The 55,277-nt window shown below is 73.3% G+C and carries 57 protein-coding genes, 1 tRNA gene and 1 pseudogene (1 of these 59 only partly in view); 27 read left to right on the forward strand and 32 right to left on the reverse strand.

Annotated elements, in window-relative coordinates; translation table 11 throughout:
* Positions 1 to 556 precede the first annotated feature (556 nt).
* Complete coding sequence (locus ACYVG5_RS05275) at positions 557 to 2,686, forward strand: putative bifunctional diguanylate cyclase/phosphodiesterase (protein WP_222045560.1); 2,130 nt, start codon at positions 557 to 559, stop codon at positions 2,684 to 2,686.
* A gap of 187 nt (positions 2,687 to 2,873) precedes the next feature.
* Here ACYVG5_RS05275 and ACYVG5_RS05280 read toward each other — a convergent pair whose 3' ends face one another.
* Both ACYVG5_RS05280 and ACYVG5_RS05285 read right to left on the reverse strand, forming a co-directional pair.
* Entirely contained in the window at positions 2,874 to 3,530 is a 657-nt protein-coding gene (locus tag ACYVG5_RS05280; protein WP_222045562.1) for a response regulator, read from the reverse strand.
* Positions 3,527 to 4,588 (reverse strand): sensor histidine kinase, encoded by a 1,062-nt coding sequence (locus ACYVG5_RS05285; RefSeq protein WP_460683011.1) that lies wholly within the window; start codon positions 4,586 to 4,588, stop codon positions 3,527 to 3,529. The genes ACYVG5_RS05280 and ACYVG5_RS05285 overlap by 4 nt, the downstream gene beginning before the upstream one ends.
* Before the next feature lie 262 nt (positions 4,589 to 4,850).
* Here ACYVG5_RS05285 and ACYVG5_RS05290 point away from each other — a divergent pair, with 262 nt between their 5' ends.
* Positions 4,851 to 5,330 carry a DUF6326 family protein gene (locus ACYVG5_RS05290; RefSeq protein ID WP_222045565.1) on the forward strand — a complete coding sequence of 160 codons (480 nt, stop codon included), beginning with the start codon at positions 4,851 to 4,853 and terminating at the stop codon, positions 5,328 to 5,330.
* Between the two features lie 114 nt (positions 5,331 to 5,444).
* Here ACYVG5_RS05290 and ACYVG5_RS05295 read toward each other — a convergent pair whose 3' ends face one another.
* Positions 5,445 to 5,756 (reverse strand): type II toxin-antitoxin system PemK/MazF family toxin, encoded by a 312-nt coding sequence (locus ACYVG5_RS05295; RefSeq protein WP_222045567.1) that lies wholly within the window; start codon positions 5,754 to 5,756, stop codon positions 5,445 to 5,447.
* Positions 5,757 to 6,167: 411 nt separating this feature from the next.
* Between ACYVG5_RS05295 and ACYVG5_RS05300 the strand changes: the two genes are divergently transcribed.
* Together ACYVG5_RS05300 and ACYVG5_RS05305 are read left to right on the forward strand one after the other, a co-directional pair.
* The gene (locus ACYVG5_RS05300) at positions 6,168 to 6,404 is read left to right on the forward strand and encodes a type II toxin-antitoxin system VapB family antitoxin (protein ID WP_222045569.1); all 237 of its coding nucleotides are present in this window, start codon (positions 6,168 to 6,170) and stop codon (positions 6,402 to 6,404) included.
* Positions 6,401 to 6,730 (forward strand): type II toxin-antitoxin system PemK/MazF family toxin, encoded by a 330-nt coding sequence (locus ACYVG5_RS05305; RefSeq protein WP_222045571.1) that lies wholly within the window; start codon positions 6,401 to 6,403, stop codon positions 6,728 to 6,730. Before ACYVG5_RS05300 ends, ACYVG5_RS05305 begins: the two co-directional genes overlap by 4 nt.
* 7 nt (positions 6,731 to 6,737) lie before the next feature.
* Here ACYVG5_RS05305 and ACYVG5_RS05310 read toward each other — a convergent pair whose 3' ends face one another.
* Complete coding sequence (locus ACYVG5_RS05310; RefSeq protein WP_222045572.1) at positions 6,738 to 6,917, reverse strand: hypothetical protein; 180 nt, start codon at positions 6,915 to 6,917, stop codon at positions 6,738 to 6,740.
* A gap of 226 nt (positions 6,918 to 7,143) precedes the next feature.
* On the opposite strand from ACYVG5_RS05310, the pseudogene ACYVG5_RS05315 reads away from it, so the two are divergent.
* Positions 7,144 to 7,311: pseudogene (locus ACYVG5_RS05315) on the forward strand (transposase); the annotation flags it as partial.
* Between the two features lie 50 nt (positions 7,312 to 7,361).
* Here the strand turns inward: ACYVG5_RS05315 and ACYVG5_RS05320 are convergent.
* Positions 7,362 to 7,862 (reverse strand): hypothetical protein, encoded by a 501-nt coding sequence (locus tag ACYVG5_RS05320; protein ID WP_222045574.1) that lies wholly within the window; start codon positions 7,860 to 7,862, stop codon positions 7,362 to 7,364.
* A 574-nt stretch (positions 7,863 to 8,436) separates the two neighbouring features.
* Between ACYVG5_RS05320 and ACYVG5_RS05325 the strand changes: the two genes are divergently transcribed.
* Complete coding sequence (locus ACYVG5_RS05325; protein WP_222045577.1) at positions 8,437 to 9,057, forward strand: TetR family transcriptional regulator; 621 nt, start codon at positions 8,437 to 8,439, stop codon at positions 9,055 to 9,057.
* A 9-nt stretch (positions 9,058 to 9,066) separates the two neighbouring features.
* On the opposite strand, the gene ACYVG5_RS05330 is transcribed toward ACYVG5_RS05325, so the two are convergent.
* The 9 genes from ACYVG5_RS05330 to ACYVG5_RS05370 form a co-directional block, all read right to left on the reverse strand.
* Complete coding sequence (locus tag ACYVG5_RS05330) at positions 9,067 to 9,939, reverse strand: maleylpyruvate isomerase family mycothiol-dependent enzyme (protein WP_222045579.1); 873 nt, start codon at positions 9,937 to 9,939, stop codon at positions 9,067 to 9,069.
* On the reverse strand, positions 9,939 to 10,643 hold the full coding sequence (locus ACYVG5_RS05335) for an ABC transporter ATP-binding protein (RefSeq protein WP_222045581.1): 705 nt from the start codon (positions 10,641 to 10,643) through the stop codon (positions 9,939 to 9,941). Before ACYVG5_RS05335 ends, ACYVG5_RS05330 begins: the two co-directional genes overlap by 1 nt.
* Positions 10,644 to 10,645: 2 nt before the next feature.
* On the reverse strand, positions 10,646 to 11,464 hold the full coding sequence (locus ACYVG5_RS05340; RefSeq protein WP_222045583.1) for an ABC transporter ATP-binding protein: 819 nt from the start codon (positions 11,462 to 11,464) through the stop codon (positions 10,646 to 10,648).
* On the reverse strand, positions 11,461 to 12,426 hold the full coding sequence (locus tag ACYVG5_RS05345) for a branched-chain amino acid ABC transporter permease (protein WP_222045585.1): 966 nt from the start codon (positions 12,424 to 12,426) through the stop codon (positions 11,461 to 11,463). The genes ACYVG5_RS05340 and ACYVG5_RS05345 overlap by 4 nt, the downstream gene beginning before the upstream one ends.
* Entirely contained in the window at positions 12,423 to 13,301 is an 879-nt protein-coding gene (locus ACYVG5_RS05350; protein ID WP_222045587.1) for a branched-chain amino acid ABC transporter permease, read from the reverse strand. The genes ACYVG5_RS05345 and ACYVG5_RS05350 overlap by 4 nt, the downstream gene beginning before the upstream one ends.
* A gap of 50 nt (positions 13,302 to 13,351) precedes the next feature.
* Entirely contained in the window at positions 13,352 to 14,524 is a 1,173-nt protein-coding gene (locus tag ACYVG5_RS05355; RefSeq protein ID WP_222045589.1) for an ABC transporter substrate-binding protein, read from the reverse strand.
* A gap of 79 nt (positions 14,525 to 14,603) precedes the next feature.
* Entirely contained in the window at positions 14,604 to 16,115 is a 1,512-nt protein-coding gene (locus ACYVG5_RS05360; RefSeq protein ID WP_222045591.1) for an acyl-CoA synthetase, read from the reverse strand.
* Positions 16,116 to 16,342: 227 nt separating this feature from the next.
* Entirely contained in the window at positions 16,343 to 17,350 is a 1,008-nt protein-coding gene (locus ACYVG5_RS05365) for a sigma-70 family RNA polymerase sigma factor (protein WP_222045593.1), read from the reverse strand.
* Between the two features lie 53 nt (positions 17,351 to 17,403).
* Positions 17,404 to 19,134, reverse strand: a complete 1,731-nt coding sequence (locus ACYVG5_RS05370) for a hypothetical protein (RefSeq protein ID WP_222046270.1) — start codon at positions 19,132 to 19,134, stop codon at positions 17,404 to 17,406.
* A gap of 268 nt (positions 19,135 to 19,402) precedes the next feature.
* On the opposite strand from ACYVG5_RS05370, the gene ACYVG5_RS05375 reads away from it, so the two are divergent.
* Entirely contained in the window at positions 19,403 to 20,749 is a 1,347-nt protein-coding gene (locus ACYVG5_RS05375) for a sensor histidine kinase (RefSeq protein ID WP_222045595.1), read from the forward strand.
* On the forward strand, positions 20,746 to 21,405 hold the full coding sequence (locus tag ACYVG5_RS05380) for a response regulator (protein WP_460683012.1): 660 nt from the start codon (positions 20,746 to 20,748) through the stop codon (positions 21,403 to 21,405). The genes ACYVG5_RS05375 and ACYVG5_RS05380 overlap by 4 nt, the downstream gene beginning before the upstream one ends.
* Positions 21,406 to 21,411: 6 nt before the next feature.
* Here ACYVG5_RS05380 and ACYVG5_RS05385 read toward each other — a convergent pair whose 3' ends face one another.
* A complete protein-coding gene (locus ACYVG5_RS05385; protein ID WP_222045597.1) occupies positions 21,412 to 21,762 on the reverse strand; it encodes an MmcQ/YjbR family DNA-binding protein in 351 nt (116 codons plus the stop codon).
* A gap of 146 nt (positions 21,763 to 21,908) precedes the next feature.
* On the opposite strand from ACYVG5_RS05385, the gene ACYVG5_RS05390 reads away from it, so the two are divergent.
* Positions 21,909 to 23,150: a GNAT family N-acetyltransferase gene (locus tag ACYVG5_RS05390; RefSeq protein ID WP_222045599.1), complete on the forward strand. Its 1,242-nt coding sequence runs from the start codon at positions 21,909 to 21,911 to the stop codon at positions 23,148 to 23,150.
* A gap of 10 nt (positions 23,151 to 23,160) precedes the next feature.
* Here the strand turns inward: ACYVG5_RS05390 and ACYVG5_RS05395 are convergent, their stop codons facing one another.
* On the reverse strand, positions 23,161 to 23,646 hold the full coding sequence (locus tag ACYVG5_RS05395; RefSeq protein WP_222045602.1) for a ribose-5-phosphate isomerase: 486 nt from the start codon (positions 23,644 to 23,646) through the stop codon (positions 23,161 to 23,163).
* 26 nt (positions 23,647 to 23,672) lie between these two features.
* Between ACYVG5_RS05395 and ACYVG5_RS05400 the strand changes: the two genes are divergently transcribed.
* Both ACYVG5_RS05400 and ACYVG5_RS05405 read left to right on the forward strand, forming a co-directional pair.
* The gene (locus ACYVG5_RS05400; RefSeq protein WP_222045604.1) at positions 23,673 to 24,350 is read left to right on the forward strand and encodes a DUF429 domain-containing protein; all 678 of its coding nucleotides are present in this window, start codon (positions 23,673 to 23,675) and stop codon (positions 24,348 to 24,350) included.
* Between the two features lie 34 nt (positions 24,351 to 24,384).
* On the forward strand, positions 24,385 to 25,137 hold the full coding sequence (locus ACYVG5_RS05405; protein ID WP_222045606.1) for an MBL fold metallo-hydrolase: 753 nt from the start codon (positions 24,385 to 24,387) through the stop codon (positions 25,135 to 25,137).
* A gap of 3 nt (positions 25,138 to 25,140) precedes the next feature.
* On the opposite strand, the gene ACYVG5_RS05410 is transcribed toward ACYVG5_RS05405, so the two are convergent.
* Positions 25,141 to 25,908, reverse strand: a complete 768-nt coding sequence (locus ACYVG5_RS05410) for an SDR family oxidoreductase (protein ID WP_222045608.1) — start codon at positions 25,906 to 25,908, stop codon at positions 25,141 to 25,143.
* A gap of 89 nt (positions 25,909 to 25,997) precedes the next feature.
* A complete protein-coding gene (locus tag ACYVG5_RS05415) occupies positions 25,998 to 26,663 on the reverse strand; it encodes a mycothiol-dependent nitroreductase Rv2466c family protein (RefSeq protein ID WP_222045611.1) in 666 nt (221 codons plus the stop codon).
* Positions 26,664 to 26,822: 159 nt separating this feature from the next.
* Here ACYVG5_RS05415 and pepN point away from each other — a divergent pair, with 159 nt between their 5' ends.
* Positions 26,823 to 29,372 (forward strand): aminopeptidase N, encoded by a 2,550-nt coding sequence (gene pepN, locus ACYVG5_RS05420; protein WP_222045613.1) that lies wholly within the window; start codon positions 26,823 to 26,825, stop codon positions 29,370 to 29,372.
* A 233-nt stretch (positions 29,373 to 29,605) separates the two neighbouring features.
* Here pepN and ACYVG5_RS05425 read toward each other — a convergent pair whose 3' ends face one another.
* The 3 genes from ACYVG5_RS05425 to ACYVG5_RS05435 are packed head-to-tail and all read right to left on the reverse strand — an operon-like array spanning position 29,606 to position 31,916.
* Entirely contained in the window at positions 29,606 to 30,112 is a 507-nt protein-coding gene (locus ACYVG5_RS05425) for a DUF5130 family protein (protein WP_222045614.1), read from the reverse strand.
* Between the two features lie 7 nt (positions 30,113 to 30,119).
* The gene (gene ctaJ, locus ACYVG5_RS05430; RefSeq protein ID WP_222045616.1) at positions 30,120 to 30,440 is read right to left on the reverse strand and encodes an aa3-type cytochrome oxidase subunit CtaJ; all 321 of its coding nucleotides are present in this window, start codon (positions 30,438 to 30,440) and stop codon (positions 30,120 to 30,122) included.
* A 9-nt stretch (positions 30,441 to 30,449) separates the two neighbouring features.
* The gene (locus ACYVG5_RS05435; protein ID WP_222045618.1) at positions 30,450 to 31,916 is read right to left on the reverse strand and encodes an amidase; all 1,467 of its coding nucleotides are present in this window, start codon (positions 31,914 to 31,916) and stop codon (positions 30,450 to 30,452) included.
* A gap of 67 nt (positions 31,917 to 31,983) precedes the next feature.
* On the opposite strand from ACYVG5_RS05435, the gene kynU reads away from it, so the two are divergent.
* Entirely contained in the window at positions 31,984 to 33,249 is a 1,266-nt protein-coding gene (gene kynU, locus ACYVG5_RS05440) for a kynureninase (protein ID WP_222045620.1), read from the forward strand.
* Between the two features lie 67 nt (positions 33,250 to 33,316).
* On the opposite strand, the gene ACYVG5_RS05445 is transcribed toward kynU, so the two are convergent.
* On the reverse strand, positions 33,317 to 33,925 hold the full coding sequence (locus tag ACYVG5_RS05445) for an HNH endonuclease (protein ID WP_460683013.1): 609 nt from the start codon (positions 33,923 to 33,925) through the stop codon (positions 33,317 to 33,319).
* A 123-nt stretch (positions 33,926 to 34,048) separates the two neighbouring features.
* Here ACYVG5_RS05445 and ACYVG5_RS05450 point away from each other — a divergent pair, with 123 nt between their 5' ends.
* Complete coding sequence (locus ACYVG5_RS05450) at positions 34,049 to 36,145, forward strand: prolyl oligopeptidase family serine peptidase (RefSeq protein ID WP_222045624.1); 2,097 nt, start codon at positions 34,049 to 34,051, stop codon at positions 36,143 to 36,145.
* A gap of 59 nt (positions 36,146 to 36,204) precedes the next feature.
* Here ACYVG5_RS05450 and ACYVG5_RS05455 read toward each other — a convergent pair whose 3' ends face one another.
* Positions 36,205 to 37,191 carry an ABC transporter substrate-binding protein gene (locus tag ACYVG5_RS05455; protein WP_460683014.1) on the reverse strand — a complete coding sequence of 329 codons (987 nt, stop codon included), beginning with the start codon at positions 37,189 to 37,191 and terminating at the stop codon, positions 36,205 to 36,207.
* Positions 37,192 to 37,419: 228 nt separating this feature from the next.
* Between ACYVG5_RS05455 and ACYVG5_RS05460 the strand changes: the two genes are divergently transcribed.
* The 8 genes from ACYVG5_RS05460 to ACYVG5_RS05495 all read left to right on the forward strand — a co-directional run bounded on the left by ACYVG5_RS05460 (position 37,420) and on the right by ACYVG5_RS05495 (position 44,447).
* Entirely contained in the window at positions 37,420 to 38,442 is a 1,023-nt protein-coding gene (locus ACYVG5_RS05460; protein WP_246629622.1) for a mechanosensitive ion channel family protein, read from the forward strand.
* Complete coding sequence (locus ACYVG5_RS05465; RefSeq protein ID WP_246629623.1) at positions 38,439 to 39,839, forward strand: MFS transporter; 1,401 nt, start codon at positions 38,439 to 38,441, stop codon at positions 39,837 to 39,839. The genes ACYVG5_RS05460 and ACYVG5_RS05465 overlap by 4 nt, the downstream gene beginning before the upstream one ends.
* Positions 39,836 to 40,234, forward strand: a complete 399-nt coding sequence (locus ACYVG5_RS05470; protein WP_222045628.1) for a globin — start codon at positions 39,836 to 39,838, stop codon at positions 40,232 to 40,234. Before ACYVG5_RS05465 ends, ACYVG5_RS05470 begins: the two co-directional genes overlap by 4 nt.
* Positions 40,235 to 40,340: 106 nt before the next feature.
* Entirely contained in the window at positions 40,341 to 41,900 is a 1,560-nt protein-coding gene (locus ACYVG5_RS05475) for a glycoside hydrolase family 13 protein (RefSeq protein WP_460683053.1), read from the forward strand.
* Between the two features lie 52 nt (positions 41,901 to 41,952).
* Positions 41,953 to 42,522 carry a biotin transporter BioY gene (locus tag ACYVG5_RS05480; protein ID WP_222045631.1) on the forward strand — a complete coding sequence of 190 codons (570 nt, stop codon included), beginning with the start codon at positions 41,953 to 41,955 and terminating at the stop codon, positions 42,520 to 42,522.
* A gap of 22 nt (positions 42,523 to 42,544) precedes the next feature.
* Entirely contained in the window at positions 42,545 to 43,279 is a 735-nt protein-coding gene (locus ACYVG5_RS05485; RefSeq protein ID WP_222045633.1) for an energy-coupling factor ABC transporter ATP-binding protein, read from the forward strand.
* Positions 43,276 to 43,911: an energy-coupling factor transporter transmembrane component T family protein gene (locus ACYVG5_RS05490; protein ID WP_222045635.1), complete on the forward strand. Its 636-nt coding sequence runs from the start codon at positions 43,276 to 43,278 to the stop codon at positions 43,909 to 43,911. The genes ACYVG5_RS05485 and ACYVG5_RS05490 overlap by 4 nt, the downstream gene beginning before the upstream one ends.
* Positions 43,908 to 44,447 (forward strand): MOSC domain-containing protein, encoded by a 540-nt coding sequence (locus ACYVG5_RS05495; protein WP_222045637.1) that lies wholly within the window; start codon positions 43,908 to 43,910, stop codon positions 44,445 to 44,447. Before ACYVG5_RS05490 ends, ACYVG5_RS05495 begins: the two co-directional genes overlap by 4 nt.
* A 67-nt stretch (positions 44,448 to 44,514) precedes the next feature.
* Here ACYVG5_RS05495 and ACYVG5_RS05500 read toward each other — a convergent pair whose 3' ends face one another.
* On the reverse strand, positions 44,515 to 44,934 hold the full coding sequence (locus ACYVG5_RS05500) for an acyl-CoA thioesterase (RefSeq protein WP_222045640.1): 420 nt from the start codon (positions 44,932 to 44,934) through the stop codon (positions 44,515 to 44,517).
* A 56-nt stretch (positions 44,935 to 44,990) separates the two neighbouring features.
* Between ACYVG5_RS05500 and ACYVG5_RS05505 the strand changes: the two genes are divergently transcribed.
* Positions 44,991 to 45,422, forward strand: a complete 432-nt coding sequence (locus ACYVG5_RS05505) for a protein-tyrosine phosphatase family protein (protein ID WP_460683015.1) — start codon at positions 44,991 to 44,993, stop codon at positions 45,420 to 45,422.
* A 116-nt stretch (positions 45,423 to 45,538) separates the two neighbouring features.
* Here ACYVG5_RS05505 and ettA read toward each other — a convergent pair whose 3' ends face one another.
* Together ettA and ACYVG5_RS05515 are read right to left on the reverse strand one after the other, a co-directional pair.
* Positions 45,539 to 47,209 carry an energy-dependent translational throttle protein EttA gene (gene ettA, locus ACYVG5_RS05510; RefSeq protein ID WP_222045643.1) on the reverse strand — a complete coding sequence of 557 codons (1,671 nt, stop codon included), beginning with the start codon at positions 47,207 to 47,209 and terminating at the stop codon, positions 45,539 to 45,541.
* Between the two features lie 112 nt (positions 47,210 to 47,321).
* Positions 47,322 to 47,864, reverse strand: coding sequence for a single-stranded DNA-binding protein (locus ACYVG5_RS05515; RefSeq protein ID WP_222045645.1), 543 nt, complete (start codon positions 47,862 to 47,864; stop codon positions 47,322 to 47,324).
* 293 nt (positions 47,865 to 48,157) lie between these two features.
* Here ACYVG5_RS05515 and ACYVG5_RS05520 point away from each other — a divergent pair.
* A tRNA-Arg gene (locus tag ACYVG5_RS05520) sits at positions 48,158 to 48,230 on the forward strand.
* A 333-nt stretch (positions 48,231 to 48,563) separates the two neighbouring features.
* Here the strand turns inward: ACYVG5_RS05520 and ACYVG5_RS05525 are convergent.
* The 3 genes from ACYVG5_RS05525 to ACYVG5_RS05535 form a co-directional block, all read right to left on the reverse strand.
* Positions 48,564 to 48,899, reverse strand: coding sequence for a HepT-like ribonuclease domain-containing protein (locus ACYVG5_RS05525; RefSeq protein ID WP_222045647.1), 336 nt, complete (start codon positions 48,897 to 48,899; stop codon positions 48,564 to 48,566).
* Complete coding sequence (locus tag ACYVG5_RS05530; protein WP_460683016.1) at positions 48,896 to 49,420, reverse strand: helix-turn-helix domain-containing protein; 525 nt, start codon at positions 49,418 to 49,420, stop codon at positions 48,896 to 48,898. The genes ACYVG5_RS05525 and ACYVG5_RS05530 overlap by 4 nt, the downstream gene beginning before the upstream one ends.
* A gap of 324 nt (positions 49,421 to 49,744) precedes the next feature.
* Positions 49,745 to 51,769, reverse strand: coding sequence for a transcriptional regulator (locus ACYVG5_RS05535; protein ID WP_222046356.1), 2,025 nt, complete (start codon positions 51,767 to 51,769; stop codon positions 49,745 to 49,747).
* 146 nt (positions 51,770 to 51,915) lie between these two features.
* Here ACYVG5_RS05535 and ACYVG5_RS05540 point away from each other — a divergent pair, with 146 nt between their 5' ends.
* Both ACYVG5_RS05540 and ACYVG5_RS05545 read left to right on the forward strand, forming a co-directional pair.
* Positions 51,916 to 52,278 carry a cupin domain-containing protein gene (locus ACYVG5_RS05540; protein ID WP_222045651.1) on the forward strand — a complete coding sequence of 121 codons (363 nt, stop codon included), beginning with the start codon at positions 51,916 to 51,918 and terminating at the stop codon, positions 52,276 to 52,278.
* Between the two features lie 53 nt (positions 52,279 to 52,331).
* The gene (locus ACYVG5_RS05545; protein ID WP_222045653.1) at positions 52,332 to 52,718 is read left to right on the forward strand and encodes a YchJ family protein; all 387 of its coding nucleotides are present in this window, start codon (positions 52,332 to 52,334) and stop codon (positions 52,716 to 52,718) included.
* A gap of 92 nt (positions 52,719 to 52,810) precedes the next feature.
* Here ACYVG5_RS05545 and ACYVG5_RS05550 read toward each other — a convergent pair whose 3' ends face one another.
* The gene (locus tag ACYVG5_RS05550; RefSeq protein WP_222045655.1) at positions 52,811 to 53,047 is read right to left on the reverse strand and encodes a hypothetical protein; all 237 of its coding nucleotides are present in this window, start codon (positions 53,045 to 53,047) and stop codon (positions 52,811 to 52,813) included.
* A 126-nt stretch (positions 53,048 to 53,173) separates the two neighbouring features.
* Here ACYVG5_RS05550 and ACYVG5_RS05555 point away from each other — a divergent pair, with 126 nt between their 5' ends.
* A complete protein-coding gene (locus tag ACYVG5_RS05555; RefSeq protein ID WP_222045657.1) occupies positions 53,174 to 53,380 on the forward strand; it encodes a hypothetical protein in 207 nt (68 codons plus the stop codon).
* A gap of 83 nt (positions 53,381 to 53,463) precedes the next feature.
* Here ACYVG5_RS05555 and ACYVG5_RS05560 read toward each other — a convergent pair whose 3' ends face one another.
* Together ACYVG5_RS05560 and ACYVG5_RS05565 are read right to left on the reverse strand one after the other, a co-directional pair.
* The gene (locus ACYVG5_RS05560) at positions 53,464 to 54,300 is read right to left on the reverse strand and encodes an HpcH/HpaI aldolase/citrate lyase family protein (RefSeq protein WP_222045659.1); all 837 of its coding nucleotides are present in this window, start codon (positions 54,298 to 54,300) and stop codon (positions 53,464 to 53,466) included.
* Positions 54,301 to 54,391: 91 nt separating this feature from the next.
* A protein-coding gene (locus tag ACYVG5_RS05565; protein WP_246629625.1) for an LLM class flavin-dependent oxidoreductase crosses the window boundary here: on the reverse strand, positions 54,392 to 55,277 show its 3' portion. Its footprint extends 149 nt past the window's final position; the window shows 886 of its 1,035 coding nt (coding positions 150–1,035); its start codon lies beyond the right edge, outside the window; its stop codon occupies positions 54,392 to 54,394.

Below are 55,277 nucleotides of genomic sequence, written 5' to 3' on the forward strand. Positions count from 1 at the left end.
TCCGGGGATTCGCTTGCGGCGCACCCGTCTCGGTGAATCTGCGGCGCCGGGCGACGACCTTCACTGCGTGGCTGTCGGGGTAGAACCGCCTCGCGACTGCGCCCGAGCATCGAGTCTTATTGATCAAGGTGACGCAGGACCTCGGCGCGCAGCCCGCTCTCCCCCCATCGGTTGCACTTCCCCACACGACAACGACAGCAGCGACTGGATGCTTGAGACGCCGACGGCTGCGAGTTCCCGCGCCCGGGTGAGGCCAGGTTCCGCCCCGTTACTCCGAAGGCAGCGGACTTTGAGCATCGGTGGGCAGATGGCACCGTGCCGGGTCCCTCAACGCACCGAAGACACCCCGCTTCCCGCCCGGGCGGCCCGGGCGGGCTTCTAGCCGAAAGGCATCGGCAGCCGCATCGCCGGTAGAGGGGCGCCCTGGAACCGCTCCCCCGGTTCCGCTGAAGCCGGCCCCGCGGCTCCGCGTGGCTGGGTACGCACGGTCGTTCGCTGGTCACTCGGACGGGGGTGTGGTGTCCAGCTAAGCCGGCCGTATGACGACATTGTTCGCATGGTGAACAAGACGCCACGTCTGCCGGTGTATGAGTCGATGTTTGTGCACGGCATCGACGGGCTTCTCCTGACCTCCCCGGACGGGCGGATCCTTCGCGCCAACCCGCGGGCCTGTGAGCTCCTGGGCCGGTCGGCGGCGGAGTTGCCCGGGCTTGGCCGCGACGACGTCATTGATCCGCACGATGACCGATGGGCCGAGGCGATCGAAGCGCGGCGTGAGTCCGGCTCCTACCGCGGTGTGCTGCGCGTGCGCCGAGCCAACGGGTCGACCTTCCCGGTCGAGATCAGCACTGCGTTGCTGTCGTCCGGCGACACGGCCTACGTCAGCTTCCGGGACATGACCGCTGCCGAAGCGGAGGCCTTCCGCCTCGTGGAAAACCGTCGAGCCGCGGCCGAAGTCATCGACAGCCTGGAGTCCTTCAGCGACGGGTACATCGGGGTGGATCCCGACTGGCAAATCACCTACATCAACGGCCGGGCCGCCGACGCGCTGGGCGTCTCGCCCGATGAGGTCGTGAGCCGGAACCTGTGGGAGCAATTCCCGGATCTGCTGGGCACGCCGATCGAGCGGGCCTACCGCCAGGTCGCGGCCACCGGCGAGCCGGTCACGATGGAGACGCCCTACGGCGACGCCGGACGCTGGTATGAGGGCCGAGTGACCGGGCTGCGCCGCGGCGGCATCGGCATCTACTTCCGCGACATCACCGAGCGGCGGGCCATGGAAGAGGAGCGGCAACAACTCCTCGCCTCCGAGCGGGCCGCCCGAGCGGCCGCCGAGCAGGCGCATGTGGACCTCGCCTACCAGGCCACGCGTGATGAGCTGACCGGCCTGCTCAACCAGGCCGGTCTGGCGCAACAGGTCAACGCCTACCTCACCGCGTGGCCGAACACCCCGATGACGGTCCTGGTTGTCGATCTCGACCGATTCAAGCTGGTCAACGACAGCTTCGGCCACCGGGTCGGCAACGACCTCCTGACCGTCTTCGGGCAGCGCCTGGCCGAACTGCCCGAACCGGCCGACCTGTTTGGCCGGCTGGGCGGGGACGAGTTCGTCATGGTGCTGTTCGATGTCCCCACCTCGGCGGCCGACCGGATGGCCGAAGCGGTACTGGCCGCCAGCCGTGAACCAGTCAACGTTGGCACGGCCCTGCTGGTCACCGCCAGCGTCGGCCTGGCGGCGGTCGCCAAGCCCACCGGCCTGGACACGGCGCTGCGGGAGGCCGACGCGGCGATGTACCGCGCGAAAGCCGCCGGGCGCGACCAGGCCGCCTGGTTCGACCAGCAGATGCACGTCGACGCAGTGCACCGGGCGCAGACCGAGTACGACCTGCGGCAGGCCCTGGATCGCGACGAGCTCTACCTGGACTACCAGCCGGCGTTCGATCTGCGCTGCGAGCGGCTCAACCACGTCGAGGCACTCGTCCGCTGGCGGCACCCCACCCGCGGCGTCGTGCCGCCGCTGCAGTTCATCCCGATCGCCGAGGACTCCGGCCTCATCCGCCGGCTCGGCGAGTGGGTGTTGGCTCGCGCCGTCGAGCAGGCCGCCCGCTGGGCGCACATCCCTGGCCTGCGGGTCTGGATCAACGTCTCCCCGCAGCAGCTGGCCCAGCCCGGCCTGCCCGAGCTGATCGCCACACACCTCAACCGCGTCGGCCTGCCGGCGTTCCACCTCGGCATCGAGGTCACCGAGTCCGCGCTGGCCGACCAGACTCGCATCACCCGAGTGCTGGAGGAGATCCGCGAGCTCGGGGTGGCCGTCGCCATCGACGACTTCGGCACCGGGTACAGCTCCCTGGCCCGGCTCAGCAACTTCCCCGTCGACGTCATCAAGATCGATCGATCGTTCGTCAACGACGTCGAGACCACGCGAGGCGAAGCCGTGCTCGCCGGCATCGTCACCCTCGCCCACGCCATCGGAGCGCACGTCATCGCCGAGGGCGTCGAAACCAACGCGCAACTGGCCGCCCTCAGCGCCCTGGGAGTCGACTCAGCCAGCGGCTACCTACTCGCCAAGCCCACGGCGCCCGAGCATCTCCCCCTGCCACGAACCACTGACCCGGCGACCTCGGGTGGCGCCCGCCTGCACCCGACCCTCCAGAACCTGCTGCGCCAACTGTCAACGGCCTGACGCGGACCGCGAGGGTGCTGCCAGTACCTGTCCGGTGCCGGGTCACGCCCTGGATAGGAAAATCCTCGACGTCGCTGGAGACTGCTGATCCCTCTGTGGGCTCGTGCTGTCCTGGCCGCGGGGACGACCGGCACCTCGCACTTTCGGCTGAGGCGTCACCGCTGTGGCCTCGGGGCTTGCGAGCGGATCAGGTGTCGACGCGGCGCGTCTCGTAGGCCCACATGACGATCTCGACGCGGTTGCGGGCGTTCAGCTTGCGCATCAGAGCGGCGACGTGGGTCTTGACGGTGCTGAGGCTGATCGACAGCTCATTGCCGATCTCGCTGTTGGTCCTCCCGCGAGCGGCAGCGAGCAGGACCTGTTCCTCGCGAGAGGTCAGCGGCTCGACGGGCTCGGGTGGCATCGGACGCGAGCGGTTGTCGGCGAAGGAGGACAGGAGCCTCGCGGTGATGTTCGGTGCGATCAGGGCGTCACCGCGGGCGGCGGCATGCACGGCCTGGGTGAGCAGTTCGGCACCGGCGTCCTTGAGCAGGAACCCGCGGGCCCCTGCCTTCAGCGCGCCGTAGACGTACTCGTCGAGGTCGAAGGTGGTGATGACGACGACGGCCAGAGGATCGGCGATGTCGGCTCCGGCGAGCTGCCGGGTGGCCTCGATCCCGTCGACCTCGGGCATGCGGATGTCCAGCAGGCACACATCGGGACGCAGCGAACGGGCCATCGAGATGGCCCGACGGCCATCGGCGGCCTCGCCGACGACGGTGATGCCCGGTTGGGCGTTGAGGATCATGCACAGCCCCGCCCTGACGATGTCCTGGTCGTCGGCGACGAGCACGCGGATGGTCATGACGCACGCACCGTGTGAGGCAGCGAGGCATCGACGCTCCAGCCGCTGTCCGGGTCAGGTCCCGCCCGCAGGGTGCCGCCGAGCAGGCTCGCCCGCTCGGCCATGCCGCGCAGCCCGTAGCCGGCGGGCGTAGGGCTGGCCGTACTTGCCGCGCCGTCATCGTGAACTCGCAGGTGCACCTGACGGCGGGATGCGGTGACGTCGACGGTGACGTGGGTGGCGCCGGAGGCGTGGCGGGTCGCGTTGGTGACCGCCTCGGCGGCGATCAGGTAGAGGGCGGTGCTGACTGCTGGGTCGACGGCCTCGACGTCACCGGAGACCTGCACGCGGACGCCCAGCACCTCGCCTCCGGGGCGAGCGAGCCGCTCGATGTCCGCCACGCCCCGCCGGGGGGCGAGATCGGCGTCCGTTCCGTCGCGCAGCACACCCACCAGCGCCCGCATCTCCTTGAGCGTCCGGGACGCCTCTTCCTCGATGGTGACCAGGGTGGCCAGCGCGCGCTCAGGATCTGCCGCCGACAGCGCGCGACCTGCCTGTGCCTGGACGGCGATCGCTGAGACGCGATGTCCGACCGTGTCATGCAGCTCGCGGGCCAGCTCGTTGCGCTGGCGCAACCGCACCTGCTCGATCTCGCGGTCGTGGCTGCTGGTGCGGTAGCGCACCGCCGCGCCCAGCGCGGCCGAGAACAGGAAGAAGCCGTAGCCGGCGACCCTCTCCGCAGGTGAGGTCGGGTCCACTACGAGGGTGACGGGCAGCCAGATGAGGATGATGCCGAGTCCGAGGGCAGCCTCGCGACCTGCCCCCCAGCGCAGGAGGGCGTAGGGCAGCACGAGCACCCCGGCGATGCTCTGCAGGCCGGTGGCATCGACGGCCACGATCCTCGCGACGTCGAAGGCAAGGAGGGCTCCGAAGGCGACGGCGACCGCGGCCAGCGGGCTCGTGCGCCGCCACAGCAGGCACGCTGCCACGACGAGGCTGACGCTGAGGACCAAGGGCGCCCATGCCTTGTCCTCGCGCAGCAGCATCTCGACGAACGAGCTCGTGACGAGAACCGCCACGACAGCCCAGTCTCGCCAGACCCGCGCAGGCGGGCGATCCGGGCGCGGCTCGGCCCACAACGCAGCCAGCATGCTTCCCCCTCCCCGCCAACGTAGAGGGGCCGCCGCGCGGGCGGATCAGCCGAAAGTACTGCGGATGCCCTGTACCTGCGGCCAGGACAGCTGGAGCCCGCAGGCGGATGTGCCGCCTGTCAACGCTCGTCATGGTGACGACATCGACTGAGCCGACCTGGCCAGCTCGTCAGCACACACAGGAGAAGTGATGACCAGAAGCAGCACGACCGCCGGCGCATTCCAGGAAGCGCAACTCCCGGTTCGAACGAAGCTCGCAGCGGCCTGGACCAGCTTCATGTTCCTCTACATCTACGTCGACTACCTCGCCCTGTACAAGCCCGGCCTCATCGACGAGATCCTGGTCGGCGTCGTCCATGAGTTCGACACCGGCCCGACCTTCGTCGCCAGTGCGCTCACACTCATGGCCATCCCGATCCTCATGATCCTGCTCTCCACGACACTGCCCGCCCGTGTCAACCGCGCCACCAACCTCGTCGTGGCAACGCTCTACATCCCCATCTCGATGTACAACGTGGCCGGCGAGGAGTCCTGGAACTACTCCTACTTCTACGGCCTCTCCATCGGACTCGAGGTGCTGCTCCTGGCCTTCATCCTGCGCGCCGCCTGGACCTGGCCCCGGACCACTCGAGCCACCGCCGGCCGCGACCTCGCCCAGGCCCGGGTGTGACGCTCGAGGCAGGCGCCCGGTGCCCGTGGTCGGTGACCTGAGCTCTGGTGAGCAGCGACTGATCTCATCGCCTCCGCCGAGGGCGCCGGGCTAGGGCAGGTTGCGGGGTGTTGGTCACAGGCCGAGGACCAGGCGCAGCGCGGCGTCAACCTGGCGCAATGCATCGAAGCTGAGGTGCCCGGCCGACTCACCTAGGCGCTGCGGGTCCACCGCACTCGTCTGTTCGGCCAGCACCCGGGTTGGTCGGCCGTCGATGGACACCTCAGGACGGAACGTGGCCGCTCGGGCCGAGGTGGACGTCGGCGCGACCAGCCAGGTCGACAGCGGCAGCAGGTCGGACTGGACGACGACGGCATAGCGGGTGCCGGCCTGCTCATGGCCCTGGGCGCCGCGGGGAGAGCGCAGGCGGTAGACCTCACCACGCACGCAGCGTCTCCATGTCCCGGAGGACCTGAGCGCTCTCGGCACGGTCGGTGTCATCGGCTGCCAGCGCAGTGGCCTCGGCGCGCAGCCTGTCCTGCGCCGCTCTCCTGGCGGCATCGATCAAGGCCGCTCGAACGGCTGTAGAGATTGCGCGGATAGGTCATGGGCGGCGAGCGGGTCGGGCGTCCCAGCGGTGGGTGGCCCAGGCGGTCCGCAGTAGCCGACGGACGATGATGACTGTCCCGGGCCGGCTTCAGTGGATGCTCCCAACCGACGCACCGACGGTGTCCGGGCGGTGGTCCGATCGTGCTCGCCCCTGCCGGTGAGCCCGAGCTCGCCGCACGGCAGCCCCGCGCGGCGCTGATGCAGATGTCGTCGTAGTGCTGGGGACGACAGTCGTGGCATGATTGTGGCATGAGTAGAACACGACTCAGCACCACCGTCGACGAGGATCTCCTTCAGGCCGCTCGACGTCTGCGATCCGGTGACACCGACGCCGCCATGATCGATGAGGCGCTGCGCGCGCTGGTGGCGCGCCACCGTTCAGCCGAAGTCGAGGCGAGCTACACCGTCTACGACGAACACCCGCTCGACGAACCGGACGAGTGGGGTGACCTGGCTTCGTTCCGCGAAGCTGCCGCACGATCGTGACCACGCTGCCCGCGCGCGGCGAGGTCTGGTGGTGCGAGATGGCTGAGATCGGGCGCCGCCCGGTCGTCGTGCTCTCCCGCGACGCAGTGATCCCCCGACACCGGCGTGCACTCGTCGCACCGTGCACCACCACCATCCGTGGCCTGGTCAGCGAAGTCGGCCTCGAGCCGGGCGAGGACCCGGTACCCCGCCGTTGCGTGGTCAACATGGACTCGGTCGAGAGCGTCTCTGTCGCGATCCTCGTCGAGCGGCTCGGACGATTGGCCGACACCCGCATGCGGCAGATCTGCGGAGCCCTCTCCGTCGCGGTCGACTGCGCGGAATGACGCTGTCTCAGTGGAGGAACCACCCGGACCATCGCAGGACGATGCACATGCCGTCGGCCCCCGTCCCGTAGGACCGGCCCGGTGAGCCCTCAAGGACGGGGAGGACAACCAGGCTCTCCTCGGCCGGCGTGGGCGGCAGGGCGCGGAACCGCGGCTGTCCCAGACTGGAGTAGAGCAGCTTGCTCATCGGGCAAGCACGCTTGCAGCGCAGCGAGGCATGGCTCGCGGCACTCCGGCCGCGTGATCCCGGGCCGGCGTGGCCGCGGTTGCAGCCGCGACCCGCAGCACTCGACTGGCGATGGACCGAGCGACAACGAGGAGCTGCGCCTCCGGTCGCCGTATGTGGCGCTGAGGCACCCGGTTCGGTTGACTCCTGCCTGCGAGGCTGCGGACTCGCTGAAAGGTTCAGCATCGTGCGCAAGCCGTTTCCGCCGGAGTTCCGGCGTGACGTCATCGCCGTGGCCCGCAAGGGCGAGGCGTCGATCTCCCAGGTCGCCCGAGATTTCGGGATCTCGGAGTTCTGCCTGCAGCGCTGGCTGAGGATCGCCGACCGAGACGACGGCCTCGCCCCGCCCGCGGCCGGCGACCGCGGCACCGGTGAGAAGACCGACTTCGCGGAGTTCGGATCCGGTCACTCGGCGGCTGGGACTTCGAGCCGATGTCGGACGGCGATCCGTTGGACGATCTCCTCCAGCGGAACGGCCAGGCGTTCGGCAGCTACCCGGCTGTAGATGACGACGGCGTAGGCGGAGTACTGCCACAGCGGGGACTGCCACCAGCCGACGTCCTTGGCCAGATCGGGCCGGAGCCCTCCGCGCATGCAGGCGACGGCGTACAGGGCGTACTGGCTGTTGCGGTGCTCCACGCGGCCACGGAAGGTCACCTCGGGCAGGTATCGCTCGCGCAGCCCCTCGTAACCGAGCAGTTCAGAGCCGGCAGGACAGGCGAGATCCAACGCCGTGACGGCGAGATCGAGCAGGGCGACATCCGGGGTGAAGCGACCGGGCACGTGATTCGGCGCCACAGCCACCGTGACGTCGTAGATGTCGTCACCGCGGACGAGGCCGGTCAGCATGGCCAGCTGGGCAGAACGATGGAGCCGAGCCGGCTCGACGCCTGTCCGCTTCGCCATGCCTGCAGTGTGCCGCGACGAGGGTCGAATGGCGCCACACGCGCTTCCGCGTTCGGGCGGCCGAAGGCCGGCGCAGCCCACGGCCCGCGGTCACCACTCCCCACGTAGCGGGCCGACATCGGCGGTGCCTACCCCGGCGGATCCCACCTCGCGGGGTGGGTCGGCCCACCCCTGAGGGGTCTGGAACGGACGGCGGCGTGGCACGAGGGTCGACCTGTCAGCAATCCGAACCCCAGAGGAACGAGGACACGTCATGAACAAGATCGTGAGTGCGAGTTTTTCGCCGGCATGACCAGACAGCAGGATCACGCGGTGGCCGTCGTACACCACGCCAGCAGACCGGACCGCCATGCCGGTCCGATCCCGGTCACCGTTCCACCTACGACCGCAGCGCCTCCCGCTCGTCCGGAGGACAGCGGGGCGAAAGGGCATGCATGGGTGCCCTATCGTGAAGGCGGAGCCTGGGAGTCCTCGGGGTGCTCGGCCGTCGCAGCGCGGTCAGCCTCTGTCGCCGGCCCGACACGGCTCCTCGCCGTGCAGCTGATCGTCGGTTCGGAGAGCGGAGGTAGGCGCGGTGCCTCGTGCCCAGAAGGCGGTGCGGCGCCAGCGCAACGGTCGCGACTACGACGACCGGTTCAGAGGGATCCTGGACGTCGCCGCGGAAGTGTTCTACATCCGGGGCTTCCCCCAGGGGACGCTCACCGAGATCGCCGACCGCGTGGGTCTCACCCAGCCGGCGCTCTACCACTACGTCAAGAGCAAGGACGAGCTGCTCGCGCTCATCGTCAACCAGGTGGCCACGGACCTGAGCGCGGCGGCGGACCAGGCACTGACCGAGGGCGACACGGGCGCCGAGAAGCTGCAGGCGCTCATCCACCGGGTGACGGCGAGCATCGTGGCCAACCGGAAGACCTTCACCGTCTACTGGCAGGAACTGAAGTCGCTCCCCGACGAGATCCGGATCGCCATCCGGGCCGACGAGCGACAGTTCGTCAACCAGATCCTGGGTGTGGTGGAGGAAGCCCAGCAGGAGGGCGCCCTGCCCGCGGACCAGCCCGCCTGGGTGCTGACCGAGGCCATTCTCGGCATGGTCTGCTGGGTGTACCAGTGGTACTCCCCCGACGGTCCGATGTCGGAGGACCAGATCGCGTTCGCCTTCATCCGCCTCCTCGGGCTGGCCCCCGCGCGAAGCTGAGATCCGCCGTCACACGAAGGCGCGGGCCGTGTCGAGCTGCGACCGCGCCACCGCCGACCCGGTCGTCCGGAGGAAGGGCCGCAGGGGGCCGGGAGCGACGCGCCGACTGCACAGCGCGACCCACGCCCAGCCCTCGCCCTCGACCGCCGCCGGATCGGCCCCGCTGCCCACGTTGCGCTGCCACTGCCCGCCGGCCGGGCCACCGAGGGACATCGACACGCTGACGGTGGGCGGCAGGCCGGCGCGGTGGATCGCGTAGGCGAGCGATCGCACCCCGAGATCGGCCACCCAGTACGCCCGGTCGTCGAGCACGTGCCGACGCCCTCCCGCAGCGCTGCAGTCCCAGCCGTGGATCCAGGTCTCCATGGCCCGTGACTGCGCCAGCGCCAGGCGCGAGATGGGCTGCACCGCCCACTCCACCGGCTGGAAGCGGTCGGCGGGATCCACCCGGCGGAGCTCGCCCAGCAGCGACGTCCGCGTTTGCCGCCACAGGGCGGTCGCCTCCTCCAGCGATGCCCGGCCGTGGCCGCGCACCCGCCGGTCGATCTCGGCGTCGGCATCGGTGCCGGCCGGTGCCCACCGCTCGCCCCGGAGCGCCCGGACCGCGTCCTGGTCGCCGAGCGCCAGGTGGGTGACCACGTCGGTGACGGTCCACCCCGCGCAGGCCGACGGGCGGTCGCCATCCCGGCGGTCGAGGGCGGCGAGCGCCTCGACGGTGTCCTCGGTCAGGGTGTGCAGGTCCGCGATCAGCTGGGCCCAGTCCCGGCGCCGCCGTCCCTCCCCTGCCGCCGCGGGATCGGGTGCGCCCACCTGCAGGCCCAGGTCCGTGAGCACTGCCTCGCGGGCGTCGTCGGCACCACGCCCGGCCGCGTCCGCCGCCATCACAGGCCGAGGTAGATGCGCTCGATGTCCGCATCACCGGCGAGCTGGTCGGCCGGCCCCTCGGCGACCACCCGGCCGCCGGTGAGGACGTAGCCGCGGTCGGAGGCGGTCAGCGCGATGGCGTTCTGCTCGGAGATGAGCACCGTCAGCCCCTGGGCCCGCAGCGCGGCGATCCGCTCGAACACGCTCTCGACCAGTGCCGGCGCCAGGCCCGTCGAGGGCTCGTCGAGCAGCAGGACCTTCGGCCGGGTCATCAGTGCCCGCCCGATCGCGAGCATCTGCTGCTCCCCGCCGCTCATCGTGCCCGCCAGCTGGCGCTGTCGTTCGGCCAGCACGGGGAAGAAGTCCACCACCTCCTCGAGGCGCTGGGCCCGCTCGGCGCGCGAGAGCTTGAGCGCGGCCACGGACACCAGCAGGTTCTGCCGCACGGACAGGGAGGGGAACAGGTGCCGCCCCTCGGGGACCAGCACCAGTCCGTCCCGCACCCGCTGGCGCGGCCGGTCGTGGGTGATGTCCTGACCGGCAAGCTCGACGGTGCCGGCGAGCACCGAGACGATCCCGGCCATCGCCCCCATGAGGCTCGACTTCCCGGCACCGTTGGCACCGATCAGACACACGACCTCACCCTCGGCCAAGTGGATCGACACCTCGTGGACGGCCCGCACCTGGCCGTAGCCGGCGGAGAGCCCTCGGATGGACAACACCGTCATGACCTCCGCTCGGACCCGGTGGCGTGCTCCGCCCCGGGCGGTCCCGCGGACCCCAGGTAGATCCGCTTGACGTCCTCGTTCCGGGCGATCTCGCCCGGGGTCCCGACCGCGAACACCCGGCCCTGGTTCAGCACCACGATGCGCTCGGCGATGCTCATGATCAGGTGCATGTTGTGCTCGACGAGCAGCACGTCCGTGCCGGCGTCCCGGATGATCTGCACGGCCGCCACGAGCCGCTGCAGCTCCTCGTCGTTGAGGCCGGCAGCCGGCTCGTCCAGCAGCACGACCTGCGGCCGCCCCATCATCGCCCGGCCGATCTCCAGCAGGCGCCGGCTGGCCAGTGGCAGGACGGCGGCGGGGGTGCCGGCCAGCGGAGCCAGGCCGAGCACGTCCAGCCAGTGGCCGGCGTCCTGGTCCACCTGCCGCTGGCGGCGCCGCAGCGACGGCCGGGCGAGCACCGCTGAGCGCAGGGTCGGGCGCGCCTGCCGGTGGCCGCCCAGCCGGAGGTTGTCCAGCGCCGTGGCGCCGTCGAAGGTCAGCACGCGCGGGGTCTGGAACGTCCGGGACACCCCGTGCGCGGCCATGCGGTGCACCGGGGAGCCGGTGACGTCGGCACCGTCGAGCAGCACCCGGCCGGTGTCGGGCCGGTAGACGCCCGTGATGACGTTGATCAGGGTGCTCTTGCCGGCCCCGTTGGGGCCGATCAGGGCCAGCAGCTCCCCGCGTCGTAGCTCCAGGTCGACCGCCTCGAGTGCGCGCAGGCCCTGGAAGGACCGGCTGACGTCGGCCACGGCCAGCGGGTGCGACGTGCTCATGACGACGCTCCCGCGCGGCGCTTGCGTGGCACGACCAGGTCCGGCAGCGAGACCAGCCCCTTGGGCAGGAACACCAGCACGACGATCAGCAGGCCACCGGTGATGAGCAGCGAGTAGTCCTCGAACTCGGTGATGAACTCCGGCAGTAGGGTCAGCACCGTGGCCCCCAGGACCGGGCCCCAGGGGCGTGCCCCGCCACCGATCAGGACCATGACGACGAGCGTCACCGAGGCGATGACGCTGAAGTCCGACGGGGCGAGGAAGCGCAGGTGGTGGGCGAACAGCCCACCGGCGATCCCGGCCTGGGCCGCGGCCAGGGTGAAGGCCGCCCGCTTGACCCGGGCCACGTCGATCCCGACCGTCGCGGCCATCGCCTCGTCGTCGTGGACGGCGAACAGGGCGCCCCCGGCGGCCGAGTCGTGGATGAGCGCGTTGCTCACCACCACCGCCGTGGCCGCCAGCACCGCGATGACGGCGAAGGTGCTGACGTCACCGACCTGCCAGCCGAACAGGTCCAGCGGGGGGATGCCCGCCAGCCCGGTGCCGCCACCGGTCAACCCCGCCATGCTGACCAGCAGCACGGTCACCACGGAGTTGAACGCCAGGGTGCCCATGGCCAGGTAGTAGCCGGACAGCCGCAGCAGGACGAACCCGAGCACGAAGCCCACGACTGCGCAGACGGCGATCCCGACCGCCATGGCGGGGATCGACCACCAGCCGGCCGTGGCGGTGAGGATGCCGGTGCCGTACGCGCCGAGCGCGAAGAACGCCGCGTGACCGAGCGAGATCTGGCCGGCGAAGCCGACGACGAGGCCGAGGCTGGACGCCAGGATCCCGTAGACGGCGATGTACACCAGGACGCTGGCGGCGTACCGGTCGCCGAAGAGCGCGACGCACAGCAGCGCCGCGACGACGACCGCCCCCACGAGGGAGCGGACCGGGAGGCGGGTGGCGGCGGTCATGGCCGCACCGCCGCCGCCCGGCCGAACAGTCCCTGCGGGCGGAGCAGGAGCACCCCGATGAGCAGGGTGAACACCAGGCCGTCGGCGACGTCGGAGCTGACGAGTCCCACCACGTAGCCCTCCAGCACCCCGATGAGCAGCCCGGCGAGTGCGACTCCCGTCGTGCTGGTGAAGCCGCCGATGACGAGGGCGACGAAGCCCTTGATCATCAGCGAGGTCCCGCTCTCGTAGTTCAGGAACAGCAGCGGTGCCAGCAGCGCCCCCACCAGGCCGGCCAGCGCCGCCCCCGCCGCCCAGCTGAAGCGGGACACCGAGTTCGGGTCGATCCCGACGACCCGCGCGCCGGCGGGATCGTCGGCGACGCTGCGCAGCGACAGGCCGGCCATGGTGTGCTCGAGGAACCACCAGAGCACGAGCAGGACCACCAGACCGACGCCGACGATCCACACCACCTGGAGCGGCAGGGCCGCCCCGCCGACGCGGATGACGCCGTCGGTGAAGGGGTCCATGATCGCCGCGTCCGACCCCCAGACGACCAGCGCGAGACCGCGCAGAGCCAGGGACAGTCCGATGGTGAGCGCGATGATGGCGGCGACGGAGCCCCGCGGCACCCGCCGGATGAGCACCCTCTCGGTGGCCGCGCCGAGCGCGGCCACCGAGAGGACCGCCGCGAGGACGGCGACGAACGGGTTCGTCGCCGCGGCCACGCTGGCGGCGATCAACGCCCCGAGGATGATGAACTCACCCTGCGCGAAGTTGATCGCCGCGGAGGCCCGGTACACGAGGACCAGGCTCAGCGCCACGAAGGCGTACAGACTGCCCTGGGTCACTCCGGAGAAGGCGAACTGCAGCAACTGTGCCGGGTCGGCCCCCATGGCTGGCTCCAATCGAACGTCCGGTCAGGTGGCCGTGTCGTCGCTGCGGATCACTCCGCCAGGACGTACTCGCCGTTCTCGACGGTCAGCAGCACGACCTGCTCCGGAGTGGTCCCGTGGTGGTCCTCCGCCGAGAGGTCGTAGGTCGCGGTGACGCCCTCGTAGCCGAGGCCCTCCAGCGCGCCGAGGAGAGCCTCCGGCTCGGTGCTCCCGGCCTCCGCGGCCGCCGCGTGCACCAGCGAGACCGCGTCACAGGCCATCCCGGCGAAGTAGTCGGGCTGCTCCCCGTACTCCTCCTCGTAGGCGGCCACGAACTCCGCGGCCACGTCGTCTTCCGCGAGGGCGTCGGGGACCATCACCCGCCCGCTCGGCACGAAGACCCGGGTCGGGATGCCCGCCACGAGCTCGAGGAAGCCGTTCGTGGCGTTCCCGTGGCTGACCAGCAGCGGGACGTCCATGCCGAGGGTCGCCATGTTCCGCGCGATCAGGGCCGCGGGCTCGCCGGTGGTGAAGGAGAAGACGACGTCGGGGTCGGCCGCGCGCAGCGAGGCCAGCTGGCTGGTGACGTCGGTGGCGGTGGTGTCGAAGCCCTCCTGGGCGACGATGTCCAGACCGTGCTCCTCGGCCAGCAGCTCGGCCACACGGGTGCCCTCCTCACCCAGGGGTCCGTTGGCCATGAGCAGGGCCATGTCCGTCCAGCCCTGCTCGGCGAAGTGCTCGAAGGCAGCAGCTGCGGCGTCCTCGCTGCGGTGCGCGGCGTTGAAGACGACCGGATCGGTCGCGGGGTCCACGGCGTATCCGGAGATGGCCACGAACGGGACCCCGGCGCCGTTCGCGGCGGCGGCGACGGCGGAGGTGTTGGGCACCGACGCGGTGCCGATGATGGCGTCCACCTGCTCGCGGGTCAGCAGCCGCTGCGCGACCCGGGCCGACCCCTCAGGGGAGGATTCGTCGTCGTTGACGATCAGCTCCACCGTCGGGCCCTCGCCTGCCTCGTTCAGCCGGTCGGTGCACAGTTCGGCGCCGCGCTCGTAGGACTCACCGAGGAAGGAGAGCGCCCCGGTCAGGGGGAAGTCGGCCCCGACCCGCAGGGTCTCGCCGTTCCCCCCGCCCCCGCCGCCCCCGTCCCCGCCGCCACATCCGGCGGCGACGACCGCGACGGTCATCCCGGCCGCTGCGATCGCGACCTTCCGGCCGCGGTTCCCCATGCCCGTGCTGGTCATCGTTGCTCCTTGGGTCGTGGATCCCGGGCTGCGGCACGCTCGTCCGCGGTCCACCCGGTGGGAGTGACGCTCGTGCTGATCAGTCGTCGGCGAACCGGTCCCGCAGGTCCACCTTGCGGATCTTGCCGACCGCGTTGCGCGGCAGCTCATCGACGAAGCGGACCTGCGTCGGCGCCTTGTAGCGGGCGAGCCGGGTGCGGCAGAAGTCGATGACCTCCCGCTCGGTGAGCGACGCCCCCGGCCGCGGTACGACGGCGGCCAGCCCGGTCTCGCCCCACTTCTCGTCGGGAACCCCGACGACGGCCACCTCGGCCACGTCCTGGAGCTGGTAGAGGACGTTCTCCACCTCGGTCGGGTAGACGTTCTCGCCGCCGGAGATGTACATGTCCTTCCAGCGGTCGACGATGAAGCAGAAGCCCTCGTCGTCGAGGCGGGCGGCGTCGCCGGTGCGCAGCCATCCGTCGACGAACGTCTCCGCGGTCGCCTCGTCGCGCCGCCAGTAGCCCGGCCCGACGTTCGGCCCCGACACCTGCAGCTCCCCGACCTCCCCCGGCGCCAGGACCTCGCCGTCCGCACCCACGATGCGCAGCCGGGCGTGGAGGACCGGCCGGCCGACCGAGCCGCTCTTGTCCCGGCCCCGGCCGGGCGGCATGACGCACACCGTCGAGCTGCCCTCGGTGATGCCGTAGATGTTGCGCAGCTCGACGTCCCGCTCGCGCCAGGTCTCGAACAGCGCCGACGCCGAGGGAGAGCCACCCACGCCGGCGAACAGCCCACCGAAGCGGGCACCGGAGAACCCGTCCAGCCGGCTCATGAACTGGTAGGTGGCGGGGACGCCCACGATGTGCGTGATTCCGCGGCTGTCGTCGGTGAGCAGGTCGAGGCACTCCTGCGGTTCGAAGCGGCTCGCGATGACCGTGCGGCCGCCGGCGTACAGCGTCGCGTTGAGGAACAGGTTCAGCCCGGCGACGTGGAACAGCGGGAGGATGGTGAGGTTGACCGACGTGGGGCCGATCCCACCCGCCACGAGGCTGTTGAGGACGACGGCCAACGCCGACTCGAAGCTCGTGACCGCACCCTTCGGCCGGCCCGTGGTCCCGGAGGTGTAGATGAGGGTCAGCGGGTCCTCGGGCGCCGCCTGGTAGGGCTCGAGCAGCTGGCCGGCCGCGGCCAGCGCCGCCTCGTAGGAGTCGGCAGGGCCGCCCCACGCCAGCGTCCGGACACCCGCCCCGGCAGCCACGGGGTCGGCGAGAGCGGCCAGTTCCGAGGCGAAGAGCAGGATCCGGGGGACGGCGTCGCCGACGATGAAGCCGAGCTCCTCCGCGGTCAACCGGACGTTGAGCGGTAGGAACACGGCGCCGAGCAGGCGGCAGGCCTCCTGGACCTCGACGACGTTGCTCGAGTTCGGCGACAGAACCGCGACCCGGTCCCCCGCGCTCACCCCGACCTCGTTCCGGAGGTGTGCCGCGAGCGACCGGGCCCGGCGGTCGAGCTCGCCGTAGGTCAGCACCCGGCCGGTGCCCAGGTCCTCCAGCGCGACCCGGTCCGGTGTGCCAGCGGCGTGGTGTCCCACCCAGTACGGAAAGTTCATGACCCAGCTCTCGCTCGGTGCTGGCGGTCATCGGCGGGCGACGACCCTTAACTTATTGACTAATAGATCACATAGGCCGGCAGCGGGTCAACCACCGACCGCGCCACCCACGGCGAGCCGCGCCGGTCGCGGGTCCCGCCCGCGGGCAGCGCACTGCTGATCCCGGTGGCCCGCGGGTGTCGCTCCTTCCGTGCTCCGGTCAACCGGCCGGCGGCCCGCCCCGGAACTCAGCGCGCCGGCGGGGTGTCCGGCAGCCCGAAGAGGGTGAACAGCCGGGTGTCCAGGAAGGAGGTGATCCGGACGACCCGGCCGCCGGACACCTCGAGGGCGTGCAGTGCCCACGGCCGGTGGCCGCCATCGGGACCGCAGGACCGCCACTGCGCGAAGCCGGGGTTGCCGTTGAGCGAGACCGGCAGCAGCCGGGAACCCCGGCACTCGAACCCCGGCCCGAGCATCCAGCGCCCGATGTCGGTCGCGCTGCGCAGCCACATCGCAAAAGGAGGCATGTCCTGGACGGCGTCCTCGGCCAGCAACGCGACGAAGGCGTCGATGTCGTACCGCTCGAAGGCGTCGAGGTAGCGGGCCAGCAGGCCGGCGTTCTCCGCGGCCAGCTCCGGTGCCGGCCGGGTGTCGGCGGCCTGGTGCGCGGCGAGCGTGGCGCGGGCACGCTGCAGTGCGCTGTTGGCCGCGGCCACCGTCGTCCCGAGCAGCCCGGCGACCTCGTCGGCCTTCCAGCGCAGGACGTCGCGCAGGATCAGCACCGCGCGCTGACGGGGCGGCAGGTGCTGCAGGGCCGCCACGAAGGCCAGCCGCACCGACTCGCGCTGCACGGCCACCTCGGCCGGGTCGCCGCCGACCGGCAGCACCTGCCGATCCAGGGCCGGCTCGACCCAGGCGCCGTCGGGCAGCACCCCGGCCAGGGAGGACTCCACCGGCGCGGAGGGCTCGGCCGACATGTCGACCGGCAGGGCGCGCCGCTTGCGGCCGTCGAGGGCGTCCAGGCAGACGTTGGTGGCGATGCGGTACAGCCACGAGCGCAGGGCGCCGCTGCCCTCCAGCCGGTCCAGCGACCGCCAGGCACGCACCATCGTGTCCTGGACCGCGTCCTCCGCGTCGAAGGACGACCCGAGCATCCGGTAGCAGTAGCCGGTGAGCTCCCGCCGGTGCTCGGCCAGCCGCGGTTCCAGCTCCGCGGCCCGCCCAGCGCCGGGCCGCTCCTCGATCACTCCGGTCATCGCGCGGTCCTCTCCACGTCCGACGTCCCGGTTGATCCTGCCCGTCCGGGGCGCTACTGGTAAGTGACCAGTTCCGGGGTCGGCCGGACCTGCTCGATGGTCTCCTGCGGGGTCAGCATCGGGAGGTCCTCGTCGATGAAGTTCTTCCAGCCCCAGTACAGCGGCTGCGGGGCGTCGCGCCGGAGCACCTCCCAGGTGCTCTGCTTCGCCGCCTGACCGCCCTGACCGTCGACGTGCACCATGATCGCCAGTTCGTCACGCGAGGTGTCCAGCCGCTCCAGGCCGGGGAGCATCCGCACCTGGAACTGGTGCAGGACCAGCAGCTTCTGCGGCAGCGCCTTCTCCCGGGTCAGGTCGGCCAGCCAGGTGACCACCTGGTTCACCTCGTCGATGCCGACCTGGCCGATCTCGGTCAGGTGCACCTGTCCGGGCCGCAGCCGCCACTCCGGGTCCAGGGCCAGGCCCACGTGCGGCAGCTCGAGCAGCGCCTGGTACTGCTGGGCCTGGGTGACGAAATCGGTGCGCCCGGGCTGCAGGTCCAGGAGCACGTACAGGCCGGCCTGCCCGGCCGCCTCCACCCAGGGGCGCAGCGTCGCGGGGTCGATCTCGTTGGAGTAGTTGCCGTCCCGCCCGGCGCCCTCCGAGGCGACGGTGGCGATGATCTCGAAGGTCGGGACGACGGTGGCGTCCACGAGGTCCCGATAGGGCGCCGCCACGTCCTTGGCCCGCTGGATCGCCGCCGGCAGGTCCTGCTCGCCGAGGATGCCCAGCGCACCGGTGCCGGGGGTGCCGTACATCGCGATCATCATGTGCTGCGGGAACAGCAACTGGCCGCCGCCGGGCAGCTGCGCGCCGGTCGCCGCCGTGTCGATCTTCCATTCCAGTCCGGGCTCGCCGGCGAGGTCGGCGCCCAGCAGCACGACGGCGGCCGGGCCCGCGGCCAGGGCCTCGACCACCTCGGCGGAGCCCCGCGGATCGGCCGCCGCACCGGTCAGCCGCACCTCGGCGCCGGCCGCCCGGGCGGTCGCGACGCCGGCCAGGAACCCGGGAGCGCCGGTGGCCAGCACGAGGACGTCGGCCAGCGGGGCCGGGCGGCGGACGGCGGGCAGCTCGCCGGCGTTCCCGGACGCCGACCCGGATGACGCCGATCCGGTCGACCCGGATGACGCGGTGGACCCGGACGACCCGGACGGTGCCGCGGGCGGCTCATCGGCCGGCACCAGGGCCGCCGGCTGTTCCGGATCCAACGCGGCCACGGCCGCCACCGTGCCCTCGGCGGGCACCGGGTCACTCCCGGCGAGCGACAGCCCGGTGACCTCCTCGACGGCCTCGACGTCGGCCGGCACCGACACGACGGAGCGTTCGGCGCCGGCGGGTACCAGGCCCCGGTCCCCGCCCACGGTCAGCACGTCGGTGACCCCGAGCCGGTCCAGTTCGGCGGCCAGCACCTCGTCCCCGGTCGCGCCGTCGTCGCCGAGCAGCAGCGGCACCCCGAGCCCGACCGCGGCCGAGGCGCCCAGCAACCGGCCCGCCGGGTCGGCGTCGCCGGCCACCACCGCGACCGGCGAGCTGCTGAACAGGGCACGGCTCATCGAGGCCGCCGAGGCCACCGGTCCCTCGTCGGCCAGCATCGTGCGCGCCGCAGACGGAACGGCGGTCACCGGGCCGGCCGGCGGCGCCGCCGCGTCGGACTCGGCCGGTTCCGCGGAGTCGGGGGAGCCGGTGCAGCCGCCGAGCAGCAGCAGGACGGCGAGACCGGCGGAGAGCGTGGCGGCGGAGCGCATGATCCTCTTCCCAGGGGCGACGGCCAGCCCAGGAACTCGTCCCGGTGCGACGGCGGTGGCGTGCACGGCAGACCGCCCGACCTTAGCCCCGCGGTCCACACCGCCGGGGTTCTGCGGCACCCCGGCGGGTGGGCGGTGCTGGACAGCGCCGCCGGTCGCCGGGAGCATCCGCGGCTGACATGGACGCACCGACATCGGGCCAGCCCGACTCCCGACCGGCCAGGCAGCGGGCTGGGACACCGGTCCTCCCGTCGGCAGGCTCGACGGCATGACCGCCGACACCGCCGACCGGGCCGACACCGCCGTGCTACCGCTCCCCGCCGCCTCGGCACCCGCGCCCGTCGCCACCGCAGCGCCCCGCGGCTGGTGGCGCCAGCTGGGCATCGACACCGGGTACGTCCTCGTCGGCTTCCCGCTGGCCATCGCCTCGTTCGTGCTGATCGTGACCGGCACCGCGCTGGGCCTCGGGCTGACCGTCATCTGGGTCGGCTTGCCGGTGGCGATCGCCACCCTGATCGCCGCCCGCGGCTTCGCCGCGGCCGAGCGGGTCCGGCTGCCCGCCGTCCTGCGCACACCGGTGACCAGCCCGCGCTACCTACGTGCCGCGCCCGGCGACGGCCGGCTGCGCCGGCTGTTCACGCCGATGCGCGACGCGCAGTACTGGCTCGACGCGCTGCACGGCGTGCTGCACCTGGTTCCCGCCATCCCGGCGTTCGTGATCGTGGTGACCTGGTGGTCGGTGGCCCTCGCCGGCCTGACCTCGTTGCTGTGGGACTGGTCGATCCCCTACGGGCCCCCCGACCGGAACCTGACCCTTCCCGAGCTGCTCGGCTTCGTCGACAGCGCTCCCGCGCGGATCGCCGTCCACGCGCTGGTCGGCGCACTGTTCGCCGTCACCCTGCCGATCGCGGTGCGCGGCTCGGCGCTGCTGGTCGCGCAGCCGGCCCGGCTGCTGCTCTGCTCCCGCGCCGCCACCCAGGCCGAGCTCGGCCGGCTGGCCGACAGCCGCGACTCGGCGGTCGCCGCCGAGGCGGTGGCCCTGCGCCGGCTGGAGCGCGACATCCACGACGGCCCGCAGCAGCGGCTGGTCCGGCTGAGCATGGACCTGCACCGCGCCCGCCGGCAGGTGGAGACCGATCCCGAGGGCGCCCGGGAGACGCTGGCGGAGGCGGCCACCCAGACGCGGGAGACGCTGGAGGAGCTGCGGGCGCTGTCCCGGGGCATCGCTCCCCCGGTGCTCGCCGACCGCGGCCTGGCGGCCGCGCTGGCCGCACTCGCCGCCCGTTCCCCCGTGCCGGTCGAGCTGTCCGTCGGGCTGGACGCCGGCGAGCGGCTCGCCCCGGCGACGGAGAACACCGCCTACTTCGTGGTCAGCGAGGCGCTGGCGAACGTGGCCAAGCACAGCGGCGCCGCGCTCTGCCGGGTCGCGGTGGACCGGTCGGGTGACCGGCTGACCGTGACCGTCGAGGACGACGGGGCCGGTGGCGCCGTCGCCGCACCCGGCCACGGCATCACCGGGCTGGCCGACCGGCTGCGCGCGGTGGACGGCACCCTGACCGTCGACAGCCCGCGCGGCGGCCCGACCCGGCTGACCGCGGTGCTGCCGTGGGCGTGAGCCCGCCGCGCATGCGGGTGGTCCTGGCGGAGGACTCGGTGCTCCTGCGCGAGGGTCTGGTCCGGTTGCTCGAGGAGGCCGGCACCGAGGTGGTGGCCGCCGTCGCCGACGGGCCGTCGCTGGTGCGGGCCGTCAGCGAGCACCGCCCCGACGTGGCGGTCGTCGACGTGCGGATGCCCCCCACGCACACCGACGAGGGGCTGCGCGCCGCCGTCGCGGCCCGCCGCGCCGTGCCGGCGACGGCGGTGCTGGTGCTCTCGCAGTACGTGGAGGTGGCCTACGCCGACGAGCTGCTCGCCCACGGCGCGGGCGGCGTCGGGTACCTGCTCAAGGACCGGGTGGCCCAGGTCGAGCAGTTCCTCACCGCGCTGGACGACGTGGTCGGCGGCGGCACGGTGCTCGACCCCCAGGTGGTGGCCCAGCTGTTCGCCCGCCGGCACCGGGACGACCCGGTGCGGGCGCTGTCGCCCCGGGAGCGCGAGGTGCTCGGGCTGATCGCCGAGGGCCACTCCAACACCGCCATCGCCCGGCAGCTGGTGGTCACCCCGGGCGCGGTGGAGAAGCACACCCAGCACATCTTCGCCAAGCTCGGCCTGGCCCCCGACGAGGACCAGCACCGCCGCGTGCTGGCCACGCTGGCCTATCTGCGCGGCTGATCCCGGTCATCGCTCCGACCCGGCGTCGAACGCGGCACGCAGCCGCGCCGGGGCGCGCTGCCGCCACGCCTCGGTGAGCAGTTCGGCCAGCTCGGCGCGGTCGATCGCGGCCAGCTGGACGACGACCATCGTGGAGTTGCGGTAGTGGTGCGGCACCGAGAAGACCTCCGGGCGCTCGGCGGCCAGCCCGGTGTTCTCGCCGGGGGACAGCCGGATGGCCACCCAGTCCTCCTCCGGGGGCATCGAGGCGAAGACCTTGTCGCGCACCCGCAGGCAGGCCATGTCCCAGGCCGGGCGCTCGGTCGCCGCCGGCAGGGCGAGCGCGATGGCGCGGACGTCGTCCGGGGTGGCGGGCATGGTCAGTCACCGCCGCCCGGAACGGTGCGCGGTGCCCCGATCGGTCGCTGTCCGGTCATGGCGCGATGGTGGCAGGCGGCACCGACAGGACGGCCCCCGGCGGAACTGGTTGGCGGATCGTCGTCCCCTGCCGGTAGACAGCTGCCGTGGCCGATCCCGAGCACCCGCTGCGTCCCGTCACCGCCGAGGAGTGGCCGCGGTTCATCCGCGCCATGTCCCACGTGTTCGGTCAGGACCCAGCGGGCCCGTACGCCGACGTGCCCTCCCCGGTCGCCGAGCTGGACCGCTCGCTGGCGCTGTTCGACGGCGACCAGGTGGTGTCCACCGCCGGCATCTACTCCCGGGAGCTGACGGTGCCCGGCGCGGTGGTGCCGGCGGCCGGGATCACCTGGGTCACCGTCGCCCCCACCCACCGCCGCCAGGGCGTGCTGACCGCGATCATGCGCCGCCAGCTCGACGAGCTGCACGAGCAGGAGCGGGAGCCGGTCGCCGCCCTGTGGGCGGCCGAGTCGTCGATCTACGGCCGGTTCGGCTACGCACCGGCCAGCTGGCGCGGTGGCTGGACGGGCACGGCCGAGCGGCTGCGGCTGCGGGCCGACGTCGACTGCGGCACCGGGCGGGTCCGGCTGGTCGAGCTCGAGGAGTTCCGGCCGGCCGCCGCGGCGGTCCACGAGCGGGTGCGCCGGTTCGTGCCGGGCGACCTGGCCCGGGACGACCGCTGGTGGGACCGCCTGCTCCGTGACGATCCCGATCAACGGGCCGGCGGCAGCGCGCGGCGGCACGTGCTGCACACCGAGGCCGACGGCGAGATCACCGGATTCGCCACCTACCGGGTGCGCCCCGGGTGGACCGACGGCGGTGAGCCCGACGGCACGCTGCACGTCGGCGAGGTCCGCGCGCAGACACCGGCCGGCTACGCCGCGCTGTGGCGCTATCTGCTGGGCATCGACCTGGTCCGCACCGTGCGGGCGCACATGGCCCCCGCCGACGACCCGCTGCGGTTCCTGCTCGCCGACCCGAGGGCTTGGCACGCCCAGCCCTCCGACGCGCTGTGGGTGCGGCTGGTCGACGTCGGCCGCGCCCTGTCGGCCCGCCGGTACCCCGCCCGGATCGACCTGGTCGTCGAGGTGCGCGATCGTTTCTGCGACTGGAACGACGGGCGCTGGCACCTGTGGGGGCATCCGGCCGGCGCCTTCTGCGACCGCACCGACCGCGACCCGGACATTGTGCTGGGCATCGAGGAGCTCTCCGCGGTCTACCTCGGCGGGGTCTCGCTGGCCACGCTGCAGGCCGCCGGCCGGGTGACCGAGGTCAGCCCGGGCGCGGTCACGCTGGCCTCGACGGCGTTGTCCTGGCCGGTGTCGCCGTGGTGCCCGGAGGAGTTCTAGCCCCGGCCGCTCAGGGGGTGGTGGTGGGGAACCCGCCGGCCGGGCGGTGCCGGTCGCGCTCGTAGTCGGCGATCAGCCCGATCCGCCGGACGTGCCGCTCCTCCTCGCTGAACGGGGTGGCCAGGAAGACCAGCACCAGCTCGGTGGCCTCCTCGACGCTGTGCTGCCGGCCACCGATGGCGACCACGTTGGCGTCGTTGTGCTGCCGGGCCAGCTCCGCGGTCTCCCGGTTCCAGGCCAGCGCGGCGCGCACGCCGGGGACCTTGTTCGCAGCGATCTGCTCACCGTTGCCCGACCCGCCGATGACCACGCCCAGGCTGCCGGGCTCGGTGACCACCCGTTCGCCCACCTCGAAGCAGAACGGCGGGTAGTCGTCGGAGGCGTCGTACTCGAAGGCGCCGCAGTCGACCGGCTCGTGGCCGGCATCCGCCAGCGCCCGCAGCAGCTGGGCCTTCAGATCCAGTCCGGCGTGGTCGGTGCCGAGGAAGACGCGCATGGTCCCGAGTCTGTCAGGCTCCCCGGGTGGCGGTGCTCGGGGTCGACGGCTGGCGGAGCGCCTGGGTGGGGGCCCTCCTCGAGGGCCGGACGGTGCGCCTGCTGGCGCTGCCGGACGCCGCCGCGGTGCTCGCCGTCCCCGGCGTGGACGTGGTCGGGATCGACATGCCGATCGGGTTGTCCGAGGACGGCGCCCGGGCCTGCGACATCGTGGCGCGGCGGTTGCTGGCCCGGGCCGGTGCCGCGAGCTCGGTCTTTCCCACGCCGGTGCGGGCGGTCCTGGCCACCGACGACTACGCCGAGGCCCGCGCCCTGTCCCGAGCCGCCACGTCTCCCCCGCGGGCGCCGTCAGCGCAGGCGTTCATGCTGGTGCGCGCCATCCGCGACCTCGACGACGCCCTCGGCGACCCGCCGACCGACCGGGTCGTCGAGGTGCACCCCGAGCTGGCGTTCCGCGACGGGCTCGGTGGCGTCACCGACCGCAAGGGGACGGCCAGCGGGAGCATGCAGCGGCTGACGGCGCTGCGTACGGTGATGGAGGTCGAGACGGCGCTGGCCGACGCCCCACCCCGGGTGCCGCTGATCGACGCGCTGGACGCCTGCGCGGCGGCCTGGTCGGCGCAGCGACTGGCCGCGGGCCGCGCCGAGTGCGTCGGTGACGGCACGAGGGACAGCCGCGGCCGGCCGATGCGGATCTGCTGGTGATCACCGCTGCGCCGGGGAACCCGGCGGCTTCCCCGTGACCGGCTGGCGGGAGGTCGGCGACCAGGTGTACGTCCGCCGGCACACCGACCTGGACCTCAACTGCGGCCTGGTCGTGGGGACGAGCGGCTGCCTGGTGGTCGACACCGGCGCCCACCTCGGGCAGGGGCAGGACCTGGCCGACGCGGTCCGGGCGGTCACCCCCCGTCCGTGGACGGTGGTCAACACCCACGCCCACTACGACCACTGCTTCGGCAACGCCGCCTTCCGGCCGGCCGCGGTCTGGGGGGCGCGGGGCTGCGCCGCGTCCCTGCGCGCCGACGGTGAGCAGCAGCGCCGCACGGTGGCCGCGGAGCTGCGCGCGGCCGGCGACCCGGGCGCCGACCGGGTGGCCGCGGCGCCGATCGACCCGCCCGACTCCCTGGTCGATGCCGTGACCCTCCTGGACGTGGGTGGCCGCACGGTGACCCTGACGCATCCGGGTCGCGGGCACACCGACGGCGACCTGGTGGTCGCCGTCGACGACGTCCTCTTCGCCGGCGACCTGGTCGAGGAGGGCGCACCGCCGGCGATGGAGGACGCCTTCCCGCTGGAGTGGCCGGCCACGCTGACCGCCGTGCTCGGGCAGGTCCGCGGAACCGTCGTCCCCGGGCACGGCGACGTGGTCGGCGCCGCCTTCGTCGCCGGCCAGCGCGACGAGCTCGCCCTCCTCGCGGACTGGCTCACCGGCCGGACGGCAGAGCTCCCGTTCGACGAGCCGACCCGGCGGACGGCGCGTTCCCGGCTCTGACCCTCAGGCCAGCCGGCGCACCAGCGGCAGGGGCAGCACGCGGAGCAGCCCGGCCACCGGCCGCCACGGCCACTCGGGCACGTAGGCGCGCACCGGCTCCCGTTCGATCGCCGCGGTCAGCGCGGCGACCCCGGTCGCGAGGTCGACGGTGAGCGGCCCGCGGCGACCCACGTTGATGTCGGTCTCGATGAACCCCGGGTGCACCGTGGTGACCCGGATGGCACGGGTCGCCGGGTTCCCGAGCAGGTCGGCGCGGATGCCCTCGGCGAGGACGGCGCCCGCCGCCTTGGACGTGGCGTACGCCGTCCGGGTGTTTCCCATGCCGCGCACCCCGGCGACCGAGGAGATGACCACCAGGTGCCCGCTGCCCTGGGCGCGGAACAGCGCGACGGCGGCCTCGCAACAGGCGTGGGTGCCCAGCACGTTGGTGACCAGCACCTGGCGGTTGGGCCGCGCCCGGCCGGTGCCGACCGGGGCGCCCTTGCCGAGGCCGGCGTTGGCGACGAACCGGTCGACGCCGCCCAGCTCGGCGGCCAGCCGGGGTACGACCGTGGCGACGGCGTCGGGGTCGTCGACGTCCACCTGACCGATGACGACGCGGATGCCGGGGTGGGCGGCCAGCAGCTCGTCGCGGAGCTGCTCGAGCAGGTCCAGCCGGCGGGCGACCAGGGCGAGATCGCGGCCCCGCGCGGCGAAGGCCTGGGCCATCCCGCGGCCGAGGCCGGCGCTCGCGCCGGTGATGAAGATTCGCTGACGGACAGGGTGCGGCACCCACCCAGGATGCCGCACCCCGTCGCGGCGGCCCCGCTGCAGGGGCCCGCCGCGAGCTTGCGAGTGGCGGGGGGCAGCGGGGTCCTTCTTCAGTGGGTGCCGGTGAGCTCGAGGGCGTCGGCCGGGATGGAGTCGAGGTCGGGACCGGCGGTGCGGGTCCGCTTGAGCTCCCAGAAGTCGGGCAGGTTGGCCAGCAGGACGGCGCCGTCGAAGGCCTTGCCGGCGTCCTCCCCGGTGGGCACCTTGCTGATCACGGGGCCGAAGAAGGCCACGCCGTCGATGTGCATGACCGGTGTGCCGACGTCGTCGCCGACCGGGTCCATGCCCTCGTGGTGGCTCTTCTCCAACGCGGCGTCGTAGTCGGTGGATCCGGCGACGTCGGCCAGCTCGGCGGGCAGGCCGACCTTGGCCAGCGCGGGAACGATGATGTCCTCGATCTCCAGGCCGTCGTGGTGCCGGGCGATGCCCATGGCGGTGTAGAGGTCGCCGAGCACGCCCTCGCCGTGCTGCTGGGCGGCGGCGACCGCGACCCGGACCGGGCCGATCGCCTTGGCCATCATCTCCTGGTACTCCGGGGACAGGTCGCGCCCGCGGTTGAGCACCGCCAGGGACATCACGTGCCAGTGCAGGTCGATGTCGCGGACCTTCGCCGCCTCGAGCACCCAGCGGCTGGTGAGCCACGCCCACGGGCACAGCGGGTCGAACCAGAAGTCGACGCGGGCCTTCACGGGGGTGCTCTGCACTGCCTCGGTCATCGGTGGTGCTCCTCGTCCTCGTTCGTCGGTCGGGCCGGTCGGGCACCGGCCGGAGTGGTACGCCGCAGCCAGCAAGGCCCACCTCCGGCGGGGCATTCCCGCAGCCCCGCTCCGGGTGCACCGGGCGAGTTCGTCGGCGGGTCGTGGGAACCTCTTCCGGTGTCCGTACCCAACCTGACCCGGAATGACGCCGCAGCCCGCGCCGCACTGCTGGCCGTCTCCAGCTACGACCTCTTCCTGGACGTGACCGACGGGCACGGGCGCCCGGGTGAGGAGACGTTCCGCTCGGTCACCACGATCCGCTTCACGGCCCGCACCCCGGGCGCCGCCACCTTCGTCGACCTGGTCGCCGCCCGGGTGCGCTCGGCCACGCTCAACGGCGTCGAGCTCGACGTGAGCGGCTACACCGAGGAGCACGGTCTGGCGCTGCCCGGCCTGGCGGCGCAGAACGAGCTCGTCGTCGACGCCGACTGCTGGTACTCGCGCACCGGTGAGGGCCTGCACCGCTTCGTCGACCCGGAGGACGGGCAGGTCTACCTGTACTCGCACTTCGAGCCGGCCGAGGCCAAGCGGATGTTCACCTGCTTCGACCAGCCCGACCTCAAGGCGACGTTCACGGTGCACGTCTCGGCGCCGTTCGACTGGCAGGTCATCAGCAACACCGGCGACCGCACCCTGGAGGCCGGCGACGGCGGCGCCCAGCTGGTGCACTTCCCGCCGACCAAGCGCATCTCCACCTACCTGGTGGCGCTCGTCGCCGGCCCCTACGCGCGGGTCACCGACCTGCACGACGGGATCCCGCTGGGCATCTACTGCCGCGCGTCGCTGGCCCGGTACCTCGACCCCGACGAGCTGTTCGCCGTCACCAAGGCCGGCTTCGACTTCTACCACCGGGTGTTCGACTACCCGTACCCGTTCGACAAGTACGACCAGCTCTTCGTGCCCGAGTTCAACGCCGGTGCCATGGAGAACGCCGGGGCGGTGACGTTCCTGGAGGACTACGTCTTCCGGTCCAAGACCAGCCGGGCCCGCTACGAGCGGCGCGCGGAGACGATCCTGCACGAGCTCGCGCACATGTGGTTCGGCGACCTGGTGACCATGCGCTGGTGGGACGACCTGTGGCTCAACGAGTCCTTCGCCACCTACATCTCCACGCTCTGCCAGGCCGAGGCGACCGAGTACACGACGGCCTGGACGACGTTCGCCAACACGGAGAAGAGCTGGGCCTACGCCCAGGACCAACTGCCCTCGACGCACCCGATCGCCGCCGACATGGTCGACGTCGCCGCGGTCGAGGTGAACTTCGACGGCATCACCTACGCCAAGGGCGCCTCGGTGCTCAAGCAGCTGGTGGCCTACGTCGGCCGGGACGAGTTCCTGACCGGGGTCCGCCGGTACTTCCGCAAGCACGAGTACGGCAACACGACCCTCGCCGACCTACTCGGCCCGCTGTCGGAGGCCTCGGGCCGCGACCTGTCGGAGTGGTCGGAGCAGTGGCTGCAGACCAGCCAGGTGAACACGCTGCGCCCGGTCTACTCACTCGACGAGTCCGGCCGGTACAGCGACTTCGCCATCCTGCAGACGGCGGTGCCCGAGCACCCGGTGCTGCGCAACCACCGGCTGGCCGTGGGCCTCTACACCGCCGGCCCCGACGGTCTGACCCGCACCCACCGGGTCGAGCTCGATGTCGCCGGGCCGCAGACCGAGGTCGCCGAGCTGATCGGCCACCCCGCCGCCGACCTGGTCCTGGTCAACGACGACGACCTCACCTACGCCAAGCTCCGGCTCGACGACCGGTCGCTGGCCACGCTGCGCTCGCGCATCGGTGAGTTCACCGACTCCCTCCCGCGCGCCCTGTGCTGGTCGGCGGCCTGGGACATGACCCGCGACGGCGAGCTCCCGGCCCGCGACTGGGTGCAGCTCGTGCTCGCCGGCGTCGACGCGGAGAGCGAGATCAGCGTCGTCCAGTCGCTGCTGGCCCGGGTGCAGACCGCGCTGGCCTCCTACGTCCACCCGGCGTGGGCATCCACCGGTTGGACCCAGCTGGCCAACAAGGCACTCGCCGCGCTGCACGCCGCCGAGCCGGGCAGCGACGCACAGCTGCAGTGGTCGCGCACGCTGGCTGCCGCGGCCCGCACCGAAGAGCACGTCGCCGTGCTGCGCGGCCTGCTCGATGGCTCGGCAACCGTCGAGGGCCTGGCCGTGGACGCCGACGCCCGCTGGGCGTTCCTCAACGGGCTGGTCGCCATCGGGGCCGCCGGCGATGCCGAGATCGACGCCGAGGCCGAGCGGGACGCCACCGCGACCGGGGTTCGGCGGGCCGCGACCGCCCGGGCGCTGCGGCCGACCGAGGGGTCGAAGGCCGAGACCTGGGAGCGGGCGTTCACCGACGAGTCGATCGCGAACGCCGTGCACGAGGCGATGGTGGCCGGCTTCTGGCACCCGGCCCAGACCGAGCTGACCGGCCCCTACGTGGAGCGGTACTTCGCCGACATCGGCGCGCTCTGGGAGCGCCGGCCGGGCGAGATCGCGAAGAACGCCGTCGAGTACCTGTTCCCGAAGATCGTCGAGCCCGGCACGGTCGCGGCGGCCGACGCCTGGCTCGCCGACGCGGCCGCCCCGGCGCCGCTGCGCCGGCTGGTGTCCGAGGGCCGCGACGGTGTCGCCCGCGCGCTGCGCGCCCGGCAGCGGGACGCCGCCGAGGGCTGAGCACCCGCGCGGTCCCACGGCCCCGCGACGCCGCCCGGCGTCGCGGGGCTCGTGCGTTCCCGGCCCTGCCCCCGCGGGGCGTTGTCCCTGCACCGGCTACTCCGGCCGCACACCTGGCCGAGTAGGGGCCAACGCTTCCGCGGCGGCGGCGGAACCAGCCACCGGCTCTCGGAGACACGAGAGCCCCGCACCCGGCCAGCCACCGGCTCTCGTCAGACCGTGGGGCCGTGGTCCTAGTGGTGGTGGCGGTTGGACGGGTGCCCGGCAGCGTCGGAGAGCTGGCGCAGGCCGTTGATGATCGCGCCGACCAGGTCTCCCGAGGCGAGCCGGCCGGTCATGGAGAGGACGGCGAGTGCGCAGGCCCGGTCGGGCAGCCGGCGGGCGGCGGCGGTGCCGGTGACGATCTCCAGCACCCGCTGGCCGGGCGAGAGGGCGACCAGCACGCTGTTGCTCGGGTCCGCCCCCGACCGGCCGTGCATCTCCTCGGCCGTCGTGCGGGTGTCCGAGCCGAGATCACCGACGTAGAGGGTGATGAACAGCCCGGTCTCCCGGGAGGACATGGTGAGCGCCTCGTCGATCCGCGCCAGGTCGCGGAAGGAGAAGGGCCCTTCGTGGGTCTCGTCGGTGACCGAGCCGAGGCTCTCGCGGGTGGCGCTCGCGCCGTCGGGATTCTGCTGCGACATCAGGGCGGTGCCTCCGCGGGGCGTGGGGTCGTGGGCGGTGCCGGCTGCGGTGCTCATCGCCGGCTCACCAGGTTCCGCGGGCGCCGCCGGCGGCGGTGCGCCTCGGTGCGGCCAGCTCGTGCGGCTGCCCACCGATGGACCGGGCCGTGGCGCCGAGGCCCGGCCGGCCGGAGCCGTCGGCGTGCTCGTCGCCGTGCCCACCGGCGTGGACGCCGGCGGCCTCGGGGTGCGGCTCGTACCAGACCGCCTCGTGCTCCCAGGGCTGCCCGGGGCGGTAGCGGGTCTTGTCCTTGCCCCGGCCGGGGAGAAGCGTCAGCGCGGCGAACACGAGGAAGATGGCCAGCGGGATGACGCCGTAGATGAGCACGGTCTCGATCACGGGCATGGCGGCAATCTACCGGGGCCGCTGATCACCGGCCCGCGCAGCCGGTCGCCACGCCGGTGGGTGCCGGTGCACCCACGGCCGGGCCTCCTCGAGCTGGGCGGACAGGCTGATCAGGGTCACCTCGTCCGCCGGGCGGCCCACCAGCATCGTGCCCACGGGAAGCCCGTCGGCGGTCCACCACAGCGGCACGCTGACGGCCGGCTGGCCGGTCACGTTGTAGACCGCCGGGAACGCGGCGTAACGCGCCTGCCGCTCGAAATCCGCGGCCCCGTCGCCGTCGAACCAGCCGAGCGGGCGCGGCGGCAGCGTGCAGATCGGGGCGAGCAGGACGTCGTAGCCACTGGTCGACTCGATGAACCGGCGGGCGAAGAGCCGCAGCGTGAACATCGCCTCCATGGCGTCCCTCGCGCTCAGCGCCAGGCCGCGGTCGCGCAGGAACCTGGTCAGCGGCCGCAGTTGCGCCACCGCCGCGGCGGGCACCGGCAGCGTCGTTGCCGACAGCGCCCAGGCCACCTCGAACGCCCCGAACACACCCGGGGTCAGCGGTGGGCCCGGCAGGTCCGCCACCTCGTGGCCGAGGCCGGCCAGCAGCGTCGAGGCGTCCTCGAAGGCGGCGCGCACCTCCGGGTCGATCTCGGCCCCGGGCATGCCGGGGTCGAGGTACCGGCCCACCCGCAGCCGGCCCGGCGGGCGGTCGGCGGCGCCGAGGAACGTCTCCCCCGGCGGCAGCGGCGGCGCCCAGAACGGGTCGCCGGTCACCGGCCCGGCCATCGCGTCGAGCATCGCCGCGGCGTCCCGGACGGTGCGGGCCAGCGACCCCTGCACGCCCAGCCCGGTCACCTCGGAGTTGTAGGGCGCGTTGCTGACCCGGCCGCGGCTGGGCTTGATGCCGAACAACCCGTTCACGCCGGCCGGGATGCGGATGGAGCCGCCGCCGTCCGAGCCCTGCGCGAAGGGCACCATCCCGGCGGCCACCGCGACCGCCGCGCCGCCGCTGGAGCCGCCGGCCAGCCGGAAGGGATCCCACGGGCAGCGGGCCGGGCCCACCAGGTCGTTGTCGGTGTAGCAGGGAAAGCCGAACTCGGGGGTGTTGGTCTTGCCCAGGCTGATCGTCCCGGCCGCGGCGAGGGCGGTGACCACGGCGTCGTCCACGTCGGGGACGAAGGCGGACAGCACCGCGGAACCGAACGTCGTCCGCACGCCGGCGGTGTTGTTGAGGTCCTTGATCGCGGTCGGGACGCCGTGCAGCGGCGGGAGGTCGCCGCCGGCCAGGACCGCACGGTCGGCCACGGCGGCCGCGGCACGGGCCCGCCCGGGGGTGACCGTGAGGAAGGCGCCGAGCTCTGCGTCGAGGGCCTCGACCCGGCCGAGGGCGTGCTCGACCAGCTCGGTGGGGCTCACCTCCCGGGCGCGGACGGCGGCAGCCTGCTCCAGGGCGGTGAGGTCGTGCAGCTGCGTCCCGGGCGAGGAGGTCACGGCCGGACGCTAACCGGAGGGCTTCCGGTACCGAAAGCCCTCCGGAGGAGCAGGAGAGGATGGCGGCATGGACCTGACCCGCGCCGCGGCCGCCGCCCGCGACGACACCGATCCGCTGGCCGGCTTCCGGGCCCGGTTCACCGGCACCGACGGCGACGGCCCCGACCGGCTGCTCTACCTCGACGGCAACTCCCTCGGCCGGCTGCCGGCGGAGACACCCGCTGCGGTGTCCCGGGTGGTCGAGCAGGAGTGGGGCCGCGGCCTGGTCGGCTCCTGGCGCGACTGGGTCGACCGGTCCCGGCGGATCGGCGACGTGCTGGCCGCCGGCGTCCTGGGCGCCCGGCCCGGCGAGGTGCTCGTCGGCGACTCCACGTCCGTCGACCTCTACAAGCTGCTGGTGGCCGGTGCCGACGCGCGGCCGGGCCGGGACGTGCTCGTCTGCTGCGCCGACGACTTCCCCACCGACCGATACATCGTGGCCGGCGTCGCGGCCGCCCGCGGCATGACCGTGCGCGAGGTCGAGGCACACATCGACACCGGCCTCGACCTCGCCGTGCTGGCCGAGGCGCTCGACGAGCGGGTCGCCGTCGTCGTCCTGTCCCAGGTGGCCTACCGCTCCGGCGCGCTGGTCGACCTCGCCGAGGTGACCCGGCTGGCCCGGGAGGCGGGCGCGCTGGTCCTCTGGGACCTCAGCCACGCCGCCGGAGCGGTGCCGGCCGACCTCACCGCGGCCGGCGCCGACCTCGCCGTCGGCTGCACCTACAAGTACCTCAACGGCGGCCCCGGAGCGCCGGCGTTCCTCTACGTGCGCCACGAGCTGCAGGAGCAGCTGCGCCAGCCGATCTGGGGCTGGTTCGGCCAGCGCGACCAGTTCACCATGGGCGCGGCCTACGACCCGGCGGACGGTGTCGACCGGTTCGCCGTGGGCACTCCCCCGGTGCTGGCGATGGCCGCCGTCGAGGTGGGTGCCCGGCTGGTCGCCGAGGCCGGCATCGACCGGCTGGCCGCCAAGGGCCAGGCGCTGACCGGCCTGCTGATCGCGCTGGCCGACGAGTGGCTGAGCGGGCACGGGGTCACCGTCGCGTCACCGCGGGACGCCGCCCGCCGCGGCTCGCACGTCAGCCTCGCGCACCCGGGGGCCTGGCAGCTGACCCAGGCGCTGCTCGACCGCGGCGTCGTCCCCGACTTCCGGACCCCGGACCGGGTGCGCTTCGGCACCGCACCGCTGTACACCCGGTTCGTCGACGTCTGGGACGCCATGGACCGGCTGCGCGCCGTGCTCGCCGACGGTGCGCACCAGAGCTACCCGACCGAGCGCGCCCGCGTGACCTGAGGAAGGAGAAGGACCCCCGTGCCCCCCACCACTCGCACGCTCGCGGCGGGACCCTGCACGGGGGCCGCTAGGCGCTGACCGGCTCGGTCATGCCCAGCCAGGCGTGCCACCGGGGATCGACGGTGCGGTGTCCGAGCAACCGCCAGGCGGCGCCGCTGGGCGCGCCGGGTTGCCGGGGCAGCGACCAGCCGAGCTCGGCGAGGAAGCGGTCGGCCTTGGCGTGGTTGCAGCGCCGGCAGGCGGCCACCACGTTGTCCCAGGTGTGCGTGCCGCCCCGGCTGCGCGGCACGACGTGGTCGATGCTGGTGGCCGACCCGCCGCAGTAGACGCAGGTCTGCCCGTCGCGGGTGAACACCGCCCGCCGCGACAGCGGCACCTGCACCGGGTACGGCACCCGCACGTAGCGGGTCAGCCGCACGACGATCGGCACCGGGAGGGTGAGCCGCTCGGCGTGCACCTCGTCGTCGGTGACGTCGACGGTCTCGGCCTTGGCACCCAGCACGAGCACGATCGCGCGGCGGCTGGAGACCACGCACAACGGCTCGTAGGTGGCGTTGAGCAGCAACGTGGCACCGGCGGTCGCGGCCGCCGGGGCAGGCGCGTGGGGACCGGCATGCGGGTCGTGCCGTGAGCCCGGATGGCCCGCCGCCGACGACCCGAGTCTGGTGATCGACACGGGACACCTCCGAGTGCCCCGGACCACCGGGTGCGACACCAGCCCCGGGGACTGCCCCATAGTGCCCTGCAGCGGTGTGCTGTGGCACGGCGAATCGTCGGCGGCCCCGGTTACCGTCGGCCCGTGCCCCTTCCCCCCGCGCCCCGCCTGGACCTGGTCGAGGACCTGCACGGCAACGCCGTGGCCGACCCCTACCGCTGGCTCGAGGACGCCGCCGATCCCCGCACCGTCGAGTGGGCGGCCGGCCAGGACGCGGTGGCCGGTGAGCTGCTCGCCGCCCTGCCGGGCCGGGCCTCGTTCGCCGAGCGGCTCACCCGGCTGGTGCACGCCGGGGCGGTCGGCGTGCCGGTCTGGCGGGCCGGGCGGGCGTTCTCCACCCGCCGTGACCCCGGCCAGGAGCACGCGGTGCTGCGGGTCCGCGAACCCGACGGCACCCACCGGGTGCTGGTCGACCCGATGGCCCTCGACCCGGCCGGCACGACGACGCTCGACGCGTGGTCGCCGTCCTGGGAGGGCGACCGGCTGGCCTACCAGCTGTCCACCGGCGGGGACGAGGAGTCCCGGCTGTTCGTGCTCGACGTCGCCACCGGGGAGCTGCTCGACGGCCCGGTCGACCGCTGCCGCTACTCCCCCGTGGGCTGGCTGCCGGGGGGTGCGGAGCTGTTCTACGTCCGGCGGCTGGCGCCGGGGCTGGTGCCGGCGGGCGAGGAGCAGTTCCACCGCCGGGTCTGGCGCCATCGGGTGGGCAGCGACCCGGACACCGACGTCCTCGTCCACGGGGAGGGCAGCGACCCGGCCACCTACTTCGGGGCGCGCACCAGCACCGACGGGCGCTGGCTGGTGGTGTCGGCCTCGGTTGGCACCGCGCCGCGGAACGACGTGTGGCTGGCCGACCTCGCCGGGGACGGCATCCTGCGTGAGGTGCAGGTGGGTGTGGACGCGCAGACCTCGGCCTGGGTGGGCCGCGACGGCCGGCTGTGGCTGCACAGCGACCGCGACGCCCCGCGCGGCCGGCTGGCGGTCGCCGACCCGGCCGACCCGGCGAGCTGGGCGCCGGCGAACTGGCGCGACGTCGTTCCCGAGCAGCCCGACGGCGTGCTGTCCGACGTGGCCCTGGTCGACGGCCCGGAGGGTGCCCTGCACGTGCTGGCCGTGCACGCCGTCGACGCCACCGACCGGCTGTCGGTGTGGGCCGCGGACGGCAGCGGCCGTACGGCGCAGGTGACCGGCCTGCGCGCGGGCAGCGTGTCGGGGGTCAGCTCGCCGCCGGAGGGTGGCAGCACGGCCTGGATCGGCTACACCGACTACGCCACGCCGCCCTCGGTGCTGCGCTGGGACGCCGGCACACCGACCGCACTCGACGACTGGGAGCGGGCGCCCGTGGCCGGCGACGTCCCCGCCGTGCAGGTCGTGGAGACGCACGCCACCTCGGCCGACGGAACGCCGGTGCACCTGTTCGTGATCTCGGCTCCGTCCTCCCCCGCCCACCCGGCACCCGGCACCCCGCGACCCACGGTGCTCTACGGCTACGGCGGCTTCAACGTCTCCCTCACCCCCGGCTACACCGCTCAGGCGTTGACCTGGGTGGCCGCCGGCGGGGTGTGGGTGGTGGCCAACCTGCGCGGCGGCTCCGAGCACGGCGAGGAGTGGCACCGGGCCGGGATGCGCGAGCGGAAGCAGAACGTCTTCGACGACTTCGCCGCGGCCGGGGAGCACCTGGTGGTGCAGGGGTGGACGACACCGGCGCAGCTGGCGGTGATGGGTGGGTCCAACGGCGGGCTGCTGGTCGGCGCGTTGCTCACCCGGCGGCCCGACCTGGTCGCCGCGGTGGTCTGCAGCGCCCCGCTGCTGGACATGGTGCGGTACGAGCTGTTCGGGCTGGGCCGCACCTGGAACGACGAGTACGGCACCGCCGCCGACCCGGTCGAGCTGGGCTGGCTGCTGGCCTACTCGCCCTACCACCGGGTGGTCGAGGGCACCGCCTATTCGGCGGTGCTGCTTACGACCTTCGAGTCCGACACCCGGGTCGACCCGCTGCACGCCCGCAAGCTGGCCGCCGCGCTGCAGCACGCCACGTCCTCCGACCGGCCGGTGGTGCTGCGCCGCGAGCTGTCGGTGGGCCACGGCGCCCGGGCGGTCAGCCGCACCGTCGGGCTGGCCGCCGACCAGCTGGCGTTCCTCGCCGCGCACACCGGGCTGACGGCACCCCCGCAGGCCTGAACCGCTGGTTCCCGGGGCCGTCCGCGGACGGCCCCGGCAACCAGATGTGCCGGGGTGTCCTACTCGACGAAGATGTTCGCCAGATCCACGCCGTCGGGGATGATGCCGTCCGCCACACCGAGGTCGAGCAGCTTCTGCACGGCTTCCCGGTTGATCTCGGTCTGGAAGTTGGGCAGCGTCAGCTCGGCCGCCACCTCGGGCGCGATCTCGGTGTACGTGCCCAGCACGTCGCGCACCTCCTCGGGGTTGTCCAGGGCGTACTGCTGCGACTCCCGCATCGCGTCGGCGAACTGCTGCACGATCTCCGGGTTCTCCGCGGCGTACGCGTCGGAGGTGAAGTACCCGGCCACGCTCAGGTCCGGGTCGGTCTGCGTGTAGGGCGACGCCACCGCGCGCAGCCCCTGGCTCTCACCCACCGTGGCGAACGGCTCGACCGCGAACGCCGCGTCGACCTGGCCGCCGGCGACCGCGGCGGGCATGTTCGGGAAGGCCAGCTCGGTGAAGCGGATCGACTCGGGGTCACCGCCGGCCTGCCGGACCGTCTCCCGCACCACCGTGTCGCTGATGTTGTTGATCGAGTTGATGGCGACCGTCCGGCCCGCCAGGTCCGCGGCGTCCTGGATGGGGCTGTCCGCGGCGACGATCACGGCGGCGAAGTCGTCCGCCGGGTCACCGGTCGCGCCGGGCCCCGGGGCCACCAGTCCCAGCGGGATGTTACGGGCCTCGGCCTGCAGCAGGCTGGTGATGTTGGAGAAGCCGAACTGCGCCTCGCCGGTCACCACCGCCGGGACGATGGCCGCCCCGCCCTGCGCCAGGAACGGCTCCACCTCCAGCCCGTGCTCCTCGAAGATGCCGACCTGCTGCCCGAGGTAGAGCGGCGCGACGTCGACGATGGGGATGGCCCCCACGCGGACGGTCGTCACCTCTCCCGAGCCGCCCGGTGCGCTACCGCCCGACTCGGCGGCGGTGCCGCCGTCGCCCTCTCCGCCACAGCCGGCCAGCGCCATGGCACTCACCACGGCCAGGATCGTCCACGTCCGGCGCACGAAGTCCTCCACAACTGTCGGCCGCCACGTCGGCACGGGCGGTCCCCGTGCCCCGGACGGCCAGTGGTCGCCGACGCTAGTCGGGGTCCCCACCACCTCCAAGACGATCCGGAGACCTCGACCGTTTCGTGACCTCCCCGGCCGCCGGGGCCGAGGCAAGCCCGGGAGGCGCCCATCCGGTCCGTAGCGGTGGTGAGGACGGCCACCTGACCTGAGAGACTCCGCGTCATGAGCAGCGCACAGACGGTGATCGCCGCCGATGAGGGCACTCCTGCGGTCCCCAGCTGTGTCACCGCCGACGCGACCTCGCTCTGCGCCCGCGTCTACGACGTGTCCGGGCTGGACTGGCTGGCGGCCAACGCCGACGCGCTGATCGAGAAGCCGGCCACGATCCTGCTGGTGGTCGTGCTGGCGGCCGTGGTCCGGCTGATGCTGCACCGGTCCATCCGCCGGCTCACCGATCGCACGGCCACCGGCTCGGTGCCCACGGTGCTGCGCCCGTGGCGGAACCGCGTCCGGCAGGCCGACCGCGACGGCCTCGAGCAGATCGTGGCCCGGCGCAGCCAGCGGGCGGAGGCGATCGGTTCGGTGCTGCGCAGCTTCGCCTCGATCGTCGTCCTGAGCGTCGCCGTGGTCCTGGTCCTCGGTGAGCTGGGCATCAACCTCGCACCGATCATCGCCAGCGCCGGGGTCATCGGCGTGGCCCTCGGCTTCGGCGCGCAGAACCTGGTCAAGGACTTCATCGCCGGGATCGGGATCATCCTCGAGGACCAGTACGGGGTCGGCGACGTCGTCGACCTGGGTGAGGCCAGCGGCACCGTCGAGGCCGTCGGCCTGCGGATCACCCGGCTGCGCGACATCAACGGTGTGGTCTGGTACGTCCGCAACGGAGAGGTGCTGCGGGTCGGCAACCGCAGTCAGGGCTACGCCCAGGTGGTCGTCGACATGCCGGTCGCCCACGACACCGACCTGGACCTGTGCCGCCGGCTGATGCAGGAGGTGGCCGACGCCATGGCGGCCGACGAGGAGTGGTCGCCGATGCTGCTGGCCGAGCCCGAGTCGCTAGGGGTGGAGCAGATCACCGCGGAAGGCGTGCTGATGCGGCTGCTGGTGCGGGCCACCAACGTCGACCAGTGGCGCGTCGGCCGGGAACTACGCATGCGCCTCAAGGAGCGCCTGGCCGCCGAGGGCATCCGGACGCCCCAGCCCCTGCTGCGCGCCGGCACCAGCACGGAGGCAGGCCCCCGTTGACGCGCGCCCGTCCCGGCCCGGGCGCAGCCTCCCCGGCGGGCCGCAGCCGCCCGGCGACGTTCCGCGAGGTGTTCGCCGTCCGGGAGTTCCGCCCGCTGTTCGGCTCCTACCTGCTGTCCACCGTCGGCGACGAGCTCGCCCGGGTGGCCCTCACGGTGCTCGTCTACCAGCGCACCGGGTCCCCGCTGCTGTCGGCGGCCACGTTCGCGATCAGCTACCTGCCCTGGCTGCTCGGCGGGCCGGTGCTCGCCGCGCTGGCCGACCGGCTCCCCCGGCACCGGGTGCTCATCGCCAGCGACGTGGCCCGCGCCGTGCTGGTGGCGACCATGGCCCTGCCCGGCGTCCCGTTGCCGGTGCTGCTCGGACTGCTGTTGCTGGTCTCGGTGTGTGCGCCACCGTTCGAGGCCGCCCGCGCGGCGCTGATGGCCGACGTGCTGGAGGGCGACCGGTACGCCGTCGCCACGTCGCTGACCGGGATCGGCCTGCAGCTGTCCCAGCTGATCGGCTTCCTGCTCGGCGGTGCGCTGCTGGTGCTCCTGTCCCCGTCGGCCGCCCTGCTCATCGACGCGGGCACCTTCGCCGTCTCGGCGGCCTGGCTGGCCCGCGGGCTGCAGCGCCGGCCCGCGCCCGCCGCGCCCCCCGGCCCCGGCGAGGTGCGCTCGATCTGGAGCGACGCCGGCAGCGGGCTGCGGTTCATCGTCGGCCGGCCCCGGTTGCTGGCCCTCGTCGGCGTGCTGTGGGTCGCCGCGCTGTTCGCCAACGCACCGGAGGGCATCGCCACCCCGCTGGCGCTGCAGCTGCAGGAGCCCGCATCGGCCGCCGGCCTGCTGCTGGCGGCCAACCCGGCCGGCTCCGTCGTGGGTGGCCTGCTGGTCGGCCGGCTCTGCCCACCGCAGCTGCGCGCCCGGCTGCTGGGCCCGCTGGTCGGGCTCTCGCTGGGCGGGGTGCTGCTGGCCGGGCTGGTGCCCGTCTGGCTGGGAGGTGGCACCGCGTCGTTCGTGCTCGTGCTCGTGCTGTTCTTCCTCGCCGGTGTGGGCGGGGCGTGCTCGATCCCGTTGAACGTCGCATTCGTGCAGGCGGTGCCCAGCGCCTACCGCGGCCGGGCGTTCGGCGTCGCCGTGGCGGGCCTGTCGGGCGTGCAGGGCCTCGGCGTCGTCCTCGCCGGCCTGGGCGCCGAGGCGCTGGCACCCGGCACGGTGGTGGCGCTGTGCGGGGCACTGGGGCTGCTGGCGGTGCTCCGGCCGCTCGCCGCGCTACGGCGCAACCCCCCGCAAGCCGGGGACGACGTCCGCGGACCGGACGACGCCCCGCGGGCCGCCGTCCCCAGCTCCGTGCCGGACGGCCAGGGTGCCCCCGTGCGCCCGGGGAGCGCCGCTGAGGGACGATCGGAGGCATGAGCGAGACGAGCCGGTCACTGCCCTCGGCGCGCAGCTTCTACGCCGAGGTCGGTGGCGCGCCCACCTTCCGGGCCCTGGTCGCGCGCTTCTACGCCGCCGTCCGCGAGGACCCGGTGCTGCGCCCGCTGTACCCGGCCGACGACTGGGAGGGCGCCGAGGCCCGCCTGCGGACGTTCCTGGAGCAGTACTGGGGCGGCCCCACCACCTACTCGCAGCACCGCGGCCACCCGCGGCTGCGGATGCGCCACGCGCCGTTCGCCATCGGCGAGGTCGAGCGCGACGCCTGGCTCACCCACATGCGGGCGGCGGTCGACTCCCTGGAGCTTCCCGCCGAGCAGCACGCGACGCTGTGGGGCTACCTCGAGATGGCTGCACACAGCATGCAGAACCGATAAGGGCCCCACTGCTCCCCGCCACTCGCAAGCTCGCGGCGGGCCCCTGCAGCGGGGCCGCACGTGCACACAGACTTCCGAGGAGCGTCCGCTGAGCGAGACCCCGCCCCTGCCCGCCGCCCCCTGGTGGCGCGACGCGGTCTTCTACCAGGTCTACGTCCGCAGCTTCGCCGACGGCAGCGGCGACGGGGTCGGCGACCTGGCCGGCATCCGCCAGCAGTTGCCGTACCTGGCCGACCTCGGCGTCGACGCGCTGTGGATCACGCCGTTCTACCCCTCGCCGATGGCCGACCACGGCTACGACGTCGCGGATCCCCGCGACGTCGAGCCGGTCTTCGGCGACCTCGCCGGGTTCGACGCACTCCTCGCCGACGCCCACGCGCGCGGCATCAAGGTGACCGTGGACCTAGTTCCGAACCACAGCTCGCACCAGCGGGAGTGGTTCACCGACGCGCTCGCCTCGCCCGCGGGATCGCCGGCGCGGGCCCGCTACGTCTTCCGGGACGGCCGGGGCGCCGACGGCAGCGAGCCGCCGAACAACTGGCCCTCGGTGTTCGGCGGACCGGCGTGGACCCGGGTGCCCGACGGCCAGTGGTACCTGCACCTGTTCGCCCCCGAGCAGCCCGACCTGGACTTCACCAACCCCGAGGTCGTCGAGGACCTCGAGGAGACACTGCGGTTCTGGCTGGACCGCGGCGTCGACGGATTCCGGATCGACGTCGCGCACGGCATGGCCAAGCCCACCGGCCTGCCGGACATGGTGCCGATGGAGGACACCGGCCTGCTCGCCGACCACGGCCCCGGCGACCACCGCTTCGACCAGGACGAGGTCCATCTCGTGCACCGCCGGGTGCGCGCCGTCCTCGACCGCTACCCCGGCACGATGGCCGTGGGCGAGGTCTGGGTCGCCGATGACGCCCGGCTGGCCGAGTACCTGCGCCCCGACGAGCTGCACCTGGCCTTCAACTTCAAGCTCCTCACCGCCGCGTGGGGCCGCGACGAGCTCCGGACGGCGATCGACCATTCCCTCGCCACCGTCGCCTCGACCCCCGCCCCGGCGTGCTGGGTGCTCTCCAACCACGACCGGCCGCGGCACGTGACCCGCTACGGGGGCGGCGAGCTCGGTACGCGGCGGGCTCGGGCGGCCGTGCTGCTGCAGCTGGCCCTCCCCGGTGCGGCGTACGTGTACAACGGCGACGAGCTCGGCCTGCCCGACGTCGACCTGCCCGACGAGGTGCTGCAGGACCCGATCTGGGCACGATCGGGGCACACCGAGCGCGGCCGGGACGGCTGCCGGGTGCCGATGCCGTGGGGCGGACACAGCCCGCCGTACGGGTTCTCCACCTCGTCGGACACCTGGCTGCCGATGCCGGCCGGTTGGGCCGCGCTCACCGTGGAGGCGCAGACCCGGGACCACCGGTCGATGCTGTCGCTGTACCGACGGGCACTGGCGATCCGCCGCTCGTCGCCGTTCTGCGCCGGGGACCATCTGCAGTGGCTACCGGCACCCACCGGATGTCTGGCGTTCCGCCGCCCCGGCGGCCTGGTCTGCCTGGTCAACCTCTCCGGGGCACCCGTACCCGTCCCTGCGGGCGACGTGCTGCTGGCCAGCGAGCCCGTGGTCGAGAGGTACCTGCCCGACGACGCCGCGGTGTGGCTGCACCCCTGAGCCGGGCCGCCGTCGGTATCGCGGACGGCGCGGTCCGGTACGTTCCGGCCCCGTGAAGACCCGGGACCTCGCCTACGTCGCGCTGTTCGCCGCCCTGGTGGCCGTGCTCGGCCTGGTTCCCCCGGTACCGGTGGCCGGGTTCCCGGTGCCGATCACGGCGCAGACCCTCGGGGTGATGCTCGCCGGTTCGGTGCTGGGGGCCAGGCGGGGTGGGCTGGCACTCCTCGTCTTCCTGGCGGTGGTCGCCGTGGGGGCGCCCGTGCTGTCCGGCGGCCGGGGCGGGCTGAGCGTCTTCGCCGGGCCGACCGCCGGCTTCCTCTACAGCTGGCCGGTCGCGGCGTTCGTCGTCGGGGCGCTCACCCAGCTGACCTGGCGGCGGTTCAACCTCGCCTGGTCGCTGCTGGCGAACCTGGCCGGCGGGGTGGTGGTCATCTACGCGATCGCCATCCCGCTGACCACGTTCTTCGCCGACGTCTCCCTGGCGACGTCGTTCACCTCTTCGATGACCTTCGTGCCCGGCGACATCGTCAAGGGCGTGCTCGCCTCGGTGGTGGCGGTGGCGGTGCACAAGGCCTACCCGGTGATCGAGCTGCCGGCCCGCCGTCGTCCGGTGACGGGCTGACCGTGCTCGGCACCGTCCGCCGGTGACCGGCTGGAGACGCCGCGGCACCCCCGCCGCGGTCGCCGCGGCAGTGCCCCGGACGGCGATCGAAGTGCGCCGGGTCGGCCACGCGTACGGCGAGCGGCCGGTGCTGCACGACGTGACGCTGACCCTGGCCGAGCACCGGATCGGGGTGATCGGGGGAAACGGCTCGGGCAAGAGCACGTTCGCCCGGCTGCTCAACGGGCTGGTGCTGCCCACCGAGGGGCAGGTTCTCGTCGACGGCCTGGACACCCGCACCGACCTGCGCGCCGTCCGCCGGCGGGTGGGCTTCGTGTTCCAGGACCCGGACGCCCAGATCGTGCACCCCACGGTCGCCGAGGACGTCGCCTTCGGGCTGCAGAACCAGGGCGTGCCCGCCGAGGAGCGCGCCGTCCGGGTGGCCGAGGTGCTGGACCGCTACGGCCTCGCCGGGCACGCCGACCACCCGGCGCACCTGCTCTCGGGCGGGCAGAAGCAGCTGCTGGCCATCGCCGGGGTACTGGTGATGCGCCCGCTGCGGGTGGTGTTCGACGAGCCGACGACGCTGCTGGACCTGGCCAACAAGCGGCGGATCGCCCGGGTGGTCGCGGAGCTGGAGCAGGACGTCGTCGTCGTCACGCACGACCTGGACCTGCTGGCCGGGTTCGACCGGGTGGTGGTGTTCGCCGCCGGCCGGGTGGTCGCCGACGGGCCGCCCGCCGAATCGGTCGCCGCCTATCTGGCGAGCATGGCGTGACCCTCGCGCTGTACCACCCGGTGCCCAGCCCGGTGCACCGCGCACCGGCCGGACTGAAGCTGCTGGTGCTGGCGGCGCTGGGCGTGCTGCTGTTCGTGGTGCCGCGGCTGTACCTCGTCGGCGGCGCGCTGGCCGGGGTGCTCGCCGTGGGCCTGGGGCTCGGTGGCCTCCCGGTGCGGGTGCTGTGGGCCCAGGTGCGCCCGGTGCTGATCTGGCTGGCAGCGCTGTTCGTCGTCCACCTGCTGGTCACCGACGCGGCCACCGGCGCTCTCGCGGTGAGCCGGCTGCTCACCCTGGTGCTTGCCGCTGCGGTGGTGACCGCGACCAGCCGGGTGACCGAGCTGGTCGACGTGGTGGAGCGGATCTGCTCGCCGCTGCGCTGGGTGGGCGTCCGGCCGGCGCGCATCGGGCTGGTCATCGCCATGACGCTGCGGTTCATCCCGCTGATCGCCGAGCGGGCCGCCCGCATCCGGGAGGCGCAGGCCGCCCGCGGCGGCGCCCGGCGGCTGACCGTCCTGGTGGTGCCGCTGCTGGTGCAGGTGCTGCAGATGGCGCACACGACCGCGGAGGCGCTGGACGCCCGCGGCGCCGACGACGAGCCGCTCCCCCGGCGGCGGAGGAGGGACCGGTGACCGGTCGCGTGCTGGAGATCTGGACGGCGCCGGTGGCGGCGGCGCCGATGGTCCGCCGGCCCGCGGTGGCCGCGCTGCCCGGAGTGGGCCTGGCCGGGGACCGCTACGCGTTGGGCGGCGGCACCTGGGCGCGGTACCCGCAGCTGGAGAAACAGGTGACGCTGATCGACGCCGCCGAGGTGGCCGCGGCCGCGCGCGAGGCCGGAGCGCAACTGACGCCCGGTCAGACCCGGCGCAACGTGGTCACGTCCGGGATCGACCTGCCGTCACTGGTCGGCCGCTTCTTCACCGTCGGGAACGTGCTGCTCTTCGGGTCCAAGCGCTGCCCGCCGTGCACCCACCTGGAACGGCTCACCGGCGCCACGCTGGTGAAGGCGCTGGCCAGCCGCGGTGGGGTCAATGCGGCGGTGTACGCCGGCGGCATGATCGCCGAGGGGGCCGCCGTCGCGCTGGTGTCCGATGAGGAGGCGGCCCGCCGCGGCGCCCCGGTGGGCACCGACCGGCCGGTGGCCCGGGTCGTCGCCCTCCCCGACTGACCCGCCTCCCTCCGTGCTTTCTCGGGCTCAGGCACGCGCGCTTTTTCGGGCTCAAGCACGGGGGGACTCAGGCGGGGGCGGCGTCGTCGTCCAGGTAGCGGTCGAGGAACACCTTCTCCTCCGGGGTGAGCCGGCGGGGGCGGTTGATCGCGAAGTCGACCGGGACCAGCAGGGTGCTGCCGGTGACGGCGAGCTGCCCGTGGTCGAACAACTCGTAGTGGCAGGTGAACGCGGCGGCCCGGATGCCGGACACCCAGATCTGCACCTGCAGCGGTTCGGCGTCGTACTCCACCGAACGCTTGTAGGCGATCTCGTGCTTGGCGACGACGATGCCCCGGCGGAGGCCGGTCTTCTCGTCGTGGGTGGGCTGGTCGAAGAACAGGTCGACGCGGGCCGTCTCGAAGTAGCCGAGAAAGGCGACGTTGTTGATGTGCTGGTAGGCGTCCATGTCCGACCAGCGCATCGGGACGGCGACGGTGTGCCTCACGGCGCCCACCCTGCCGCACCGCCGCGGACGGCGCGCACCGGCCCTACCGTGCGGGCGTGGGCGAGCTCTGGGAACCGGGGACGCCGGGACTGCTGGTGCTGCCCTCCGGCCGGGCCGTCCGCGGGCGCGCGGTGGTCCGGCCGCCGCCCGCCGGGCCCGAGCCGGAGTGGGGGCTCTACCTGCTGGCGAGGCCACCGATGGTGCCCTGGGCGAGCCGGTGGGTGCGGTGGCGGGACTTCCGGCTGCCGGCCGACCCGGCCGACCTGCGGGCCGCTCTGCTCGAGGTGCTGGCCCGGGCCGCGGACGACCGCGTGGAGGTCGCCTGCCGGGGCGGCACCGGCCGGACCGGGACGGCACTGGCCTGCCTCGCCGTCCTCGACGGGGTGCCCGCCGCCGACGCCGTCGGGTACGTGCGGCGCGGGTACCGCCCGCGCGCCGTGGAGACCCGCGCACAGCGGCGCTTCGTCGCCCGGTTCCAGTCGCTGTGACGACGGCGGCCGGCCGGAGCGGGTGCTCCGACCGGCCGAAGGCGACGTGCTGGAACGGCCCCCTTGCAGGGTCCCGGTACGAGCTTGCGAGTGCCGGGGGGCAAGGGGGTCCTTGTTCAGTCGCGGCTGAGCTTGCGGTAGGTGGCGCGGTGCGGCCGGGTGGCGTCGATGCCGAGCCGCTCGACCTTGTTCTTCTCGTAGTCGTCGAAGTTGCCCTCGAACCAGAACCACTTCGAGTCGCCCTCGTAGGCCAGGATGTGCGTCGCCACCCGGTCGAGGAACCAGCGGTCGTGGCTGACGACCACGGCGCAGCCGGGGAACTCGAGCAGCGCGCCCTCGAGGCTGGTCAACGTCTCGGTGTCCAGGTCGTTGGTGGGCTCGTCGAGCAGCAGCAGGTTGCCGCCCTGCTTGAGGGTCAGCGCGAGGTTCAGGCGGTTGCGCTCACCGCCGGACAGCACGCCGGCCTTCTTCTGCTGGTCCGGGCCCTTGAACCCGAACGCCGAGACGTAGGCCCGGGACGGCATCTCCACGTTGCCGACCTTGATGTGGTCCAGACCGTCGGAGACGACCTCCCACAGGCTCTTGGCCGGGTCGATGCCGCTGCGGTCCTGCGCGACGTAGGCGACCTTGACGGTCTCGCCGACCTTGATGTCGCCGTCGTCGGGCTTGTCCTCGCCGACCAGCATCTTGAACAGCGTGGTCTTGCCGACGCCGTTGGGGCCGACGACCCCGACGATGCCGTTGCGCGGCAGGGTGAACGACAGATCGTCGATCAGCACCCGCTCACCGAACCCCTTGGTGAGGTCCTTGGTCTCGATGACGACGCTGCCCAGCCGCGGGCCCGGCGGGATCTGGATCTCCTCGAAGTCCAGCTTGCGGAACTTGTCCGCCTCCGCGGCCATCTCCTCGTACCGGGCGAGCCGGGCCTTGCTCTTGGCCTGCCGGGCCTTGGCGCCCGAGCGCACCCACTCCAGCTCGTCCTTGAGCCGCTTGGCGCGCTTGACGTCCTTGGCACCCTCGACCTTCAGCCGGGTCGCCTTGGTCTCCAGGTAGGTGGAGTAGTTGCCCTCGTAGGGGTACGCGCGGCCCCGGTCGAGTTCGAGGATCCACTGGGCGACGTTGTCCAGGAAGTACCGGTCGTGGGTGACGGCGACGACGGTGCCGGCGTACTTCTCCAGGTGCGCCTCCAGCCACGCGACGCTCTCGGCGTCGAGGTGGTTGGTGGGCTCGTCGAGCAGCAGCAGGTCGGGTGCCTCGAGCAGCAGCTTGCACAGCGCGACGCGGCGCCGCTCACCACCGGACAGGACCCTCACGTCGGCGTCACCCGGCGGGCAGCGCAGCGCGTCCATCGCCTGCTCGATACGGGCGTCGAGCTCCCAGCCCTCGCCGTTCTCGATGACCTCCATCAGCTCGCCCTGCTCGGCCAGCAGCGCATCGAAGTCGGCGTCGGGCTCGCCCATGGCGGCACTGACCTCCTCGAAGCGGGTCAGCGCCGCACGGAGGTCCTTGACCGCCTCCTCGACGTTGCCGCGCACGTCGAGGTCCTCGTTGAGTGGCGGCTCCTGCTGGAGCATCCCCACCGTGGCGTCGGGGGCCAGCATCGTCTCGCCGTTGGAAGCGGTCTCCATGCCGGCCATGATCTTGAGGACGGTCGACTTGCCGGCGCCGTTGGGGCCGACGACGCCGATCTTGGCGCCGGGCAGGAACGCCAGGGTGACGTCGTCGAGGATCACCTTGTCGCCGTGCGCTTTGCGTGCACGGACCATGGAGTAGATGTACTGGGCCACTGAGTGGGAGCCTTCCGTCGCTTCGTGAGTTGGGGGGCGGGGCCGGGCGTGCACCGGGGCAGCGGGCCCCGCCCCCTGCGTTCTCACCTCCGATCCTCCCAGCCAGGCGGGCTCACGTCAGCGTCGGCTCCGGAGCCCGCTCGGCGACGAGGTCGTCGGCGGTCGTCGGGTACAACGCCGCGGAGGCCTCCACGTAGTCCGTGGACCGGTCGGAGAGGTCGTCGAACGACTCCTCCCCCGCATCCGGCGGCGCCTCGAGCGCCTCTTCGGCGGCCGGCGCGCCGGCCGCGGGCACGGTGCGGGCCTGCTTGTGGAAGTCGGCGTGGCCGCGGGCCAGGTTCAGCCCGACCGCGACGGCCCGGACCTTGGAGGCGCTGCGCCGGCCGGCCTCGGTTTCCCAGGAGTCGGTGGAGATGAACCCCCGGACGATCACCGGGTCGCCCTTGCTGACGCTGCGCGAGACGTTGCCGCCCAGCTCGCCCCAGCAGGCGACGTCGATCCAGAACGTCGAGCTGTCGACGAAGTCCTTGGCCTCCGGGTCGAACCGGCGGGCGGTGGAGGCCATCCGGAAGTTGGTCACCGAGCCGTTGGACAGCCGGTTGCGGCGGGGGGTGTCCACGACGTTGCCCACGATGGTGATGTCGGTGTCGTTCACGGTGCTCCTCGGGTGCTGGGTAGGGCGCCGGGTCGGCGCGACCGGCGGTGCCGGTGCCGACCACCCTGGGCTCCGCCAGGTCCATCGGGCGGGCCTGGAACGCAGCTGTGGACGACGTCCGCCGCTGTGGATGGCGCCGCACGAAGGGCCGTGGAGCGGGTCACCCTGCGCGGTGTCCAGCCTGTCGTCAGGGATCGGCCACCCCGGACGGAGGAAATCTGGCGACGCTGACGACCGGTGCGGCCACGGCACCGGACTCGTCAGCGGGACCGATGGGATGATGCGTGCCGTGAGCGCCCGTAGCTCAGTGGATAGAGCAGGTGCCTTCTAAGCACTTGGTCGCAGGTTCGATCCCTGCCGGGCGCGCTCTGCCGGGCGCGCTCGGATGAGCCTTCGACGAGCGAAGATGGCGCGCCGCTCTCCTGCTGTCGAGGGAAGTGCCTGCCCCGACCCTGGTGCCATCGAGGCTGGTCCGGACGTCGTGACGGGTCGCTCGTGGGCAGAAGACCTTCGGTCCACAGGCTCGGCAGGATCCCGGGCGAAGAGATCGAACGCACGCGCCCTCCCACTCAACTGGTGTCGGGAGTAAGAAGCCGACTGCCTGCCGTCACCGTGCGGATCAGTGCCTGGTGCCTGTGCTCGACCGCCCATTCGCCGGTCACCGCACCCGCCCCCGCGACGGTCACCGGCGGCGTTGGATCATTGGCCACCGGCGACATCGAGGAGGCGCGCCACCGCCTGCCCGAGTTGAGGCAGGTCGTGGGTGACAGTGCTCGCCACGATGGCGTGCGTGGTGTCGAAGTAGCGGTGGGCCAGCTGGTCGCGCATCCGGGCGATCTCCATCCACGGCAGCCCGGGCTCGGTGTCGACGAGCTCGCGCGGTAGCGCCTTGACCGCCTCGCCGATTTCGATGAGCCGTACGCGCACCGCGTCGAAGATCAGGCCGTCGGAGAGATCTCCCCGGTCGACATGGGCCTCGATCGCATCGAGGGCGGCTTGCACGTCCAGCAACCGTTGGCGCTGGTGCCGGCTCACAGTGCCACGACCTCGGCCTCGACCTGCTCGCGCACCCCGGGCTTGAGCCCGCCGGAGGGCACCACGTCGACGCGAGCCTGCAGCAGGTCCTCGAGGTCGCGACGCAGTCGGCCAAGGGTGAACAGGCCCATGTCGTCAGGCAGGTCCATCAGTAGGTCGACGTCACTGTCTGCGCGCTCGCTCCCCCGCGCGACACTGCCAAAGACCCGCACGTGGCCGGCGCCGTAGGACGCGGCGATGGTCCTGATCCTCGTGCGGTGCCGGCGGACCCGCCGCCCCAGCGGACCCGACAAGGCCGCCGACTGTCCCGGGTCGGCCGCGGCCAAGCTTCCCTCGAGATAGTGGCCGGTGGCAGCGATGAGGCTGAGCAGAACCGGCAACGAGGGCTCGCGGCGCCCCGACTCGTACGCGCTGACGACGCTTTGGGTGATTCCGGCACGGTCCGCCAGCTGGGTCTGCGTCATGCCCGCACGACGACGCGCCTCACGCACCAGACTGCCCGCAGAGTCGATGACCGACACGCCACCACCATAGCGGATCGTCGATACCACGGTGGGCGCCACGATCCAGCTTCACCCGCCGGAGCGCCCGGTACCCAGGAACGATCGCCCTCCCTACACGAGCCCCCAGCCCTGTGACCGAGGCGGCCAGCGGCCTCTTCCTGAGGCCGCTGGCCGCGTTGCGGTCCTGGAACCAGTGACGAGATGACTGCGGGCACTGCGCTCGAACCTGCAGGTCAAGGGTCCCGGGCCAGGTCGATGGGCGCAGCGCACGGGCTCGGGCAGCTGCTGAGCACTTGGTCGCAGGTTCGATCCCTGCCGGGACACTGCCGGGCGCGCTCGGGGTCACAGCTCCCAGTGCACGTGCAGCCGGGGGTCGGGAACGTAGCTGCAGTACGTGCCCGTGCGCACCGTCCGGTGCAGGTGGTCGGCCATCTGCGGGTGGTGCTCGGCGATCCGGGTGACCGCGTACCGCAGCGCCCGGCAGACGCTGGCCCGGGCCCGCTCGGCGGGCGACTGCATCGCCCGCCGGCGGCTCCCCAGCCCGAAGGCCCCCGCCAGTTCCCGGACCAGGTACTCACGGTCGGCCCTGGCGAGCGCCAGCCGCTCGTCGTCACCGCGGGCCACGGCCTCGTCCATGTCCTCGTCGATCTCGGCGAGCCGGCGTTGGTAGGCGGCCCGCGCCTGCGCGTCGAGCACCGGCCCGGCGTCCCCGCCGCCCTCCAGCGGCGCGGCCCCGTGCTCACCGGCCAGCAGGTCGAGCACATGGAACTCGCGATCGGGTGCCGCGAGCAGCCGCGCCAGGTACCGCATGCCCTTCAGGTCCTGGAGCAGGACCACGCGGCCGGCGAAGCCGACCGTGCGGATGTCCCCCTGGAGCCGGAACACGGTGGCTGCGTCGCCCGGAGGCGGCGGCGCGGGTGCGAGCGGCGCTGCCGGCAACCGCGCCCCGATGCGGTCGAGCGCGGCGCGAGCGGCCCGCTCCTCCAGGTCGGCCCGGACATCCCGCCCGAGCGCACGCTGGGCGTCGGCCAGCAGGAGCCGGACGACGGCCACCTCGTACGGGGCGCCGATCTCGCCCCATCCGGCGAGGGCCTCCTCGCCGGCCACGAGGGCCGCACCCGCGTCCCCGCCGGCCAGCGCGACCCGGCCACGTGCCAGTGCGGCGGTGGCGTGCAGCGCGGCGCTGCGGAACGTCCCGGCCGTACCGGTCAGGCGGGCCGCGGCTGTCCGGGCGGTCGGCAGGTCGCCGGCCGCGACCGCGATCTCCACCTGCGCTGCGAGGAGGGGCGCGCACCGCAGCGCGCCGTAGGGCGGCCACTCCTTCGACGGCACCGGGCACGGGTGCTCCAGCGCATCCGCGACGAGCGCGGCCGCGACGGCGACGTCGCCCTGGGCCAGGCGGAGCAGCGCCAGCCCGGGCTGGGGGCTCCACCCGTGCTCGTGCGCCTCCAGGAAGGCCTCCTCGGCACCGGGCAGGTCGCCGAGGCGCAGCCGGATCGTCCCCAGCTCGGTGAGCGGCCAGCCGAACTCGCGGCGCAGCCAGGGGCGGAGCTCCCGGCAGGCGCCGAGCGCCTCCGTCTCGGCTGCGACGCAGGAACCGCGCAACCGGAGGATCTCGGCACGGTGCACCCGGCACCGGCCGTTGATGCCCCCGAACGCGGTGCCGGTGCGCCACCGGTCCATGGCCTGGGTCCACTGCTCGGCCCGGTCGTACTGGGCGAGGCCCTGCATGGCGCAGATGAGCTCGCAGTAGACCATCCCGGCGGAGAGGGCATCGAGCTCGCCGGAGGCCACGCTGAGGGCTGCCTCGTCGAGCAGCGCCAGCCCTTCCTCGACGGCACCATCGAGGATCGTGATCCGGGCGGTGGCGACGTGGCCGAGCGCGGTGGCGACGGCGACGCCCTGGCGGGTGCCGGCCTCGACCGCGCGACGCGCCCAGCTCCGCGCCTGCGCCATGTCCCCGCACATGAACCGTTCGTACGTGTGCGCCATCGCGGCCAGCGCGGAGGTGGGCGACTCCGGCAGGTCGGCCAGGAGCCGGTCGGTGCGGGCCAGCCAGCCCCGCACCGGCGCCATCAGTCCGGTATCCATCATCAGGTACACGGCGATGGTGGCCGCCGCAGCAGCCGCCCCGGCGTCGTCGCCACCGCGCCGGCAGCGCGCGTAGAGCTCCTCCCAGGCGGTGACCGCCTCCTCCAGCTCACCGGCGCCGTAGGCGGCCCGGGCCAGCGTGTCGAGTTCGGCCGGGTCGAGCAGTCGCCGTCCGTGTTCCGCGCGCAGCAGGTGGCGCGCCGTGGCCCAGTCGCCTCTGGCCAGCGCCGCCTCCGGGCCGGGGACGACGTCGTGACCGGGTCCGCTCGCCACCATGCGCACCTCCGCCACCGAGGCGCCCGAGCCTAATGGCCGCCGGCGGCGCGCACGCGAGGCCCGATCTCCCCACCGGGACACGACTTGTTCCGCCTGCAGGGTGACCGGTCGCCGACCGGAGTCCGATCCGACGAAGGGACACCACCATGAACGGCGCGCTGGACGACCTGCCGATCGAACTGCAGGCGGGCGACCTCGTCACCCGCTACACGGAGTGGGGGGACATGGCCGTGCGCTTCGCCCGCGTCCCCGCCGGGACGGACATGGGCCCGGTGCTGGTCGGGCTGCCGGGCGACCGGTGTCCGAGCCCGCACTGGGGGATCGTGCTCTCCGGCGCCGTGCGGGTGACCGGCGCGGACGGCGCCGAGACCGTGACCCGGGCCGGCGATGCCTACTACTGGCCGGCCGGGCACACGGCCGTGATGGACGAGGACACCACTTTCCTCGAGATCGGCCCGGTAGCGGAGATGCGGCAGTTCAGCGAGCACGCCAGGGCCAAGCTCGGCTGACCGGCCCGGGTGGGCCGGAGACGGCGTCCGGCCCACCCGGGCACACTGGCCGGATGGCTCCCCGACGTTGCCCCTGCGGCACCGGCCTGCCCTACGCCGAGTGCTGCGGCCGGCTGCACGACGGCACGGCGCAGGCGGCGACGGCCGAGCAGTTGATGCGCTCGCGCTACAGCGCCTTCGCCGTCGGCGATGCCGGGCACCTGCTCGCCACCTGGCACCCGTCGACCCGCCCGCGGACCCTCGAGCTGGACCCGAACGTGCGCTGGACCGGCCTCGACGTCCTCGGCACGACCGGCGGCACGCTCCTGGCGGCCGAGGGCACCGTCGAGTTCCGCGCGCACCACGTCGTCGACCGGGTGGCCGGCGCCCAGCACGAGAACAGCCGCTTCGTCCGCGAGGAGGGCCGCTGGTACTACCTGGACGGCGTCTCCCTGGCCTGAGGGTGCCGGCTCAGCCCACGATGCCCACGGTCGCCTTCCGCACCGGCTCCGCTCCTCGGTCGCCGGCGCTCCCTGCGATGCTCACCGGAGCGTCAGCCCACGATCCGGTGGCACTCCTCGCAGCGCGGCACGCCCCAGACCATCTGCCAGTCCAGATCGGCGATCGCGGTGACCAGCACCCCGCACGCGGAGTCGGCCAGCCCGTCGACCACCGGCCGCGCCACGGCGTGCGACAACTGCACCGCCCGGTCGAGGTCGCGCCCGTTCCGCAACGGGTCGTGCGCCACCGAGGCCACGTGGGTTCCGGTCACGTACAGGCTCGCCGTCATGGCCAGCATGCTGACCGTCCCAGATGTCCGGCAGGTGAACGAGGTCCGGCGCCGCCGCCGGAAACGGGTGATGCTTGGCTGGAGCGCAGCGGAGCAGCTCCCGTTCCTCGACGGAGAGGACCACCGATGACCCCCGTGGCCACGATCACGTGCGCCTGGCAGTACGCCTACGAGCAGGGCCGCATCCACTACACGGTCAGCGACGGTGAGCACGAGCGCTCCTGCGTCGCGGACCCGGGCACCGAACTGCACGGCTTCCTGCTGCCGCACGTCAAGGAGCCGGTGTGGCCGCCGCAGCAGAGTGCGGCGTCCCAGATGTCGATGGGCCAGTGAGCCGCACGACCGCGAACAGCAGCGGACCCCGCTGACCGGCGGTCAGCGGGGTCCGGGGCCAGCGGACGGGCCGCCGGCGCAGATCAGACCGGCTCGACGCCGAAGGCGGTGGCGAGCTTCTCGATCTTGCGGGCCCGGCCGAGCCGGGGCAGGTCGCTGCCGTCCCGGATGACCTGGCCGCGGGCGTCGAAGTCGGCCAGGAAGTCGCGTGCCCAGGCGACGTCGGACGGCGCCGGGCTGATCACCTCGTTGATCACCGGCAGCTGCTCCATGTCCAGGCACAGCTTTCCGGTCAGCCCCAGCGAGACCGTCAGCGCCGACTGCTCGCGCAGGATCGGGTGGCTGGTGCTCACGGTCGGGCCGTCGATCGGGCCCGGCAGCCCGCCGACCCGGCTGGCGATGACCAGCCGTGAGCGCGGATAGGCCATCGCCAGGTCGTCGGCGCTGGTGCCGGTGTCGCGGCGGTAGTCGCCGCTGCCGAACGCCAGCCGGAAGGCACCGCGGGCCGAGGCGATCCGGACGGCCTCCTCGATGCCCAGCGCCGACTCGACCAGCGCGAGCACCGGGGTGGCGCCACCCAGCCGGTCGAAGGTCTCGGTGACGTGCTCGGCGGCCTCGGTCTTGGCCAGCATCACGCCGGCCAGGCCGGGCAGCCCGGCGAGGGCGGCCACGTCGCCGGTCCAGAACTCCGTCGACCGGTCGTTGATCCGCACCCACGCACGCTTGTCGCCGGACGTCAGGTACTCCACGACGTCGGCGCGGGCGGCGGGTTTGCGCGCCGGGTCCACCGCGTCCTCGATGTCCAGGATGACCTGGTCGGCACGCGAGTCGTGCGCGGTGTCGAACAGCTCGGTGCGGGCGCCGTTCACGAGCAGCCACGAGCGGGCGATTCCGGGGTCTACGTTCCTGCCTCTGTGCACCGGGCCATTGTCTCCCGTTCCTCCGGCGGAAGCGCCCGAGGGTGCCGCCGACACGGGGATGGGTGACCAGGGCCACCCCCGCGACGGATGGCTACTGCGCCCGCTCCCAGCCGATGGCCGGAGCGACGTGCGCGACGATCGTCTCCAGCAGGTGGGCGTTGTAGTCGACGCCCAGCATGTTCGGCACGGTGAGCAGGAGCGTGTCGGCGTTCCGGACGGCGGCGTCCTTGGCCAGCTCCTCGGCCAGCTGGTCGGGCTCACCGACGTAGCTCTTCCCGAACCGGGAACGGGCGCCCTCCAGGTAGCCGACCTGGTCCTCGCCGCTCTTCGCCCCGAAGTACTGCCGGTCCAGGTCACTGGTGATCGGCATGACGCTCCGGCTGATCGACACCCGCGGCTCGCGCTCCCAGCCGGCATCGGCCCAGGCGGCACGGAACCGGTCGATCTGCTCGGCCTGCAGCTCGTCGAAGGGCACGCCGGTGTCCTCGGTGAGCAGGGTGCTGCTCATCAGGTTCATGCCCTGCTCGGCGGCCCAGACCGCCGTCGCGCGGGTGCCCGACCCCCACCAGATCCGGTCGGCCAGCCCTGGCGACTGGGGCTGGATCGGCAACCGCCCGCGTACCCCGCCGGTCATCTTCGGGTCGGCGTCGACGACGGCCGCTCCGCTGATCGCGGCCCGGAACAGCGCGGTGTGCTCCCGCGCCATGGCGCCGTCGTCACTGCCCTCGGCCGGGACGTACCCGAACGCCTGCGCGCCGCGCAGCGCCGTCTCCGGTGATCCCCGGCTGACACCCAGCTGCAGCCGCCCGTCGGCCAGCAGGTCGGCCGCGGCGGCCTCCTCGGCCATGTACAGCGGGTTCTCGTACCGCATGTCGATCACGCCGGTGCCCAGCTCGATGCGCGAGGTCCGGGCGGCCATCGCGGCCAGCAGCGGGAAGGGTGCGGCCAGCTGCCGGGCGAAGTGGTGCACCCGGACG

The organism is Modestobacter lapidis (assembly GCF_054780755.1).

Coding starts and splice junctions, on each gene's coding strand:
- ACYVG5_RS05275 (WP_222045560.1), top strand. CDS start 557: ATGGTGAACAAGACGCCACGTCTGCCGGTGTATGAGTCGATGTTTGTG.
- ACYVG5_RS05280 (WP_222045562.1), bottom strand. CDS start 3,530: ATGACCATCCGCGTGCTCGTCGCCGACGACCAGGACATCGTCAGGGCG.
- ACYVG5_RS05290 (WP_222045565.1), top strand. CDS start 4,851: ATGACCAGAAGCAGCACGACCGCCGGCGCATTCCAGGAAGCGCAACTC.
- ACYVG5_RS05300 (WP_222045569.1), top strand. CDS start 6,168: ATGAGTAGAACACGACTCAGCACCACCGTCGACGAGGATCTCCTTCAG.
- ACYVG5_RS05310 (WP_222045572.1), bottom strand. CDS start 6,917: ATGAGCAAGCTGCTCTACTCCAGTCTGGGACAGCCGCGGTTCCGCGCC.
- ACYVG5_RS05320 (WP_222045574.1), bottom strand. CDS start 7,862: ATGGCGAAGCGGACAGGCGTCGAGCCGGCTCGGCTCCATCGTTCTGCC.
- ACYVG5_RS05330 (WP_222045579.1), bottom strand. CDS start 9,939: ATGGCGGCGGACGCGGCCGGGCGTGGTGCCGACGACGCCCGCGAGGCA.
- ACYVG5_RS05340 (WP_222045583.1), bottom strand. CDS start 11,464: ATGAGCACGTCGCACCCGCTGGCCGTGGCCGACGTCAGCCGGTCCTTC.
- ACYVG5_RS05345 (WP_222045585.1), bottom strand. CDS start 12,426: ATGACCGCCGCCACCCGCCTCCCGGTCCGCTCCCTCGTGGGGGCGGTC.
- ACYVG5_RS05350 (WP_222045587.1), bottom strand. CDS start 13,301: ATGGGGGCCGACCCGGCACAGTTGCTGCAGTTCGCCTTCTCCGGAGTG.
- ACYVG5_RS05355 (WP_222045589.1), bottom strand. CDS start 14,524: ATGACCAGCACGGGCATGGGGAACCGCGGCCGGAAGGTCGCGATCGCA.
- ACYVG5_RS05360 (WP_222045591.1), bottom strand. CDS start 16,115: ATGAACTTTCCGTACTGGGTGGGACACCACGCCGCTGGCACACCGGAC.
- ACYVG5_RS05365 (WP_222045593.1), bottom strand. CDS start 17,350: ATGACCGGAGTGATCGAGGAGCGGCCCGGCGCTGGGCGGGCCGCGGAG.
- ACYVG5_RS05370 (WP_222046270.1), bottom strand. CDS start 19,134: ATGCGCTCCGCCGCCACGCTCTCCGCCGGTCTCGCCGTCCTGCTGCTG.
- ACYVG5_RS05375 (WP_222045595.1), top strand. CDS start 19,403: ATGACCGCCGACACCGCCGACCGGGCCGACACCGCCGTGCTACCGCTC.
- ACYVG5_RS05385 (WP_222045597.1), bottom strand. CDS start 21,762: ATGCCCGCCACCCCGGACGACGTCCGCGCCATCGCGCTCGCCCTGCCG.
- ACYVG5_RS05395 (WP_222045602.1), bottom strand. CDS start 23,646: ATGCGCGTCTTCCTCGGCACCGACCACGCCGGACTGGATCTGAAGGCC.
- ACYVG5_RS05415 (WP_222045611.1), bottom strand. CDS start 26,663: ATGACCGAGGCAGTGCAGAGCACCCCCGTGAAGGCCCGCGTCGACTTC.
- ACYVG5_RS05425 (WP_222045614.1), bottom strand. CDS start 30,112: ATGAGCACCGCAGCCGGCACCGCCCACGACCCCACGCCCCGCGGAGGC.
- ctaJ (WP_222045616.1), bottom strand. CDS start 30,440: ATGCCCGTGATCGAGACCGTGCTCATCTACGGCGTCATCCCGCTGGCC.
- kynU (WP_222045620.1), top strand. CDS start 31,984: ATGGACCTGACCCGCGCCGCGGCCGCCGCCCGCGACGACACCGATCCG.
- ACYVG5_RS05460 (WP_246629622.1), top strand. CDS start 37,420: ATGAGCAGCGCACAGACGGTGATCGCCGCCGATGAGGGCACTCCTGCG.
- ACYVG5_RS05470 (WP_222045628.1), top strand. CDS start 39,836: ATGAGCGAGACGAGCCGGTCACTGCCCTCGGCGCGCAGCTTCTACGCC.
- ACYVG5_RS05535 (WP_222046356.1), bottom strand. CDS start 51,769: ATGGTGGCGAGCGGACCCGGTCACGACGTCGTCCCCGGCCCGGAGGCG.
- ACYVG5_RS05540 (WP_222045651.1), top strand. CDS start 51,916: ATGAACGGCGCGCTGGACGACCTGCCGATCGAACTGCAGGCGGGCGAC.
- ACYVG5_RS05545 (WP_222045653.1), top strand. CDS start 52,332: ATGGCTCCCCGACGTTGCCCCTGCGGCACCGGCCTGCCCTACGCCGAG.
- ACYVG5_RS05550 (WP_222045655.1), bottom strand. CDS start 53,047: ATGACGGCGAGCCTGTACGTGACCGGAACCCACGTGGCCTCGGTGGCG.
- ACYVG5_RS05555 (WP_222045657.1), top strand. CDS start 53,174: ATGACCCCCGTGGCCACGATCACGTGCGCCTGGCAGTACGCCTACGAG.